The following is a 57,671-nucleotide window of genomic DNA, read 5'->3' as shown; positions in this document are numbered from 1 at the left end:
AAAGATGACAACCTTGCAAACTCCAAGCAATAGTATTAGGTAAATCTAAACCTGTATCAGTTATATCGAAAAATTTTGCCCAAGGCCATGCCCAAGCAACACCATTAGCATCAGGGGTTGTTTTACCGCTGTCATACAGCCATCCCCAAGAATCTTCTTTTATTTGAAAAGTTGCATCACTGTTAGGCAACAAATCTCTGCTTATTCGCCAAGCCATAGGTAAAACAATTTCACTACCATCACTATCCACACAATACAAACCTTTTCTTGATGTTTTTCCATTATTTAAATACATTCTTACATACCAATTGGAACTTTCTTTGTCTAAATCCAATTCAATATACTGTTGTGCGGCAGTCCAACTTTGCCTGTAAGCTGCTTGTGTCCAAGTTATTTTGTCATTTGTTGCCACCTGATTATCCGATATGTTTTTAACTGTCACATTGAAAGCTCTTGTTGCATTAGGAGCTTTTGTCCAATAAACATTATCTATTAGTAGAGAGTTATCATTTGATGTAGAACCTAAAACAAAAAGATATGTAATATTAGATAAATTAAGTCCGTCGTTAGTTAAAGGATCTACGAAACTTGAAAGTTCAATATAATATGTATGCCAATTATTATCGTTATTGATACCGGTTAAATTACTATCTATTCTTTTTATATTTGTGCTATTAAAATACACTACTTTATCATTACCATCTGCCACTTTAAAAACATTACCAGTATTCTCTAAATCTATAGTTGTAGGAACTTTAGCACTAAAATATACTCTTCCTCCGGCATAAGCAGACATGTCTTGTGGATTAGAACCCCATTCGCCATCGGAAGTAAACCATGCCCCAATCCAATAAGCATTAATAGAATGAGAGTACTCTCCTTCTTTTTTATCTGTTCTGTTTGTTCTTGGACTTCCTGCTATATAAATTCTATCATTTCCTGCAGAAGCACTAGTGCTTGCACCATTATATGTTTCTGTTAAAACACCATAAACTGCCCTGCCGATATTACCTGCAAATGTAAAACTTGTTGCAAATAATAAAGTAACTATACACAACAAAACAATAATAAAATAACTTTTAATTTTCATTAAAATTAAATCACAAAAAACAAGTTTGGATAGCGGTATTTTTCATACCGCTATCCAAAGGAAATATTATTCAGCACTAATAGAAAAGGTTATAGTTGTTGTTCCAAATTTGTCTCCACTGGAAACATTACTAAATACTGCTTTAAAGAACATTACAACATCTTCATCTACAAACCATGGTACATAATTACCATCTGTCCAAGTACCACCTATCCAATTACCACCAGCAGCACCTGTCTTTCCTATTACGTGCATAGAACCATCTACATCTGCTTCAGCAAGGGTTTTATTACCTTCATAAATATTAGATTTATCTGCTAACCATCTATCTCCAGCATATTGATTATCATTATCAAAAGTTAAAGATTTTGGAGACGTTAAACTTGTTAATGTGCTAGAAGATACAGCTAAACATTTAGTTTGTATTTCTGCAAAATCTCCATCAGTATATGTACTTGTTGATGTTTGACCAGCTCTTACCAAACCATTATATGTTGTTGTTGAACCATTAACTTTTCCTTGATAAGCTTGAAACTCTCCCATTGAAGAATTTTTGTTATCTGTAAACATGTAAATTGTTGTTCCTGCTTTTTGAATTTTTAAATTAGAATGTATCTTTGCAAAATCACTTGATATTGCTACGCTAGCAGTCGTTGTACCTAATACAACATCTGCTGCATCAAAATTTATAGCAGTAGCTGTTGTATCGGTAGAATAAGAAGTTCCATTCCAATGATATAAAGTTACATCAAAAGTTAAATCCTCTGCTGTAAATGTTGCATAAGCAGAATGTTGTGATGATGAAAATGCTACTGCCCAAACAGAACTGCTTACCATACTTACCAACGCCAAAACTGCCAATAAACTAAACACTTTCTTCATACTAAACTACCTCCATAAAAAATTTTTTACTGCATACTTCTTGCTACAATCGTTTCCAAAACTTTACTGCAAAAATTTGTTTCTACCTCCTTAAAATTTTTTTGCACCTCCCGTAATAGTATATTTACCGACAAAAAATAGAAATAAAAAAAGCACATAAGGGAAACACCCTATGTGCTTTTAATTAGAATATATAAATACTTCTTGATTATACATCAACAAATATCTATTCATAATTATTAAATAAATTATACCAAAATTTGTTAAAAAAACCAACAATTTTTGTTTGAGGGATAGGAAAGACAGCTTATAGTTTATAACAACAAACGACGAGATCCCGCATCAAGTGCGGGATGACATTGTTGGTTGTGCGGGAAGACAGGAACGGCGGAAGATTAGAAGATTGGATGATTGGCAACGGCGAAACGGCAATTAGTAATTAGAAATTAGTAATTAGTACTTTATGTGTGCCTACGGCACGAATATTTTATAATTAACGACAACGAACGACGAGATCCCGCATCAAGTGCGGGATGACATTGTTGGTTGTGCGGAATGACAAAGTTTTTTTTTGTCGTTGTCGTTATGTTGTGGTCGTTAGAGAACGAATAGTTTGTGACGAACTGAAGCATTTTAAAATTGCGGTGTACATATCGCGAAAGCGGTACATAAGATTTTAAAATGCAAAAGTGTAGTCTAAAATATTCGTTCGATATAAGGTTTATCGCTTTATTTCACAATAAAACGATTAGTGTTAATATGGCAAATCGCCATTGCAAGAGCATCCGCCGCATCATCGGGTTTTGGAATTTCTTTCAATCCCAACATCGTTTTTACCATATGTTGCATTTGATACTTGTCGGCAAGTCCGTAACCGGTTAGTGCCATTTTTATTGTTCTCGGATTATATTCAAATAAAGGAAGGTCTTTTGTTACTACGGCAGATATTAAAGCTCCCCTCGCCTGACCGATAGTCGCTATGACTTTAGAACCTTTTAAGAAAAAGATATCTTCCATAGCAACAACTTCGGGTTTGTATGTATCTACGATTTTTTGTGTTTCCGTGAAAATGAATTTCAGTCTGTCGGCCAGAGAATCTTTCGGGTATGTTTTCATGCACCCGTAAGCTAAACAGGTAAGTTTGTCTGTTTGTCCTTTATAAACAACACCCCAGCCGGGCATCGCCAAGCCGGGGTCTATTCCCAATACTATCATTATGCTCCGTATTTTTCCATATCTTCTTTAGATATATCGAAATTGGAATAAACATCTTTAACATCGTCGTGTTCTTCCAATTCGTCTAACAATTTTAACATATGTTCGGCATTGTCGCCTTCGAGTTTAACATATGTTTGAGGTATCATTGTTATTTCCGATTCTGCAACAGGAATATTTTTTGCTTTTATTGCATCTAAAACGGAATTAAAATCGTTTGTTGTTGTATATATTTCGTAACAATCGTCTTCCGCAACAAAATCTTCCGCACCGGCATCCAAAGCTACAGTCATAATTGTATCTTCGTCGCCTGCGGATTTATCTATGGAAATAAAACCTTTTTTAGAGAACATCCAACCTACACAACCGGATTCTCCCATACTTCCGGAATGTTTTGAAAATATTTTTCTTATTTCGGAAGCTGTTCTGTTTTTGTTATCTGTAGTTGTTTCTACTATCAAAGCTACACCTGCAGGACCGTAACCTTCGTATGTGTTTTCTTCGTAAACGGCACCGGGAAGTTCACCCGTTCCTCTTTGTATAGCTTTCTTTATATTATCCTGAGGCATATTTGCTTCTCTTGCATCGTCAACAGCCTTTCTTAATCTGGCATTGTTTTCGATTACTCCGCCGCCTTCCTTGGCTGCGACAACAATTTCTCTGATTATCTTTGTGAAAATTTTGCCTCTTTTAGCATCCGTAGCTGCTTTTTTGTGTTTAATACTTGCCCACTTATTATGACCTGACATAATAAAACCTCTCTACTGTTTTTTAATATTTTATTTTAAAAATTTGTTCGCCTTTACCGCTGAAAGCTTTTCTCATTGTTTTTTTACCGTTAACATATGTATCGATATATAACGGAAATTCCGAGTTATTGTTGCTGTAAATTTTTGTGTCACCGTTTAATTTATTGTTTTGATATTTTTCTATTCTGTTTATACTGCCGTCTTCGTAATATATACGGGAATCTCCCTCTAATTTACCTTGAGAAAAATTATATTCCGTTTTTAATATTCCGCCCGGAAAATATTCTTTACTGTAACCTTCTTTCAATCCGTTATAATATTCCGTTTCTGTTTTAGGTGTTCCGGTAACAAAATATTCTTTACACAAACCTTCCAACTCTCCGTCAACATATTGTGCGGAAGATACAAGTGTTCCCGACATGGAATACTTTTTTACGGTACCGTCTAAAATACCGTTCTTATAGTTGGAATCTTCTTTTTTATTTCCGTTTTCGTAATATTCGATAACCTTCCCTTCCAAAACACCGTTTTTATAATTTTTTACGGCAGAAACTTGTCCGCCGGGATAAAAAGTTTTTATCACACCTTCGAGTTTTCCGGCATTATAATTCATTTCGGAAACTATATTGTTGTTTGCATCGTATTCTTTAATAAGTCCGTTCGGAATTTCTCCCTGAAAAAATATCACTTCGCCTTTTGTATCCACGATTTCCGTTGCGACCGTTTTACCTTCGAGAATATAAGCATAAGTAGTAGATTTTATATCGGATTTGGTAACTTTTTTTGTTGTAGATATAACTTGTTCCTGAGCTACTTCATCGCCTTCTTCCGTTGCTTCCATAGAAGAAACTTTTTCTTTTTGCGCTGAAGAACATGAAAATATAAATATACTGCTAACAACTAAAGCTGTTAAGAATAAATTGATATTTTTCAATATTTTACTCCTTTACTCTTTCTTTTTAGTTTATTATGTTCCAAAACTTTTAATGCCAATATTGCTTTTTGTAATTCTCTTTCCGCCATTTCGGTATTTACATTATCTTTTTTCTTTTTCTGCTCATCCGCATATCTTTTTGCTTTTTCTATTAAATCATCGTCAATATCTTCACTTCTTACCGCAAAATCCGCAACTACACTTACCATATTTTCGGACACTTCCAAAAAACCGCCCGATATTGCGATACTTTTCTTTTCCCCCGTTTCGGGTTCTATTTCTATATCGCCTTGTGCAAGTGTTGTTATTAAAGCAGTGTGACCTGCAAGTATCGTAATTAAACCGGAAGTGGTAGGAAATGTAGCTTGTTTAACATTTCCGCTGAAAGTAGTTCCTTCCGGAGACAAAATATCTAATTTATAAACATTAGCCATTATTTATTAGCCCTTTTTAAAACATCTTCTATAGTTCCCGCCATATAGAAATGCTGTTCTGAAATATCGTCGTATTTACCTTCGATAATTTCTTTAAATCCTTTTACCGTATCTTCAATTTTAACATATTTTCCTTCCAACCCGGTAAATGTTTCGGCAACAAACATAGGTTGTGTAAGGAATTTTTGAATTTTTCTTGCTCTTGCAACCGTTAATTTATCTTCATCGGACAATTCATCCATACCCAAAATAGCGATAATATCCTGCAAGTCTTTATATTTCTGTAATATTTTTTTAACACTCATTGCCACTTCGTAATGATCTTTTCCAACCGTGTTGGGATCGAGTAATCTTGAAGATGATGTTAACGGGTTAACCGCAGGGTAAAGACCTTGTTCCACGATTGCTCTGTCCAATGTGATTGTTGCATCCAAATGAGAGAAAATCGTTACAGGTGCGGGATCCGTGTAGTCGTCGGCAGGAACATATATAGCCTGAACGGATGTAACGGAACCTTTATTTGTTGATGCGATTCTTTCCTGCAATTCGCCCATATCTTGTGCCAAGTTAGGTTGATAACCTACGGCAGATGACATTCTGCCGAGCAAAGCGGAAACTTCACTTCCTGCCTGCGCGAATCTGTAAATATTATCTATGAACAAAAGCACATCTTCGTTCTTTTGATCTCTGAAATATTCCGCCATGGTAAGACCGGTTAAAGCAACTCTCATTCTGCTTCCCGGAGGTTCGTTCATTTGTCCGAATACGAGAACGGTTTTATCCAAAACGTTGGACTCTTTCATTTCCATCCATAAGTCGGTACCTTCTCTTGTTCTTTCTCCCACTCCGGCAAATACGGAATGTCCGTCGTGTTCCATAGCAATGTTTCTTATGAGCTCTTTAACAACAACGGTTTTACCTACTCCGGCTCCGCCGAATATACCGATTTTACCGCCTTTAGTGAACGGCGAAATTAAATCTATAACTTTTATACCTGTTTCGAGAATTTCAGGTGTGGTTTTCTGTTCCGAAAGTTTCGGTGACGGTTTATGTATGGGAGCAAAATCGCTTTCTTTTTTACTTATTTCACCCAATCCGTCTACAGCTTGTCCCAAAACATTGAAAATTCTTCCCAACGTTTTTTCTCCTACCGGAACAGATATGGGAGCATTCGTTCTTACAACTTTATCCCCTCTTTTTAATCCGTCGGTAGAACCCAAAGCTATTGTTCTTACTTCGAAATTATCCATTTGGAACATTGTTTCCAAAACAAGTTTGGAACCGTTTTTCATTGTGATGTTAAGAGCTTCGTAAACTTCAGGTGTTTCGTTGTTGAATCTTACATCAACAACGGCTCCTTGAACTCTTATAACAAAACCTTCACCTTTATTAATCTTTTCCATACCTATATCCTCGTTAATTACTAATTGCTAATTTCTAATTACTAATTTTTTAATGTATCTGTCCGTTTGCCAAATCAAGAATTTCGTTGGTGATTTTTTCTTGTCTGGACTTATTATAAACTATTGTTAACGATGCCGATATTTCTTTTGCATTTTCGTTTGCGTTGCTCATTGCTGACATTCTTGCTGCCTGCTCGCTTGCATAAGCATTCATTAACATATTATAAAACATTGCTTCAAAATAATAAGGAATTAAACTGTTCAACACATCTTTTGAAGACGGTTCGAAAACATGTTCTCCTTTATTTACAAAGTGTTCGTCTTTTTCTATAGGTGCAAGAGCTTTTGTTACAGCTTCTTGAACCAAACGATTTTTAAAATTCGTATAAATAACATCTACAGACGATATTTTTTTTGTTTCGTATAAATTTTGCATTATCTTTAACATAGGAAATATACTTTCGTATTTGGGAAAAGAAGAGCCCATATTAAACGATGCTTTAACATTATAACCGTTCTTTATACAAAAGTTTTGAGCTTTTTTACCGATAGTAACAACATAATCGTCTTTTGTTACATTGGTATAAACTTGTTTGTATATATTGGCTAACAACCCGCCGCACAAACCTTTATCGCTTGAAATAACAAAAACCAATTTTTTCTTAGAGTTTTTATTTAAACCGATAAAAGACGAACCCGCGGCTAAATCCGTGTTTTCCGCCAATATCTTTTGAACGATAAATTTTACTCTGTCGGCATAAGGTTTGTTCTTTTCAACGGCAGTTTGTGCCTTTTTTATTTTAGATGCGGCAATCATTTCCATAGCTTTCGTTATTTGAGCTATGCTGTCGGCCGTTTTTATTCTTTTTTTAACCTGTTGTAAATTTTCCGCCATTATATTATCTCATTAAAATGTTTTTTTACATTCCATTATCGCATTTTTAAGTTCCGATAATGTTTGTTCGTCTAACTTTTTGTTTTCGCCCAACTTTTTAACCAAATCTTTATAATTTAATTTTACGAAATCTATTATTTTGTTTTCGGCAGACATAATATCATCTATTTTAACATCGTCCAAGCAACCTGATGTTGCCGAATATATTGCTATAATTTCCGAAGCTTCGTCGAACGGTTTATATTGAGGTTGTTTCAATATTTCCGTTAAAACTTTACCTCTGTTAATTTTGTTCAATGTATCTTCATCCAAATCGCTGCCGAATTGAGCAAAACTTTGTAATTCTCTGAACTGTGAAAGTTCAAGTCTTACAGGTCCCGCCAACTGTTTCATGGGTTTCGTTTGTGCTGCACCGCCTACTCTGGATACAGACAACCCCACATTAAGTGCAGGTCTTACACCGGCATTAAACAAATCTCCTTCAAGGTAAATCTGTCCGTCGGTAATAGAAATAACATTTGTAGGAATATATGCGGAAACATCGTTTCCTTGAGTTTCTATTATAGGAAGAGCTGTTAATGTTCCTCCGCCGTTTTTGTCGGAAAGTCTTACGGCTCTTTCAAGTAATCTTGAATGTAAGTAGAAAATATCTCCCGGATATGCTTCTCTACCTGCAGGTTTTTTGAGTAACAACGATATTTGTCTGTATGCCCAGGCATGTTTTGTTAAATCGTCGTATACAACAAGAACATCTTCGCCTTTTTCCATAAAGTATTCGCCGATTGCACAAGCTGCAAAAGGTGCGATATATTGTAAGGATGCAGGATCCGAAGCTGTTGCCGAAACTACTATGGTGTAGTCCATAGCACCTGCTTCTTTAAGTTTTGCAACTATCGATGCAACATTAGATCTTTTCTGACCTATTGCACAATATATACAAATAACTCTTTTTAATCCTAAATCCAATTTTTTCTGGTTAATGATGGTATCTATTGCAATTGCCGTTTTACCGGTGTTTCTGTCACCGATAATAAGTTCTCTTTGACCTCTTCCGATAGGTATCATGGCATCGATAGCTTTAATACCTGTTTTTATAGGTCTGTCTACAGGACTTCTTTCAATGATACCTGCTGCAATTTTTTCCAACGGATAAAGTTTTCCGTCGGTAATTTTTAATTCTTTTTCGTCTAAAGGTTTACAAGTAGGATCTATTACTCTTCCTATCAATTTGTCTGAAACATTGATACCGAGAATTTTTCCCGTTGTGGAAACTTTCATTCCTCTTGTAACTTCAATTTCGGATAACAACACTATATATACAGCATCTTCATCCAAATTTAAAACCAAACCTTTGGCTTTGTTTTCAAATTCAACTTCTTCTCCGTAACCTACACCGGAAAGGCCTGTTGCTTTAACGATACCGTCTCCTACGGTTTCAACGATACCATAGTTAACAAGTTCCGGATTAATATCTACGGAATTAAGTTTTTCTTCTATCTGTTTTATAAGTTCTTCTGGTTTCATAGACTCTCTCTCAAATCTTTCATTATTTTTACAATCATATTTGTTACCGTATAGTCTAAAATATAATCGCCGAATTCAAATTTTATTCCCGCACCTACTTCTTCGTCCGCTCTTATATATACAAGCTTTTTATCGGGAAACATTTTTTGAATTTTTTCTTTTGTAATCTGCGACGGATTTCCCGCATATTTTACGATAACGGACTTTTCTTTTAATGCTGCCGATAAATAACTCAAAAAAAGCTTTAATTCGCTTTTTGATAAATTTTTATTTATCCACTGAGAAACTGTGTCCGATATCTCTCCGGTTTCAACTATAGATAATGCTAATTGTTTAATTTGTTGTTTTTTCATATCCGCCGTTTTCTATTTTTTCCACCGCTTTAGATAATATTGCGGTTTTATCCTGCTCCGTAAAAAGTTCGGATAATATTTTCGATACTATTTTTTTAGATAAATCTACAGACATTGAACCTACTTGTTTACTTGCTTTTACAAATTCGTCTTGAGCTTGTTTTTTTGCATTATCAACAATTTCGGCAGCCTGTTTTTTTGCATCTTCCGAAGATTTTTGTTTTAAACTTTCCGAAGATTTTTTTGTGTTTTCTAAAATTTTATCAGCATCAACTTTTGCTTCTTTCAAAATTAATATTTTTTGGTTATCTGCTTCTATCAATGCTTTTTTTGCGTTTTCCGCATCATCGAGACCTTGCTTTATTTTGGATTTTCTTTCTTCCATCATTTTTGCAATCGGTTCATACAAAAACTTTTTTAAAATAAACAATAATATAGCAAAGTTTATTATCTGTGCTATAAAAAGTTTACCTTCCAATCCAAATAAGTTTAATATATCTTTTATTATATCCATAGAATTACTTCATAAATGCAAATATTAAGCAGTAAATAGCGATAGATTCCGCAAATGCCATAGCTATAAGCATATTTACCATTATTTTACCTGAAGCTTCCGGATTTCTTCCGATTGCTTCTACAGCTTTTGCACCGATTAAACCGATACCGAGACCAGGTCCTAAAGCACCTATTGCAATAATAATACCGCCAGTCAATGAAATAACCATCTTTACTTCCTCCCTAAAACTACAATTTATAATTTATAATTTACAATTTATAATTAACAACTAACAACGAGATCCCGCATCAAGTGCGGGATGACAGAACGACAATACTACAATTTATAATTAACAACTAACAACGGGATCCCGCATCAAGTGCGGGATGACAGAACGACAACAACAAAATGCATAGCATTTTGTTAATGCTTTTCAACCATTATGCTCATAAATGCCATTGTAAGCATAGCAAAAACTATTGCTTGTATAACGGCAACCATTAATTCCAACATCATAAACGGTATAGGAACACCGAAAAACGGTAAAGGAATACCCCAAATACTCATTGATGAAATTGTTCCCATAACACTTTCCCCCGCAAAAAGATTTCCAAACAATCTGCAAGACAAAGATATAACTTTTGTAAATTCTCCTATAAATTCCAAAAGACCTACAAATAAAAAAATAGGAAACATTTTGAAATTTAAAAATCTGCCTATATAACCTTTTACTCCCGTATATTTTACGGAATAAAGATGACACATAAATATGGAAATTACGGCAAAAGCAAGTGTAACATTCAAATCACTTGTTGCCGTTCTGAATAAAGGAACTCCTTCTTCTCCGGAACCTGCAGCATGAAATCTTATTGTTTCAAAACCCGGGAATTGTCCCAATACATTTGAAATGACTATAAAAATGAAAAAGGTTGTAACCCAAGGATAAATAATATCTACTTTGCTTGAAACTTCTTTCGTCGCACTATAAAAATATTCGTAAACCATTTCCAAAATATTTTGAACACCCTTGGGATAAAGAGAAAGTGTTTTATTGAAAGCTATAACGAGTGCGATTATTATAACATCCACAACTACGGTTGTAAATAATGTGTTTGTAACAGGAAAACTGCCTATATGAAACAAAATACTTGGTGCTAACGTCATATTCTAAAATCCTTCTTAAATTTCTAAAATAACATTACAATTTTACAACTTATTAGTCATAAAAGTCAATAAAAAATATGGAGCTAGGGGGAGTTGCACCCCCGGCCTCTTGTATGCGATGCAAGCGCTCTGCTAACTGAGCTATAGCCCCAAACCTACAATGTATAATTTATAATTTACAATGTACAATTAACAACAACGACAAACTGCAATTTACAATTAATGACAACGTAAAAAACTAACTATCTATTAAAAAAGCTTTGCATTTTTACTTACATTATACATTTTACATTATCAATTATGCATTGCCTTTTTTACAGTCTTTGCAACCGTCACCTTTTCCGTTCCAACAATACGTACAAAGATTTTCTTCCGGTAAACCGATTGCTTCTATCATATCTTCCAATGTTTGATATTTCAAAGATGTAATATTCAGATATTTCCTAATCCACTCTATCATTTTAGCATATTTTTCGGTTGTTGGGTCAAGATATTCCGAAATATCTTCTATATCACTGCCTTCTATTTCTCTTATTGCCCGTCTTGTTATAAGTTCGCTGTTTGTTCTTGTAGAGTTACAATATGTGCACGGAAACATTAACGGAGGACATGCCGGACGAACATGTATTTCCTTTGCTCCGCAATTCCATATCTTTTCAACCGTAAAATTCTTTAACTGTGTTCCCCTGACTATGGAATCTTCCAAAAGAATAAGACTGTTTCCTTCTATAACTTCCTTTATTGCTATAAGTTTCATTCTTGCTGTTAAATCTCTTAAATGTTGTGACGGAGGTGCATAACTTCTTCCGTAAGTGGGAGTATATTTTACCAACGGTCTTCTGAACGGAATACCCGATTCCATTGAATATCCTATTGCATGTGCAAGTCCCGAATCCGGAACACCGGCAACCAAATCGGCTTTTATACCCTTATCTCTTTTTGCAAGAAGTTTTCCGCTTCTTTCTCTTATAATTTCGGAATTCAAACCTTCATAACTTGATGACGGAAAGCCCGTATATATCCATAAAAATGTACAAATTTTCTTTTCTTTATAACCCGGTTCCAAAACTTTAACTTCGGTATCACTTATTAAAAGAATTTCCCCCGGATTTAAGTCTCTTATTGTTCTGTATCCTAAATTTGCGAAACCGCAAGTTTCCGAACAAACGGCAAAAGATTCCGAATCCTGTCCTAAAACAAGAGCCGTTCTTCCGAAATAATCTCTTGCGGCATAAATTCCTTCTCTCGTTAATATAAGTAAAGAGCAGGAACCTTTTATTTTACCGAACATCAATTTTATGCCGTCTTGTATTGTTTGACCGGTTGAAACTATTCTTGCTACAAGTTCCGTCATATTCACATGAGATTTACTGAATTCGCTGAAACATATTCCGGCATCCATCATTTCTTTTGCGAGTTCTTCCATATTAACGATTCTTCCGGAAGTAACTATACAAAATTCCCCTACTTTAGATTTCATGTAAATAGGTTGTTCTTCCAAATCGCTTATTACACCGATACCGCTGTGCACTTCTATATTTTTTATACTTTCAAAAAATTTATCTCTGAAATTAGCATTGCTCATTCTGTGAATGAACCTTGCAAAACCGTTATTACCCAATACTGCCAATCCGCCGTATTCGGAACCCATATGTGCCTGGTAATCCGTTCCGTAAATTAAAGAATCTATACAACTATCCTTCTTTTTTGAAACTACACCGAATAAACCGCTCATTTTTATCTCCTATATGAGACCATTATCTTTAAAACTATAATAATCCGTATCCGTAACAATTATATGATCCAACAAAACAACAGCTATTGTCTTTAATGCCTTTTGCACTGCTTCAGTTGCTATTATATCATTTTGTGAAGGTTTGCAAACACCCCCGGGATGATTATGAGCAATAATAACACTTCTTGTTTTTCCGGCATTCAAAGATTCTTTTGCAAATTCTTCAGGATATACGGCAGATCTTGACGTCGTTCCTTTGGTTATTCTTTTAAACTTTAAAACTTTATTTGAAGCATCTAAAAATACAGCATATAAATTTTCTTCCGAGCATAAACCTATTTCATTTTTCAAAAATTCAACAACATCCTGCGGAGAAGAAACTTTTTCTTTAGGCTTTACTTTTAATTCCGAATATTTTGTCGAAAAAGCTTTCAAAAAATAAAAGAAAAAAGCCGTATTAATGCTGATACCTTCTGTTTCTTTGCAAGCTTTTACCAAATCATTATAATCGGCATTTACCAATTCTTTGAAACTTCCGAATTTTTTTAACAATTCTTTTGCTGTTTGCTTTGTATCTTTTCTCGGGATAACAAAGAACAATGCAAACTCTAAAATTTCATAATCTTGCCAATTATCAAATCCCGTTTTTAAAAATCTTTCTTTTACTCTTTTTCTGTGTCCTTTTACATAATCATGCTTTATTTTTGTGTCTTTTTCCATATATATCCGTTGCTCATGGGCAAAGTTATATCTCTTAAAAAAGCGGATTTTGAAACTTTTGTTCCCGTCGGAGATTGTCTTCTTTTATATTCCGATACGGACAAAAGTTTCCAAACTTTGTTTAACACTTCTTCTTTTACACCGCTTTCTATTATTTGAGAATATGTCATTTGCTTATCTAAAATTTTTATTAAGATATCGTCTAAAATATCGTATTCCGGTAAAGAATCGGAATCTTTTTGATTTTCTCTGAGTTCCGCAGTCGGCGGTCTTGTTATTATAAATTCAGGAATTACTTTTGAAATTGTATTTCTGTATTTTGAAAGTTCGTAAACTTCTTTTTTATACAAATCCGATATCGGAGAATACCCGCCGGTTGCATCTCCGTAAAGTGTGCTGTAACCTACGGCATCTTCCGACTTGTTTCCCGTGCACAAAACAAAATATCCGAACTTGTTTGATAATGCCATTAAAATATTACTTCTTATTCTTGCCTGTAAATTTTCTTCCGTTAAATCTTTACCTTTTCCTTCAAAAGAAGGTGTGAGAGTTTTTATATAAACATCATAAATATCGTTAACGGGAACGGTTTTTGTTTGAATATTCAAATTTTTACAAAGTTCCAAAGCACAATCTATGGATTCTTTAGATGTATATTTCGACGGCATAAGTACACCCAATACATTTTCGGAACCTATGGCATCTGCTGCAATGGCGGCAACCAATGCGGAATCTATTCCCCCGCTTATTCCCAAAGTACACTTTTTAAACTTATTCTTTTTCATATAATCTTTTAGTCCCAAAACTAAAACATCATACATTTCTTTATTTCTGTCATTTTGCTTGTTTTCAATATTTGTTCCGTCGGTATCAATTATTATTAATTTTTCTTCGAAAGATTGTTCTATTAATTTAAAGTTACCTTGTTTATCTGCATATATTGCAAGTCCGTCAAAAATAAATCCGTCGTTTCCGCCGAGCAAATTTAAATAAGCAAAATCCGCTTTGTTTTCTGCAGCAAGATTTTTAATTAACTCTTTAAACTCTTCGATTTTTCCGTAATAATAAGGGCTGCAACCGAGAATAAAAACCGTATCCGGTTTTACTTTTATTTCTTTAAAAACAGTTGTAATATTTTCTTTTATTGTTTCGGAACTATCCATAACAACAAACATTATATTTTTGTTTGCAATTTTTAAAGCATTAATAATATTGTATTTTTTAAAATATTTTATATCGTTAAATGCGGAATCGTTTAATGTGTATTTTGCCGAAGCTACCGTCGATAATTCTTTATATAACAAAGAAATTGAATTTAAAAGACCTTTTTTACCGTCTTTTGTAACAGTTCCGCAAATTACGGGAATAGAGCTTTCTTTAATTATTTTATCTGCGGCTTTGATGTTTTCTTCAATAAAATCTTTGTTTAAAAGTAAATCTCCGCAATATCCGCCGCAAATTGCAAATTCCGGAAACACTATTAAGTCACACTTCTCTTTTTGTGCATCGGCAATATAATCGGATATCTTATTAAGATTATCCGTAACTTTTCCGGCGGTTTGATTTATTTTTGCTAATGCTATTTTCATTCTATAACAACCTTTTTCCTGTTTTCTTTCTTTTCGGAGTTCATCTTTTTTTGTTCCAGCATTTTTTCTTTTGCTCTTTTACTTCTTTTCCTTTTTTGTCGTCTGATTTTTTCGATTTCCTTTTGTTTTTTGCTTTTTTCGCCCAAAACTCTGTTTTCAACTTCTTCCGCCAACATTTTTCTGGCATAATATCTGTTAAGAAGCTGTGTTCTTGCCTTTTGGCACTTTATTTCTATACTTAAAGGAAGATATTTCAAATATACGCATGTTGAAACTTTATTTACATTTTGACCGCCGTTTCCCGACGAATGAATAAACTTTTCAACTATATCGCTTTCTTTAATGTTCAGTTTAATAAATCTGTTTTCAAGTTCTTTTTGTTTTGATGGTGTTATACCGAAATTTATCATACTTCTATTCCGAAACATTCCAAATCTTGTCTTAATTTTATTATATTTTTAAAAGAAAAAGCTTTTATTCCCACAGCCATTGCGGCATAAACATTTTCTTTGTTATCATCTGTAAAGAACATATTATGAGGTTCAACATTATGATATTTTAAAACTTCTTCGTATATTTCGGTGTCAGGTTTTCTCTTGTTCATAATGTAAGATAAATGTAACTTTTTAAAGTTCATAAAAAAATCGGGATATTTTTTATATAAATAATCAAAATGGAGTTCGTTTGTGTTGGATAACAAGGCAAGTTCGTATCTGTGAGATAACGAAATTATTAAATCCATAACATCTTGAATAGGTGTAAAAATATTGTTCCAAATATCACAAAATTTATCATAAGGTAAATTTGTTATTTCCAACAAGTTTAAGAATTTTTGATAGAAATCCGATGAAGATATTAAACCTTTTTCGTAGTCGGAAAACAATTCCTTATTGGCATAAAAGAAAGTTTCAAGATCTTCGAATAATTCTTTTTTCGGTGAGTATTCGGACAGAGATTTAGATATTATGTTTAAATCGTAATCAAAAACAACTTTACCTAAATCAAAAATAATAACTTTGCCCGACATAAAACCTCAAGATTTATATAAACGGATTAAGAGTTTATCCTTTTACGGCACCGGCAGCAATACCTTTAACGATATGTTTTTGCATAAGAAGATAAATTATTACTATCGGAACGGTAGCTATTGTAAGACCGGCCATTAAAAGAGGATAATCCGTCATATGAGTTCCCTGGAACACCATTAAACCTCTTTGTATAGGCATTTTTGAAGGATCCTGTAAAACAACCAAAGCCAACAAAAATTCGTTCCAAATATTTAAACATTGAATAATAACAAGTGTTGCAACGGCAGGTTTTGCAAGCGGAAGCGCAATTCTCCAATATATACCGAATCTTGAACAACCGTCTATCAAAGCGGCCTCTTCTATTTCTCTCGGCAATTCTTCAAAGAATGCTTTTAATAAGAATAATCCGAAAGCGATACCTCCGCTTATATAACATAACAAAAGACCTGTTCTTGTATCTAACAAGTGTAAACTTTTAAGCAAAAGATATAACGGAACGAATGCACCCGGTATAGGAATTAACAATGTGGATATCAACAAATAGAATAAAACAGTTTTTCCCCAGAATTCAAGTCTTGCAAAAGCATAAGCTGCCATGGATGTTACAAGAACAATTGCGGAAACACCTACAACCGTATAAATAAGACTGTTCAAAAAGTACATACCGAACTTTGCTTTTAACAAAGCTTCAGTATAATTGCTCCATTGCCATGCTTCGGGAAACAAAGAAATACTTTTAAAAATTTCTTCATTTGTTTTTAATGAAGAAGACAACATCCAAAAAACAGGGAACACACAAGTAATTGCCACAGCTATCAAAATAACATGTGTGATAACATCCAAAATTTTCTTTTTTACTTTAAATGAGTTCATTTTTATATCCTATTTATATCTTACTTGTTAAATTTTTTACTTGCATAAAGCTGACAAATACTTGCTATCAACAACACCATACCGAATATCACAGCCATAGCCGTAGAATACCCGAATTCTCCGTTATTCATATATTGATAAATCTTAGTTATAGGCACATCGGTATGACCTGCAGGTCCGCCTTGAGTCATAGAATAAATTAAATCGAATATCTGCATAGCACCCAAAACGGTTAATATTGTAACCATTGTAAAAACAGGTATCATTGAAGGAACGGTTATGTGTCTGAACTGTTGCCATGTATCTGCACCGTCAACTTCCGCGGCTTCATATAATTCGTTAGGTATTGTTTGAAGACCGGCAAGAAGTATTATAAAACCGTATCCGAAACCTTTCCACATATGAACTACGGCTACGGAAGATAATGCCGTTTTAATTTCGGAAAGCCATGCAAAATCTTTAAATTGTTCAAAACCTATTGCAGCCAACCAACTGTTTAAAATACCGAAATTACCGTCATACATAAATTTCCATATCAAACCTACAACGATACCGGAAAGAACCGGAGGCAAGAAAAATATAACTCTATATATATTTTCACCTCTTATTTGTCTGTTAACCAATATTGCAAGAAGTAAAGCCAAACCGTTCTGTAAAGTTAAACACAAAAGGGTAACATAACCTGCATTTAACATCGATTTCCAATAAGCCGGATTATTGAATATGATATGTTTATATTGGGCAAACCCGACAAAAAGCATATCTTTATCTATGCCGTTCCATTGAAAAAAGCTCAACTGAATAGTTCTCAATAAAGGATATAAATTAAAAACCAAAAACAACAACAGCGCCGGCAAAATAAACAACATATTAAATGTTTTTTCTTTTGGGGATGCGTTCATCATTTTTTTACACCTTCGTCTGTCTTAATTTTTCTTCCTGAATTTCTTTTACTGCTTTAGCAGGATCTTTTTCACCGATAATTACTGATTGCAAATTAATGTTTATATAATTTGTTACCTGCCAAGCTTCCAACTTAGGCAAGTTATCAAATGTTTTTGTTATACTCTTGGAAAATTCCTGTAATATTTCCGGTAAATCATCCGCACTTTCTTTATTTGAAGGAATGTTCAATGTTTCTTTTGCCAAATAAGCTTGTTGTTCTTTTTGTGTGAACCATTTTAAAAAGGCAATAGCTTTATCTTTTCTCGGAGATTCCGCATTAACAAACATTGATGAACCGTCTCCTCCGAATACCAATAAAGGATATTTTGCATCAGGCAATGAAGGCGGATACATAAGTCCGTAATTCAATGTTGAATTCATTGATTTGTAAACATTTACTCCCCAAGAACCGTTAAATGTCATTGCAGCTCTTCCGGTAGCAAAAGTTCTTTCGGCATCCTTATTTACCATAGTAACTATTCCGGATGCAAACATTTTATTATCTCTCATTTCTTCGAACAACTTAAATATTTTCAACCATCTTTCATCATTATAAGGTATTTTACCGTCAATTGTATCTATTATTCCCTGTTTGCCGAATAAAGACCACTGATAAGAAGCTGCAAAAGCACCTATAAGCCATGCTTCGCCGAAACCGCTGACAAAAGGTTGAATTCCGGCTTCTCTTAATTTTTTACCTGCTTCTATAAATTCCGGCCAAGTTTTAGGAGGATTTTCAGGATCGAGCCCTGCCTGTTTGAATAAATCCTTGTTGTAATAAATCATTAAAGAACTTACATCCAACGGAACTCCGTAAATACCGGGTTTTACTCCCCATTCGTTATTTTCTTCAAAAGAGTTTGCTATTAAAGATTTTTCGAAGAAAACATCTTTCCAACCGGTATTCATTTCTTCGGTTAAATCCGCAATGTATCCCGCATTAATATATGATGCCAATTCTTTCTTATCGCTTTGAGGATTATAAATATCCGGTAATAAATGTCCGCTTGCGGCTGCAGTGATTTTGTTTTTATATACGTCGGTAGGAGCATAAGTCTCAAATACAACTTTTACACCTGTTTGATCGTAATAGTCTTTCGATAATTTTTCGAAAGCTTCTTGTCTGTCTGTCATCCAATGCCAAACTTTAATAACATCTTCGTTTTTAGCACTTCCGCTGCCGGAACAACCCGAAACCATAAATATTGCCAAACACAAACATAATGTTTGCAGAGCAATAACAATATTTCTCTTAGACATTTATCGTTTTCCCCCGTATAAAATAAAATTTTATTGATTTAATTGTTGTATTTTATCAAATTTTATAAAACATAGTCAATTATAAAAGAATGTAAATTTGTTTCATTTTTACTAAAATAAATGATAGAATTAAAACAAAAAACTTAAAGATATATTCAAATGAAGAACTTTTTATCAACAAAAGCTTTTTTTGTAACGGCAATAATATTTATTACTTTTTTCGTATACGGTAAAGCCGTAAATTTTGCATTGCTTTCCTTGGATGACACATCTTCAATAACCGGTAACCTTGAAAGAATATCCGATATAAAAAAAATTCCGCTTCTGTTTACCACAAACTGTTATAACGAAGAAAGCCCGGATATTCCGTATTACAGACCGATTTTAACTTTAACCTTTGCGATAGAAACTATTTTGTTCGGATACAATTCCAAAATATATCATTTCGGAAACATTTATTTGTTTTGTTTTTCTCTCTACTTAATGTATTTATTATTGGTTAAACTTAAGTTTAACGAAGCAATATCAAAATTTATTTTGTTACTGTTGGCCGTTCATCCGGTAATATCTTCAACCGTGGCTTATGTTTCGCCTCGTGCCGAAATTTTGACAGCTATTTTTATAGTTCTTTCGTTTATAATGTTAACGGACTACTTGGAAACAAAAAAAATATTCTTTTTAATATTTTATGTTTTGTTTTATGTGATTGCATTATTTACAAAAGAATCGGCATTAACTTTTTTCCCTTTATATTTTGTATTTGTTTTTTTGTTTGATTACAAAATAACATTTAAAGAATATATTAAACTTTTTATTATATTGCTCATACCGACGATTTTTTATTTTGTATGCAGGAATGCGGTTGTTCCTCAAACCGATTTTTTATATTTCATAACAAATATTACAACATATACCAACTTTATAAAGATTCTTATCGTATATATGTCAAAAATTTTATATCCCGATTATATACACACAATACTTTACAATATACATTTATCATCAAAAGATATTACAATAGCAATAATTTTTATTTTATTAACAATAATAATTTTTTATAAAAAACTCGCAAACAGGAAGTTAATTATATTTTCTTTACTCAGTGTTGTAACCTTTTTATTTCCAACCGTTTTTTTATCCGAGAATCAAGTTTTTTATCACAGGTTGTTTTTACCTTTATTTTTTCTGTCGATGATATTAATACAAGTAATCGACAATTTACTGAAAAAATATTCCTTTTTAAAGAAAATTTTTCCTTTTTGCGTTATTGCTTTAATAATTGTATTTTCGTTTAAATCTTTTTTTAATATAGATAAATATATAAACTCTGATATTTTTTGGATAAATATGTATAAAGATGCTCCGAATTATCATTTATCTTGTTTCGGACTTTCAAAACAGTATTATTTGGCGGGGCAGTACGATAAATCTTTGGAGTTGATAAATGAGGCAAGAAAGTTAAGAGATTTATACGAATACAAAATAACCGCTTGCAACATATTAATGACACAAGATAAATACGATGAAGCAAAAAAAATTCTGTTTAAATTGTTGGAAGAAAAAGAAGCTTTTGAACCTGTGTTTTATTTGAGTCAAATTTACTATTTTGAAGGAAATATGGAAAAAGCCGTTGAATATGCAAAACAAGCATACACGATTAAAGAAAACGACGAACTTCTTTTAAAACACATTAAAAGACTGCCCGGTTTTGATTTAAATATACACAAACTTAAGGAATAAAAATATGGAAAATACCGTTGAATTAAATACACCGAAATCATTAAGATTACATATTGGAATTTTCGGAAGAACAAATGTAGGTAAATCCACACTTGTAAATTATATTTCCGACCAAGACACATCAATAGTTTCTTCCGTAGCCGGAACAACAACCGATTCCGTATATAAAAGCATGGAACTTTCCCCTTTGGGACCGATAACTCTTATCGACACGGCAGGAATTGACGATATATCCGATTTATCAAAAGAAAGAATAGAAAGAACCGCAAAAGTTTTTGATTCCACCGATGTTGCAATTATTGTTTTGGAACAGAATATTTGGACAAAATACGAGGATGAGATTGTAAAACAATTAAACGATAAAAAAACGCCGTTTCTGTTCGTTATAAATAATTATAAAAAAGAATCGTTAGACGAAGATTTTATAAAAAAATTATCATCTTATAAATTTATTGAAACGGAATTATTGCAAGATAAAAATTACAGAGAACAATTCTTGGCATCGTTAAAACAAAATCTTCTTTCCGTAATTCCCGAAGACTCTTTAAATTTACAACCGCTTACACAAAATATAATAAAAAGTTTTCAGACGGTTGTAATGGTTGTTCCCTTGGATTTGGGAGCTCCAAAAGGCAGACTTATTTTGCCTCAAGTTCAAATGATAAGAGCATGTCTTGATATAAATGCTGTCGTTATAATAACAAAGGAAACGGAACTTAAACAAACATTGGAAAAGTTAAAAGATAAACCCGATATCGTAATTTGTGACAGTCAGGTTGTAAAAAAAGTTTTGGATATTATCCCCGAAGATGTGGCATTTACCACTTTTTCAATAATTTTTTCGTCTAATAAGTCGGATTTTAAAACAATGCTTGAAGGAATTAAAGCAATAAAAAATTTAAAACCCACAGATAAAGTTCTTATTGCCGAAGCATGTTCTCATCATGCAAGTAAAGACGATATCGGCAGAGTAAAAATTCCTAAGTTATTAAGCAAATATTTAGGTTTTGAATTAAGGTTTGATGTGTCTTCGGGAATAGATTATCCTAAAAATTTAGAAGACTATTCTTTAATTATACATTGCGGCGGATGTCTGATTAACAAGAAACAAATGATATCGAGATTAAATTATGCCGTAAATAAAAATATACCGATAACAAATTACGGTATGGTAATATCTTTCGTAAACAACACTTTAGACAGAGTAATACAACCATTCATAAAGAGCATATAAAAAAACAGCTTGTAACAATAAGCTTGTCACAAGCTGATTCTGTTTTTAAGTATTTATTAAAGATTAGAAATAAAATCTTACACCTGCTTGAGGTAACCAATCTGCATAAACTCCGAAATCGTCAAAAGAGTTTCCTCCATCCGGTTTAAGACTGATGTAACGAATTCCCATTTCGGTAAGAACCGACAAACAAGGAAGAACATAGTATTCGGCACCTACACCGCCATTAATTGAAAAAACGGAAGCATCTTGATCTCTGCCGTTACCTTTTAATGTAAAACTACCGAAAGCAAGTCCGCCGAAGAAATAAATGTTCAAATTGTTAATTGTCAAAACATTACCTATAACCTTTCCGCCGATCAGAAATCTCGATGTTGCATCTCCGCTGCCAAAACCCAACTGAACATCTATGGCAAACTTATCATCAAACCAATATCTTCCGGCAATTTCATCAAAAGATAAATCCGGTGCACCGTTTACACCGCTTACAGCTTGATTAAAATTTGCTTTTGAATAACCTACACCGAAACTCCCGCTTGATGAACTTGAACTGCTTGATTTTCCTGTATTTTTGCTTGCTGCCGCAAAAACAGTACCTACACATAAAAACAAAGCCAATGTTAAAATTGCCAACTTTCTCATTTTTTACTTCCTCCCGTTTTTATTAAATTTGATTTTTATTCTATAAAATTGATTTATAAATTACAATAAATCGCTCGGATCGAGTTCTATATTGATAAAAGTTCCGGAAGGTAACTTTATTGAAGATTGTAAATATTCCAAAACTTCTTTTAACTGTTTTCGTTCACCCTTTAATATTATTTGCCATCTGTAAGTTCCGTTCAATTTTGAAATATAAGATTGTGCGGGACCGAGCACCGATACAGGATAATTTGATTTGTTTATTTGTTCTTCGATAAATTTATAAACTTTTTCCGTAAACTCAAACGATTTTTTGTTATCTTTGTTTCTGACTGTAATTTTAGCTATATTACAAAAAGGCGGATAAGATAAATCTTTTCTGAACTCTATTTCCTGATTGTAAAAGTCTTTATAGTTATATTCTTTGGCAAATTTCAAAGCATAATTTTCCGGATGTTTTGTTTGCACCAATACTTTCCCTTTTATTTCCGCTCTTCCGCATCTTCCCGCTACTTGTGTAATAAGTTGAAAAGTTCTTTCCGAAGACCTGAAATCGGGCAAATATAAAGAGGTGTCGGCATCAACAACACATACTAAAGATACTCTCGGAAAATCAAATCCTTTTGTTACCATTTGAGTGCCTAATAGTATTGAATACTCTTCACTTTTTATCCCCTCGTAAACATCCGTATAAACCTGTTTTGATGTCGCGGTATCTCTGTCCAACCTGAAAACTTTTGTATGAGGAAATAAATTTTTTAAATCTTCTTCCACTCTTTGCGTGGCAACACCTATTATTCTGTATTCGTATTTACCGCATGTTGGACATTTTAACGGAAACTTCATTTGTTTTCCGCAATAATGGCATTCCAAATGTTCGGGATGTTTGTGATATACCATAGCTACGGAACAGTCGGGACATTGAATTACCGTATCGCAATGTTTACAGATTATAGACGGTGAAAAACCTCTTCTGTTTAAAAATATTATCACTTGTTCTCTTCTTGCCAAAGCTCTTTTTATTGCTTGCAACATAGGTTTTGAAAAAACAGAAACCGTCATTTTTAAATTGTTTAAAGGAATCATTTTTACTTGAGGCATTTCTTTTTTATCTATTCTGTAAGGCATTTCTATTAACTTATATTTATTTTCTATAGCGGAATAGTACGATTCTACAGACGGTGTCGCAGAACCGAAAACCGTAACGGCATTATTATATTTTGCTCTCCATAATGCAATTTCTTTTGTATCATAAGAAGGTTTGTTATTCTGTTTATATGTATTTTCGTGTTCTTCGTCTATTATGATAAGCCCTAAATTTGTAAAAGGTAAAAATATTGCAGACCTTGCACCGACAACAATTTTTATTTCTCCGTTTTGTATAGCATCGAAAATTTTATATTTTTGTATTGTCGTTACTTCGCTGTGCCATAAAGCAACAATATTACCGAACCTTTTGTTTAATATGGAAATAAATTGCGGAGTTAACGATATTTCCGGCAACAAAAATATTGCGGATTTATTGTTGTCGATTGCAGTTTGAATACTTCTTAAATAAACTTCCGTTTTTCCCGAACCGGTAACACCGTGTATCAAAAAACTTTCATTTTTTCCGTCTTTAATTGATTGTTCTATTTGTTCTATAGCATTTTTTTGATATTGTGTCATATCAAAATCAGGATTGAAGGTTTTCGTTTTGTTTTTTTTGACTTTTGATTTCCTTTTCGGAACTTTTAACGATATGGGAACGATTGTTGCCAAAGCTTCACCTATCGAACACAAATATGTTTCCGAAAGCCATTTGGCAAGTTCTACCGCTTCATCGGTTAAAATTTCTATATCATCTATAACTTTTGTTATGTTTTTCAGCTTTATATCTTTTTTTTCATAATTTTCAATTACGGATATAACATAACCATCGAGAGTTCTTGTTCCGAAAGGCACGGTAACTCTTCTGTATTTTAATTGTTTATCTTTTAATTCTTCGGGAATTGTATAATAAAAAGATTTATTCAGCGGAACGGGTAAAACAACTTCTGCAACTTTCATTTTTAACCCTTTTTGTTAACCAATGCCATTACTTTTTGCATATCGTGCCAAACATCTTTTTTTAATTTAGGATTTCTTAATAATGCTGCAGGATGATATGTAGGCATTAAAGGTATTCCCATATATTCGGTAAATTTTCCTCTTAAATTACTTATAACATCATCGCTCTTTAATAAGGCTCTCGTAGAAGATGCTCCCAATGTTATAATAACTTTCGGGGAAATTATCTTTATTTGTTCATCAAGATAAGGTTGACATGTTTGCATTTCTTCCGGTGTAGGAGGTCTGTCATTTCCTTTAAGTTCCGGATTTTCGGGGTTTTTCATGGGATGACATTTTACTATATTGGCAATATAAACGGTTTCTCTTTTATATCCCATAGCTTCTATAATTTTAGTTAACAAATCCCCCGCCCTTCCGATGAAAGGTTGTCCTTCATGATCTTCTTGAAATCCCGGTCCTTCTCCTACAAACATAATATTTGCATAAGGATCTCCGCTGCCGCAAACGGCATTCAATCTGTGCTTTCCCAACTCACATTTTTTACAAGCACATATTTCACCTTTTAAATCTTCCAATTTTTGTTCGGCATTTTTTGTTTGTATGTTTTTTTTCTGAACGGGTTGTTCTTGTTTTATTGTTCTTTTCATTTGGGTATTTTCTTGCTTTATAGTTTTTTGTTCGTCCGCTTTAACGACCGTTTTAGCTTCTTTTATCGATTCTTCCTGTTTTGTTTTTTTCGATAACAGAGTTTTATCCAACACAAGTTCTTCTTCTCCCCAATTTTTGTATTCTTCTATTGAGGTTCTAACGAGTCTTAACAGTTTTATATATTCCGATTGATTCATTGATTATCTCTTTTGCAACTTTTTCTTTTGATACTAATTTTATTTTTTTTACGGATCCGTCTTTAAAAATCAGTACGGGTGATGATTTTTCCGAAGAAATGGTATTTGCTCCGTTAGCAACAATCATATCCAACTGTTTTTCTTTTAATTTCGTTTTGGCATAAGATAAAAGATTTTTTGTTTCCAAAGCAAAACCTACAACAACCTTTTTATTCTTATGATTTCCGACATATTTTATAATATCTGGATTTTTTATAAGTTTTAAATTTATTGTATCACTGCCGATGTCTTTCTTTTTTATTTTGTTTTTTGCAACAGAAACCGGTCTGTAGTCCGAAACAGCGGCCGCTCCTATAAAAATATCCGCGGATTTTAAATTTTGTTTTACGGCAGATAACATTTCCTTTGCACTTATGACATTTATAACTTTACAATTTTTGTTTTCGGGAATATCTATATCGGAAGGACCTTTTACCGCTATAACTTTACAATTTTGTTTCAATGCTTCCTGAACCAACGCTTTCCCCATTTTACCGGAAGAAGCATTTGATATAAACCTTACGGGATCTATATATTCCCTTGTAGGACCTGATGTAATAAGTATTGTTACAGTCATTTTATTTTAATTGATTTTCTATTGTTTTAAGTATTGTTTCATTATCGGCAAGACAACCGTCACCGACAACTCCGCAAGCAAGAAGTCCCGGTTTTGCATCTACTATTTCATATCCGTAACTTTTTAAGGTTTCAATATTTTTTTCAACGGCTTTATGATGATACATATTATGGTTCATTGCCGGACAAACTATAATCTTTGCCGTTGTTGCTATTGCTGTGGATGTAACTAAATTATCCGCCATACCGTTAGCCAATTTTGAAATTGTGTTTGCCGTTGCAGGAACTATTACATAAACATCTGCCTTTTGTGCAAGAGAAATATGTTCTATTTCAAAATAAGAACTGTCGAACATATCCACCACAACTTTATTTTTAGATAACGACTGAAAAGTTAAAGGTGTAATAAATTTTGTTGCCGCTTCCGTCATTACACAGATAACATTAGCTTCCATTTTGATAAGAGATCTTACCAAATCGCAAACTTTGTATATTGCAATACCGGCACAAATACCGACAACTATATTTTTACCTTTTAAATTAGTTTGCTGCATTTTCTTCTGCTTTTTCCTCTTTTGCCGCAGCTCTCTTTTTCTTTATTTCTTCTATTTTTTCATAACTTGCCTCGCCGGACAAAACATCTCTCACTGCTTTATCCAACAATTCCGCCTGAGATAACTTTCTATACTCATCTTCATCTTTCTTTACTTTTATCCAATCTATTGCAAGCTTTGTAACCTCATATTTCCCTTTACCGGATGCAAAGAATAATTCTTCTATTGGTCTTTCTTCATTGGTCATTTTACTTTCCCCCACAAATATTTTTATTTCTTTTTATTGATAATCTTTCCGCACAAATTACGGACTTAACTTCCTGTATACTTTTATCTAACTTATCATTCAAAATCAAATAATCGTACTTAGGTAAATAAGTCAGTTCTTTTTTTGCATTTTCAATTCTTCTTTTTATGACTTCCAACGAGTCTTTATTTCTTTTTATCAATCTTTCTTTTAATATTTTTAAACTCGGTGTAGTAATAAAAATCATTAAAGCGTCTTTATACTGTTTTTTTATTTTAACCGCACCTTGAACATCTATATCCAGTAAAATATCTTTCCCTTTATTTATTGTTTGTTCCAATACTTTTTTTGATGTCCCGTAAAAATGGTCGTGAACCTTTGCCCACTCTACAAACATATTTGTTTTAACCATCTTTTTAAATTCACTGTCGTTAACAAAGAAATACTCTCTACCGTTCTTTTCTCCTTTTCTCGGTTCTCTTGTAGTAGTGGAAACGGAATAAACAATATTCTTATCGCTTTTTATTAAAGCATCGCAAATACTCGTTTTTCCGGCACCCGAAGGAGCAGAAACAATAATAATCATTCCCTTCTTTTTCATAATCTTATATTTTATTAAAAAAAAGAGAAAAAGGCAAAAAGCAATTTATAATTTACAATTTATAATTTATAATTTATGTGTTTTTTGCAAGGCAAAAAACTTAACTTTAACAAAAATTGCTTTACAGTTTTTACCGACATTATACATTGTAAATTATCAATTATAAATTATAAAAAAAAAGCCGGGCAGAAAAATCCGCTCGGCTTTTGTATAATTTTTATATTACTTTATATCTGATGTACAATGAGGGCATTTTGTTGCCTTTATATCGATTTCGGAAAAGCAATAAGGACATTTCTTTGTTGTAGGTGCTGCCGGTGCAGGTGCCGGTTCTTCTTTCATTTTGTTAATAGCTTTAATTATTATGAAAATTGCGAAAGCTACTATTAAGAAAGAAATTATACTGTTAATAAAGAATCCCAAATTCATTGTTACGGCTCCTGCTGCTTTTGCCGCTTCCAAAGAAGCATAAGGTGCTGCAGTTTCCGCTCCGTCTCTTAATACGATAAACCAATTTGTAAAATCAATATTTCCCAACAAAAGACTGATAGGAGGCATTATAACATCTGCAACCAAAGAATTAACTATTTTTGTAAATGCAGCTCCTATGATGATACCTACTGCCATATCCATCACATTTCCTCTTGCGATGAACTTTTTAAATTCACTGATAAAACTCTTCATTTACTTTCTCTCTCCTTTTTTTAGATTTGATAAATCTTTAATTTGTAAATATACAAAATTAAAATTTTTAAAGCAATTTATTTGTTTTGTTTTTCCCGATAAAAGAAAGTATTTCAGCTGTATTTTCTTTAAAATATGCCCTGCCTAATATCAGCTGAGAATCTACTGCAACCGGTTTTTCCGTTTCTATTACAACAGGAGTACCTTCTTTATCAATAGTAATATCCCAACTACAAAATTTAAGCCAGGGAATTGCGGAATGAAGTTTTTTTACCGTTTCTCCGACTTTGGGAAACAAATCTATTTTATAATCTTTAAATTTAACACCTGTATCCGGATGAGCATAATATTTTTTTCTTTCTTTTATACAAAAAGCAAAATCATATAAACAACCGTCATCTTTTATTCCCGTCAATAAGCTTTTGCTTCCAAGCCCGTTCCAATCAACAAAACCGTTTTCTCTGCCTATTTTAAAAGCATAATTTATTATTTTGATTTGGTTATTCCATATAAGAGAAGAAACTGAAAAAGTATTTACGGATTTTGAATAAATATCGGAAAGGCTTTTGTGACAAACTATTCTCTCTTGAACAACAAAATCTTTTTTATAATTTTCTTCAATAATATCTTTTATACTTGTTCCGGAATAAATATCCGTGCCGTTTACTATATTAACAACTCTGCAATTTCTTGCAAATCCCGAATCATCAAAAGCCGTAGGTTTAATAAAAACTTCACCGATGTTCGACATTTTTTCATAAAAACTTTCTTTTGAAATTATATTATTATCAAAATCAAAAAAGTTATCGTTTATTGAATAAAAATATCTTTTCGGCGTTTTTACTCCGGCAAAGTCGGCACAAAGATATAAAAAATTTTTATCTTTCAACACTTCATAATAATTTTTTTCCGTATTCATTTTATCTACAAAACGCAAGAAAATATCAAGAGGAATATATTTTACATCGAATTTTCCGCTGTACATTGTAAACAAATTATGCCATTTATAATCAATTTTTTTGCCATAATTTTCTTTATAAAATTTATCTATTTCAACTTTCTGTTCTTTCGTTAATATGTTTTTATTTAAGGCGGAATCAAAATAGTTTGCAAAATATCTGTAAAGATATTGTCTTCTGATATATGCCGAACAACTAATAATAAAAGATCTCATACCGTAACTACCGAATATAGAAAGAAAAAGATTTCTTAATTTTTTTTTCATAACAAAAACCTCATTTTGCTCGGCAAACAGTTTTATTATTTAAATTATTTTTTATTCTTTAACCAACTCAAAAGTTCTTCCGTATATTCTCCGAAAAAACCTTCTTTATACAAAACTTGCTGCGGAAACAGTTCCCCCGGTGATTCTATTTCCAGAATAACAGGATTACCATCAATTCCAATAGTAATATCCCATTTGCAAAAACCTAACCATGGGATATAAGAATGCATTTTTTTTGCAGCTTCAAACACTTTTTGAAAATTTTCTATCTTGTGGTTTTTAAAAATAAAACCGGTATTAGGATGAGAAGAATACCACTTGTATTGATTTATACACAAAGCAAATTCAGATAAAAAGCCTTGGCTATCTATGGTAATAATAAGCCCTTCTTTCCGTATTCCGGAAAAATCCGTAACAGAGTCATTCATTCCTATTTTCAAAATCGGTTTATCTATTATTTTCATTTCTCCGTTCCAAATAAAAGTATAAACGGAAAAAGTGTTAACGGATTTAGAATAGATATCAGAGATACTTTTATGACAAACAATTTTTTCCTGAACTATAAAATCTTTATTGTATTCTTTTTCTATTATATCTTTTATTCTTTTTTTGGAATAAATATCTATTCCTTCCGTTACATTTATCAATTTACAATTTCTTGCATATCCGGAATTAAATGTCTGTGTCGGCTTAATAAAAACTTCCCCTATGTTCGACATTCCTTTATAAAAAGCTTCTCTTGAAATTATATTGTTATTCGAATCAAAAAAAAGATTTTTTATCGAACAAAAAAATTTTTTGGGGACTTTTATATTTGCCGAATCAGCAATGTTATAAATAAAATTTTTATCGTAAATAAGAGAATCTAAATTTGAATTTAATTTTTCCGTAATTTTTATAAAAATTCGAGGAGATATATATCTTACATCGAATTTATTATTAAGATTTACCATGAAATTATGCCATATGTAAGGAATTTTCTTACCGTAATTTTTTTTATAAAAATTGTCTATCTCTTGTTTTTGTTCTTTACTTAAAACCTTTTTTTTAACATCTTTAATTTTACATACAGCTTCAAAAACTCTAAGATAATGCGCATACGAAAGTTCTTTAAGCAAAAACAAATAGAATCCAAAACAAATCTTCCAATAAAACGCAAGGCATAATAAAAGGATTTTTCTTTTCATAATTTAAATTATGTTTTTTTCGCTAAAAAAGCATATAAAAAAATTATATATTTTTTATACATTTGATTATATATATTAAATTGGTTATAATCAAATATAAATATCCCTTTTGGAGATGAAAATGAATCTTTTAAAAGAAACAAAACAACATTACTTTTTTGTTATGATAATTGAGTTTGTATTTTTATCTTGTGTTTATTGGTTCTTGTTTTCTTTTAATTTTTCACATTTCTTGGTATATTTGTTAGCTTTAATTTTTTATTTTACATCTTACAAATATTGGATTAATATACTTATAAAAAAAGAAAATCTTTTATTAAGCAACAGCGAACATTTCACAATGATAAGCACAATAATGTTACTGATTATTCTCTTAATAAATTCAATCACAAACACCGGTTATTATAAAGACATTATTTTTATTTACGGAACAATATTAATAATTTTTATTGCTTATTACATATACAGAATAAAAAAACAAAAAAAATCACAAGTTCCCGTTATAAAATTTTCATCCGCAACAAAAATTTTAGCAACATTAAGTTGTTTGTTTTTAGTGTTTGATTTTTATGTTTATAATGCAGGTAAATTCAGTATTCAGTTGATATTATACATACCTTTCTTATTTTTAATTCTTTCTTTCCTATTGTTTATTTACAAAAAAGTTTTTGAATTTAAAACTCTTTTTGCTTTAATTCTTTTTTGTAATATTTATATGCTTACGACTTTTTTTCTTGTTTTAAATTACATTTCAAACAATTTATTATCATTTACATTATTTTTCCATTTTGTAATATTTTTATCGATATCTTATTTGTTAATCGCAAACTCAAAGTTAGTTAAGGAAGATTTTTTATACAGCAAAGAATTTTTATCGTTAATATCCGTAAATATACTGTTGATTTTCCTATATTTGACAAATATTTTGTCTTTTACAATTCCGCCAATAATTATAAGCTATATTTTTTTCGTAGCAATATTACTAATAACTTATCTTGCTATTTATAATTATAAAAACTATATAAATTAACAATTGCTTTTTACAAATATTTTATTTAAAATAAAAAAAATACTTTATAAGGATTTTTATGCAACCCGCAATATCTGTAATCATCCCCGTTTTTAATACGGAAAAATATATCGGTAACTGTATCAACAGTATAATCGGTCAAACATTAAAAGATATTGAAATAATATGTGTAAATGATTGTTCCGCGGATAATTCCTTAAAAATCTTACAAGACTTTTCAAAACGGGATATAAGAATAAAAATCATCAATTTAAATGAAAACAAAGGTGTATCTAACGCAAGAAACACAGGTATGGATATTGCACAAGGAGAATATATCTATTTTATAGATTCCGATGATTGGATTGACGAAAATTATCTTGAAGAGATGCTGAACAAAATAAAAGAAACAAATTCAGATGTAATAATAAATGCAAATTTTGTTAAAGAATATGATAATAAAGCAAAAAAAGCTTACGGAACATTTAATTTTCTTACGAGAGATTTTGAATGTTTTGATTCAAAAATCATTCAAAGATTTTTCCCTCCCGTAATTTGGACAAGATTATATAAAAGAGAATATTTAAACCAATACAATTTTAAATTCCCCTCTATAAAATGCGGTGCGGAAGATATATATTTTGCTTATGCTTGTGATTTAATGCAAGATAAATCTTATGTTTTTAAAGGTCCTTATCACCATTATTTTCAACGTCAAACATCGGCAATGCATTCGAAAGAGAGAGGCTTTCATTACTTTGAAAGTTTTAAGTTATTGTATTCTTTCTTAAATACTCATAAAATTAATTTAGACGATATAAAATTGTTTTTTGTAGAATCTTTAATTATAGATAACGAACAAAAATTTAATTTTATAAAGACATATTTAAATGAAATTAAAGATGTTTTTTATAAAAACATTAATATTTATAATGAACAAGAAAAATTTTTATTTAATATTATGAAAGAATTTCCCGATTTTAAAGATTTTATATCGAAATATAATCCTAATATCTCTTTAAGTTTTTTAAAAAACAGAATGGTAACAAAAAAATGATAACAGAAAACACAAACAACGAAAAAACAATAGAAAAAAGAATTTATAAGTGGAAAGAGAAACTTATAGATTTATCGAAAAGAAACAGATTATTAAATTTTAAATTTTCAAAATCTTTAACTTTAAGAATTATCGATGAACAACCTCCGGAAATATATAAAGCGTTGGTTCGGGAATTACACTCTTTGGAGTTTTTACCGATAAAAGAAAATGCCGCAAATATTCCCGAACAAGAAAAAAAGCCCTTGGAAGAATTAAACGAAGGAATAGAATTTAGAGCTCGGGAATTTAAAGAATATACATCTGCGGAATTAAGTAAAAAACACACGGATAAATATTTACAAACAAAACTTTCAGTTCAGGATTTAAACAAGGTATTAAACAAAATAAGTACAACGGCAAGATCCACCAATGACGATTTAGGATACAATGTTTTGTTTTTGGCTTTGGGAAGTGTAATTTGGTACGAAAAAGACAGCAGTAACGAACCCATGGAAGCTCCTGTTCTGTTGGTTCCGGTTGAAATAAAGAGAAAAAGTATAGGTCAACCGTTTACCGTTAAATATAATGAAGATTCTGTTATATTAAATCCCGCACTTATACTTAAACTTAAAAGAGATTTCGGTATAAATTTAGAAGATATTGCTATTGACGAAGAAGAAATAAATCCTATCGATATTTTTATTAAAGTTCAAAATAAAATAAGCAAAAATCCGCGTTGGAAGCTGTTAAACAATATTTACATAGGTTTGTTTTCTTTTGCCAAATTCGTAATGTATAAAGACTTGGAAGAACACCAAGCCATAATTAAAAGAAACAATTTCGTTGAAACCATTTGCGGATTAAACGATAATAAACAAGTTTCCGCCGAAGATATTTGTCCCATATCCGAATTGGACAACATTGTTCATCCGCACGGAACTTATCAAATTTTGGATGCCGATTCTTCACAACAACAAGCAATACAAGTTGTAAAATCGGGAAACAATTTGATTATAGAAGGTCCTCCGGGAACCGGCAAAAGTCAAACCATTGCAAATATGATAGGAGAACTTCTGGCACAAAACAAAAAAGTTTTATTTGTTAGCCAAAAAATAGCGGCTTTGGAAGTAGTGAAAAATCGTTTAGCAGCCAACGGTTTAGCTCCTTTTTGTTTGGAACTGCACAGCAACAAAACAAACAGAAAAAATGTTCTCGGCGAACTTGCTAAAAGTTTAGACTACAAATTTGTAGGAAATTACGATTCTCAGAGTTTATCTAAAATATTAACCGATATAAAATCTTTAAAAGTTTATTCGAAAGAGTTGCATACCCCCGCCGGATTAGTAAAAATTTCCCCTTACAAGGCAATAGGGATTGTTTTGGATAACAATCATATTCCCGAATTCAGATACATATTTGAAAACTACGACAAATGGACAGACGAAGATTTATCTGCAAAAAAAGAACTTTTTAAAAACGCAACGGAAACAATAAAAAAATTAGGAAATCCGAAAGACTTTGCATGGTACGGCACACAAGTAAGAGAACTTTCTCTTAAAGAAAAAATGAATTTAAAAACAGAAATCGATTATCTTATAAAAAGTATAGATGAAGTTGAAAAAAATATTAATTTTTTATGTGAAGAACTTTTATTGAAAAAAGTTACAAAAATATCACAAATTGAAGATTTTATAACGGTTGCAGATTCCGTTTCGAATATTTCCGATTCGGCACTTTCTTATATGGAAAACACCGATATAAATTTCGAAGAAGATGTTAAACTTGTTCGTGATACGGTAAAACAATTTACCACATTTAACAATAGAATAAAGAACAAATATAATTCGCAAATTTTAAATCAGGATATTGATGATTTAATATCAAAATTATCTCTTTACGGATTTGTATCAAAATTATTTTTTAAGTTCAATAAAAATTATAATTTCTTTAAACAGTTTTTTATTAACAATCATAAGCCGGGCTTTTACGAATTGCTCTATGACTTAAACAATATTAAAGAATTGAAAAAATCAACAGCAGAACTCGATAAATGCGATAATATAGCTGCAAAATTGTATTCTCAATATTGGAACAAAAATAATCCGGATGATAATGATATAAAAAGGCAATGTAACCGTCTTTTAAAATTTAAAGAACTCATAAGAGAAGACTCTTCTTTTAAAGAAAGCATTACGGAAAAGATAAAGAACAAAAAAATAGATTATAAAAAAGTCAAAATCGCAACAGATACAATATCCCAACTCCAAGAACCGATAAAAACAAAACTTGATATTATTACCGACATATTGAAATTCGATTGGAATAAAGCTTTTGCTTGTCAATATTCCGACATTGACATTAATGCTTTAAAAAACAAATTCTCTGCTGTTTCACAGAAAGCCGACGACTTGACTTTATGGATAAAACATTTGGACTTAACCGATGAAATAGAAAAAGAAGGTTTGACTCCTTTCTGGAACAAATGTGTTGAAGCAAATCTGTCTTTGGATGATTATTCGGTAGCATTAGAAACGGAATTTTTGAGAATATGGTTAATGGGATATGTTTTTGAAAATAACGATATTTTAAAGAACTTTAATTCTTTGGAACAAGACGATTTAGTAAAAGAATTTAAAAATTTAGACAAAGGACAAATTGTTTCCGCAAAAGACAGACTTGTATCAAAACTTTCGTCAAATATAAATTTTGCAAAACAACAATATCCGAAAGAAGTTTCCGAACTTAAAAGATTATGTAAATTGCAACGAATAAGAAAATCTTTAAGACAAATTATTCGCTCTGTTCCGAAACTGTTTTTAGAGTTAAAACCGTGTTTAATGATGAGTCCTTCAACGGTTGCACAACTTTTGGATCCTAATATATTTCATTTTGATGTAGTTGTGTTTGATGAAGCAAGTCAGTTAACTACGGAAGATTGTATCGGTTCTATAATAAGAGGTTCAAAACTTGTTGTTACCGGCGACACAAAACAGTTGCCGCCGACATCTTTCTTTAGAACCGTACTTGAAACAGATGAAGAAGAAATTGATGATGAACAAACTCAAGAACAGGAAAGAGAAGATTTGGACAGTATTCTTGATGAATGTACCACATCCGGATTTCCGCAATGTATGTTAAAGTGGCATTACAGAAGTAAGCACGAACATTTAATTGCTTTTTCAAATAAGCATTTATATCAAGATTTGTATACCTTTCCCAACTGTATAGAAACTTCCGATACTTTGGGCGTAAAATTTAATTATCATATACCTACGCCGGCAACAAAAGAAGAGATGTGTTCGGAAGAAGCAAAAATTGTGGCAAAAGCGGTTATGCAGCATGCAAAAAATCACCCTAATATGTCATTAGGTGTTGCAACATTAAATATCAAACAAAAAAGCTTAATAGAAAACGAAATTGAAAAACTGAGAGAACAAGACCCGTCATGCGAAGATTTTTTCAACAACAGCGGGCAAGAATATTTCTTCGTTAAAAACTTGGAATCGGTTCAAGGCGACGAAAGAGATGTTATTATGATAAGTGTAGGTTATTTCAAAAACAAAAACGGAATTCTTTCAATGAATTTCGGTCCTATAAATCAAGACGGCGGTGAAAGAAGACTTAATGTGTTGGTAACAAGATCAAGATACAAGATAGAAGTTTTCAGCGGAATAAAAGCTTCCGACTTTAACCTTGAAAAAACAAGCAGCACCGGTGTAAAGCTTTTACAGGCATATTTGGATTTTGCGGAAAAAGGTGAAAGCTCTTTAAACAAAAAAGAAGACAACTCTTTTGAAAATAATACTTTTGTTTCCCCTTTTGAAGAATCCGTTTACAAAGCTTTAACGGAAAAAGGATATTTGGTATCTTCTCAAGTAGGTTGTTCAAACTACAAAATAGATTTAGCCGTAAGAGACAAAAACAATCCGAATAAATTTTTGGCAGGAATAGAATGTGACGGACCTACTTATAATTCTTGTGCAACAATCAGAGACAGAGACAGATTAAGGCAGGAAGTATTGGAAAGATTAGGTTGGAAAATGTATAGAATTTGGTCAACCGATTGGTTCAAAAACCCTAAAGAACAGCTTGAGAAGCTTACAAATTTTATAGATAATGTAAAGAATTAAAATATATTTTATATGAATACTAAAAATTTTATTTTAGCTATATCGTTAATCACATTTACTGCATTACCTGCAAATGCAGACATTATATGGCCGTCTCTTTATATTGCCAAAGGAATGTTAAGTTTTAAAGTAATTCTTTTAGGTTTAATTTTTGAGTTGTTATTCGTAAAATATTTTACAAAAGTCAGCTGGAAAAAAGCATCTATAGTTACATTTTTAATGAATTTTATTACAACAATACTCGGAATAATATTTATTCCCCTGTCCGGTTTAGGTTCGGAATTTGTTTTTGATTTTGTGTTTCATGCTTACGATAAGTTCGGTATAGGAACATTCCATTGGAGTCATTGGCTTGCAGCTTATTTACTTGTAATTTTTATAAATACAATTATAGAAGGTTTATTCATAAAACTGACATTAAAAATAAAAATACTAAAAACATTTTGGTGGTTACTGATTGCAAATGCCATCAGTGTATTTATATGTTTTTTGTTTTATGTTACAAGCTTATGATAAAAAGTTTATAATCCAAGTTTATAATAATGAAAATAGAAAAAAGGGTGGTTTGTTTTATACAAGGTTAACTGTTTGTTTATCTGTACTTACTCTAATATAACCGTAAATCATTTTAATCTCCATATAAAAAAATCTCTTTGTTTTATGTATAATAAGTGCTAACATTTAGGAGAAATTTTATGAAAAAAAACATTATTGCCGTTGCGGTTATTGTTGCATTAACATTTGTTTCCTGTCAGAACAATCAAGCAAACATTGAAAAACAAAACATAAATTCGGTTGTCGAAAGTTCTGAAACAAAAAATATTTCATCAATACAGGAAGAAGAAAAAGAAACGACTTATTTCCCCGCCATTGAACGATATTTGATAAATGAGTGCGGCAGCAAATATCTCGAAGGGCAATATTGTGTTCCTTTTCAAACAGTTATATCTGTAGATGAACGAAATTCCGATGATATTCTTGTTTGGGGTGATTTTTGGGTATTCAACTACAATTTGGGAGGTGATACACTTGAAACCGTATCCGGAGGAAGCCATCCGGGACTTATGCATATCAAACAAACGGATACCGGATATGAGGTAACAGCTTTTGATCAAGCGGAAGACGGATCAAGAAACTTACCAAGTGCTAAAAGAATCTTCGGTGAAAGATACACAGCCTTTCATGCTGTTAACAGTGATGCTGAAAGAAGAGAAAAACATAGAGCGGAAGTTCTTGCAACATATGTAAAAAAACACAATATTCCGGCAACAAAATATAAAGATTACGGCTGGTCGGCTAAAAGTTTAACGAATTAATTCTGATTTTTTATAAAAAGTCTTATCGGATTAAAATTTCTGTGCAGTTTTCCTATAAAGCAATAATTTATATTATATTTTAAGCAAGTTTCAAAAATAAACAGTCTTATTTTATCTCTTAAATTTAAAATATTATAATTCAAAATACATTCATCAATAAAAATAAACTTTTTAATTAAAACAAACATTCTTTTTGATTCTTCAAAAGGAAGTTTTTCAATATCTCTCGCATACTCAATTAAAATATGTGTATAACAATTTGGGAGATATTTTTTTAATTTGTTTTTGTTTAGTAGAATAAGTTGCTCATTATATTTAATTATATCCTCAATTGTGAGAGAAGAATTTGCAGAGTTTTTCAAGTTCCTTCTATAATAGTAAATTGCATTTTTTATTAAAATAAATTTATGTGCAATTATAATCGCTTCCCACATAAACAAAGTATCTTCCATTTTAATTGATACATTAAATGACATCTTGTTATTAAATATAAAATCTTTTTTAAATATATTTGCACATACGGTAGATAACTGCATACCAAGCTTTTCTAAAAATATATTTTTGTTTTCTTTTTCATAAATTATTCTGTTGTAAAAAGTTTTTTTAATGTAAACCGGCATATCACTGAATTTATGAGTTGTATTGTCAAACAAAGAAAATTTTGCGACAACAAAATCAGTATCGTATTTTTCTATTGCTTTATGTAAAATATCTAAATAATCACTTGCAACCCAATCATCTGAATCTACAAATGTTATATATTTACCCCCGGCTATTTTTATACCTTCATTTCTTGCATTTCCTTGTCCTTTGTTTTCCATCAAATTAATAATTACAAATCTATCGTCTTTTTCAGCATATTCTTCAAGGATATCATAAGAATTATCCGTTGAGCAATCGTTTATACATATACACTCGAATTCTTTAAATATTTGATTAACAATGCTATCCAAACACTGCCTTAAATATTGTTCCGTATTATATACGGGTATTATTATTGTTATTTTTGGTTCTGTTTTCATTTTATTAGTCTTGATTTAATAGAATATGATGCTATATTATTTTTATAATACTCAAAAATATCGGTTACACAATGATAACCTATGGCATATCTTTTTTCCTCGGGTTTCCAACAAGTATATGACTGTTGTATAACTCTTTCAATTTTACTTCTTATCTCGTCAGATATTTCTTCCTTTTGCATGTTAAAAAACAAACTAAGAACAAATTTCCTTTTTCCTTTAGGGTAATGATATGATTCTATAAAAAATTTTGATTTTTTAAAAAATCTTTCCTTTAGTAAAGCCTTTGCGGCTAAACCGAGATTATAATGGTCTTCATGTTGATACCTTCCGAATCTAAAAGGAGCAATTGTTCGAATTTCAACATCTTTACCGTATATGGATACAAAATGTTTAATAATTTCTTTGGCATATTCGACAGACAAAGATCCATCAACGGCTCTTTTCTCATATATATGAATATTCTCTAACGGAATTCCCATAGCAGTACAACTTGCAATGAATTCACAATCTCTTGCCTTTATAAATTCTTCTTCGGATAAATTATAATTATGAATTTGATGATGTATTTGACATATTTTATTACTGTTTAATCTTTGTCTTGCCGGCGATTTTGAACCATCGGTACATAAAACGATATGAACCTCTTTATTTGGTAATAAACATGTTTTACAAATATCAACACCCATTGTTAATAATTCATCGTCTTGATGAGGTGAAAAATATAAAACAATATCTTTTTTATCTGCCATAAATATATCCGAAAATTTATTTATATTATCTATTATACTTTTTTTAAGTATAAAAAACTTAATTTGTCTGTTGTTTTTATATATTTGTTGTAGTATAATAATTTCTATCAAAACAAAAGGAATTTAATTTATGAAAAATATAGCAATAGTTACCGGTGCAAGCAGCGGGCTCGGCAAAGAATTCGTAAAACTTTTGATTGACGATAAGAATTTCGATGAAATATTTATTCTTGCAAGAAGCAAAGATAAATTGGATAAATTGAGACAAGATTACGGTGATAAGATTATTCCTTATGTAACAGATTTATCTGATATTAACAACATTAAAACTTTCGGCAAATATTTAGAAAAAGAAGATATAAATATTAAATTACTAATTAACAATGCGGGGTTTGCTAAATTTTGTTCTTATGACGATATTTCAATAGACGAGTCTTTAAATATGATTAATTTAAATGTGTCGGGTGTAGTTGCAATGGGATTAGTTTGTATTCCGTTTATGAGTAAAGATTCTCATATCATAAATATAGCATCACAAGCATCTTTTCAACCGCTTCCTTATCAGAACATATATAGTTCAACAAAATCTTTCGTTAAAAACTACTCAAGAGCACTAAATATAGAACTTAAAGAAAAAGGTATAACCGTAACCGCCGTTTGTCCGGGATGGATAAAGACAAGCTTGTATGACAGAGGGTGTATAAATGCCGTGAAAGGGACTACAAAGTTTTCTCATATGGTTACACCGGATGTCGTTGCAAAAAAAGCATTAAAAGATGCTTATAAAAATAAAGATATTTCTGTTTACGGAATATATGTAAACTTTTGCAGGTTACTGTCAAAAATATTACCCGAAAAATTAATAATGAAGATATGGCTTTTACAACAGAAAATTAAGCCGTAAAATTATAATATGACAAAAGTTTCAATAATAATACCGGTATACAATACCGAACAATATTTAAGTCAATGTCTCGATAGCGTTATAAATCAAACTTTTCGGGACATAGAAATAATAGTTGTTAACGATGCATCTACAGACAATTCTTTATCTGTTATAAAAGAATATCAACAAAAAGATAACAGAATTGTTTTAATTAATGTTACCGATAATTGCGGTTTATCGAATTCAAGAAACTTGGGAATAAAAAAAGCAAAAAGTCCGTATATAACTTTTGTAGACTCAGACGACTGGATTAGAAAAGATTATATAGAATTTTTATTTAATAATATAGAAAAATTTAAATGCGATGCTTTTTCCGGCTCTTATTATGTATATAATAATAAAACTTCACAATACGAAACAAGAAAATACTCTTTTCTTACGACAAAACATAAAAACAATAAAAATTTAATAGTGTTACCGAGTATAAATTGTAGTCCGTGGTGCAAAATATATAACAAAGATTTTTTATTAAAAAACAATTTATTTTTCAGGTTGCGTCGTCGTGAAGATTCTTTGTTCTTATACGACCTTGTAATACATAAAGCAAGAATCATATATGTTAATGAGCCTATCTATTTTTATAGAGTTAACAGAAAAAACTCTTTAACTTCTTCCAATTATTTTATACTGCATGATGTTATTTTTCTGTTAAAAGAAATAAGAAAAACATTGTATAAAGAAAATCTTTTCGGAGATTATTTTAGAGTTTTTTATATATATAGTTTTATATTTTTAAGTTTTGCATTAATTTGCAGTAACATTCCGCAAAAAAGAATTCAAAAAATGCTTATTGCAGCAAAAACTTTTTTGTTTTGTAACAGCGAAGAATACACAAATTGTATCGATAAATTTGCGATAGCCATATTCAAGTTTTTTATAAATCACGTATCATTATATATAAACACGGCAAAAATACTAAAAAAGATAAAACGTGCTTTTGAAAAATATGTCGTTTAATATACAAAACTTTTTTTATCCGTTATTGACACTAAAAATATAAAAGAGTATAATCGTAATAAATATTATGAATAATATATAATTTTTGGCAAAGATGCTGAAAAAAACTTTATGTTGTTTTTTTTGCGTCTTTTTTTTTATAAAAAACTTTAATATATAGAGAGGATACATTATGAAATTGGGTATTGTGGGTTATGGTAATTTAGGTAAAGGTGTTGAAAATGCCGTTCAACACAATCCGGATGTGGAACTTGTTGCGATTTTTACGAGAAGAAATCCGCAGGATTTAAAAATAAAATCAAATGCAAAAGTCGTAAGTGTTTCGGAAATTGAAAATTGGAAGGATAAAATCGATGTTTTAATTTTGTGCGGAGGCAGTGCAACGGATTTGCCTGTTCAAACACCGAAATATGTAAAAATATTTAATGTTATAGACAGTTTCGATACACATGCAAGAATACCTGAACATTTTGCCAATGTAGATAAAGCCGCAAAAGAAGCAGGTAAAATAGGAATAATATCCGTAGGTTGGGATCCGGGACTTTTTTCTTTGAACAGAATGTATGCAAATGCTATTTTACCCAACGGAAAAGATTATACTTTTTGGGGTAAAGGTGTAAGCCAGGGGCATTCCGATGCAGTAAGAAGAATAGACGGAGTATTGGATGCAAGACAATATACCATTCCGGTTGAAGCAGCATTAAAAGCAGTTAAAAACGGTGAAAATCCCACCCTTACAACAAGACAAAAACATACAAGAGAATGTTTTGTTGTAGCTGCGGAAGGTGCGGATAAAGCAAGAATAGAGAAAGAAATAAAAGAAATGCCAAACTATTTTTCCGACTACGATACTACGGTTCATTTTATCAGCATGGAAGAAATGAAAAAGAACCATTCGGGACTTCCGCACGGAGGATGTGTTATAAGAACGGGACAAACAGGAACAACAAAACATGTAATAGAATATAATATAAAACTTGAATCTAACCCTGAATTTACTTCAAGTGTACTTGTAGCTTTTGCAAGAGCAGCTTATAAATTGAACAAAGAAGGTCAAAAAGGAGCAAGAACGATATTTGATATTCCGCCTGCATATTTAAGTGCAAAATCCGCAGAAGAACTAAGAAAAACAATGTTATAAATTGCTGAAAGCAATTTATAACAATTAGTAATTAGCAATTAGTAATTTAAGAATAAAAAGAAACAGGAAGAATTTTATCTTCCTGTTTCTTTTTGCCTATTTTGTTTTTTTTCAATTATACATTGTAAATTATAAATTGTCGTATCAGTTTTGCATTGAAGTGTTTTTTACTATAACATCGTGAGCGGAACCTTCACTGATAGTCGTTTGACTTACCAATGTAAGTTTTGCTTTCTTCTGTAATTCGGGAATTGATAAAGCACCGCAATTGCACATTGTATGAGTAACTTTTCTGAGTGTAATAGAAACTCCGTCGTGTAAATGTCCCGCATAAGGAACATAAGAATCAACTCCTTCTTCAAAACTTAAAGATTTTTTTCCGCCCAAATCATATCTTTGCCAGTTCCTTGCTCTGTTTGAACCTTCCCCCCAATATTCTTTAACATAATTGCCGTTTACAACAAGTTTATTTGAAGGAGATTCATCAAACCTTGCAAAATATCTGCCTAACATCACAAAATCGGCACCCATAGCCAAAGCTAAGGTTATATGATAATCTTGAACGATACCGCCGTCCGAACAAATAGGAATATATATACCGGTTTTTTTATAATAAGCATCTCTTGCTTTTGCAACTTCTATAGTTGCCGTTGCCTGTCCCCTTCCGATACCTTTTTGTTCTCTGGTAATACATATAGAACCGCCGCCGATACCTATCTTTACAAAATCCGCACCGGCTTTAGCAAGAAAATTAAAGCCTTCCGCATCAACAACATTTCCCGCACCGACTTTAACTTTATTACCGAATTTTCCGTGTATATCTTTAAGAGCTTTTGCCTGCCAATAAGAATATCCTTCACTTGAATCCAAAACGAAAACATCCGCACCGGCTTTAAGTAAAGCGGGAACTCTTTCCATATAATCTCTTGTGTTTATTCCCGCACCGACGATATATCTTCTGTTGGAGTCAAGTAATTCCAACGGATGAGATTCATGTGTTGCATAATCTTTTCTAAATACCAAAGATACCAAATTTCCTTTTTTGTCAACAATAGGCAGTTGATTGATTTTTTTATCCCAAATTATATCATTTGCTTTATTAAGTGTAATTCCTTCTTCTCCCGTTACCATTTCGGAAAGAGGTGTCATATATTCGCGAACTTTTGAACTCGGTTTACAATGAGAAATTCTGAAATCTTTGGATGTTATAATACCTACAAGTTTGCCGTGAGCTGTTCCGTCTTCGGTAACGGCACAGGTAGAATGTCCTGTTTTTTGACTTAAAGCAATAACTTCTTCCAATGTTTGATCGGGACGAACATTTGAGTCCGATGTTACAAAACCTGCTTTATAAGATTTAACTCTCGCTATCATTGCTGCTTGATTTTCTATACTTTGACTTCCGTAAATAAAACTTATTCCGCCTTCTTTTGCAAGAGCGATAGCCATTTTATCGTCGGAAACAGCCTGCATAACCGCGGAAACCATAGGAATATTCATACTTAAAGAAGGTTTTTCTTTTTTCTTTTTATTGAATTTTACAAGCGGAGTTTTTAAACTGACATTATCCGGAATACAATTTTCATCGGAATATCCCGGAACCAAAAGATACTCATTAAAAGTGTGAGACGGTTCATCAAAATAAAAAGCCATTTTGTTGCCTCCTGAAAGCACGAGATGTTTTTTACTCATATTATAATTTACAGTTTGTTTTTCTTTAAAAAACACCATTTTTATAACTTGTAATTATAACATAAAAATGTCGGCTTATCAATGAAAAAATTCTATATCTTATCCGTTATTGCGGATGTAAAATTTTAATTGCATTTCTCAGCGAAAAACTGCAAAACTTTCCGACAACGGCATAATTTATATTAAATTTCAAACACATATAAAATAATATTAATCTTACTTTAAAATTTATGCCCATGTTTTTAACGGAGAAATTTTTAACAAATTCTTTCGTATAATACAATTTTCTAAACTTATCAAAATATAAAGCCGATTCGGAAAACTTCAAATTCAGGAATTCTAACCTTGTAGAAGTTATTATGGAAATGTATTGATAATAAACTTTTTTATATTGTTCGTATTTCCCGCATTTTATCAATATTTTTTTTAATTCGGAAAACAACGAAAAATATGTAAATTCTTTATTGATTATACTCATGGAAGAGTTAGCTCTGTTATTTCTGTAAAAATAAATTTTATTATCTGTAAATTTAATTTTATTTGTATTTATAATTGTTTCGAAAATAAACAAATTATCTTCATGATAATTATCAAGTCTAAAACGAATTTCGTTATCATTTAAAAAATTTTTACCGTAAATTTTTGCCCATACCGTAACAACAAAACTATCTTTATCCAAAACAAGAAGTCTTTCTTTTTTTATGTTATTTAAAAAATCGGCAGAGGCTTCTTTTCTGTCTGTTATCTTTTTTGTTATATTGTCATAAAGGAAAGCCGAAGCACATACGACATCTAAATTGTTTTCATTTATTTCGTTATATAAAAGTTCAATATAATCAGGTGCAACCCAATCGTCGGAATCAATAAAAGTTATATATTTACCTTTTGCTATATTTAAACCTTGATTTCTTGCATTTCCCTGACCTTTGTTTTCCGATAAATTGATAATTATAAATCTGTCATCTTTTTTTGCATATTCTTCAAGGATAGAACCGGAATTGTCGGTTGAACAGTCGTTGACAACTATTATTTCAAAATCTTTAAAAGTTTGCCCAACAATACTGTCAAGACATTGTCTTAAATAATTTTCTACATTATATACCGGAATGATTACGGAAACTTTTACATTCATTTTTTTTGAAACAGAAATAATACCTGATTTATGGTTTTATATACTACAAAATTTAGAATATAATTGCTATAATAAAAAGATGAAAATTAACATATGTTTTTCAACCGATAACAATTACATACACCACTTGGCACGCACATTATGTTCGATTTTATCGAATGCCGATAGAACGGACACTTTCGATATTTTTGTATTGGAAAACGATGTTTCCGAAAGCAATAAAAACAAACTTTTAAAAGAATTCAACAGCAGCACTTGCAGAATAAATTTTGTTAATATAAGCACGAATTTGTTTAACGATTTTCCGGATTATAAGTTTTGTCCTCATATAACAAAAATGGGCTATTCAAGATTATTAATTGCGGATTTATTGAAAGATGTTGATAAAATAATATATCTCGACTGCGACACAATAGTTTTATCGAGTCTTAAAGAGTTGTTCGAAACAAATTTGGACGGTTATTATATAGCCGCTGCGGAAGATACAGGACAAATATTTAACAGTAAATTTTACGGCAGGTTCTATAAACAATTTAATCCGTATGTTAACAGCGGTGTCTTGCTTATAAATTTGGAATATTGGAGAAAAAATAACATTCTGCCTGAGTTGACGGACAGCATAAAACAAAACAAAGGAAACTTTATGTTCGGAGACCAAGATGCGATAAATTTCGTTTTCAAAGGAAAAATTAAAATTATTGATTTTTTCTATAATTTTCAAACCTGTGCTTTTAATATAAAACATTTGTTACCGTCAGATATCAGACTTGCTTTAAAAAACACACAAAAAACACCTAAAATTATTCATTATTCGACAAACAATAAACCGTGGAACAGTTATACTTACTTAAACAAATATTATTTAAAATATGAACGGCTCAATCCTTTCAGGACGGAAAGTTTTTTTAAACTAAAATTTAAAAGTTTTAAATATTTCGTTTATCATGTAATATTTAAAGTAAGCTCTTTTTGCAGGCACTTACTTTCTCCGATACTGGACTGCCGTAAAAAAGATGAATATATTCAAATTACAATATTTAAAGCAGTAAAATTTAATCTTTTAAAGTATAAATAATGCCGATATTAAATTAATTTAAGGAACAATTAAAATGAATTTTGAATTTAATCTTTCTGTGGAAGAATTAAAAAAAAGAACAAGTAAAGAGTATTTGGTAACAAAGAAGTTTTTAACAGCCGATTCTCCGGAATATGTTTCTCTTAAAGACGGTGATAAGCAAGCGTTAAAACATCTCGTTAAAGCCGCAGAAATTATAGAAAAAATCAATATGCAGTTAGACTGCAAGTACAATTTGGATTTCAAAAACTTTCTCGAACAGGAAATACAAAAAGGAAATAAACAAGCGGAACTTACAAAAATTCTTTTTGATGCACAAAAAGGTATAAACGCAATAGATTCCTTATCAAACAAAATAAATCTTGCAAAAGGCATACAGGAAACTCCGGGAAAAGGTGTTTATCCGGAAGATTTATCTAAAGAAGAATTTCATTCAATCCTTATACAAATGATAAAAAACGGTGAAATAAATGAAGTAAAAAACATTTTAACTCAAAGATCCGTCGTTATAAGAAACGGTAAAAAATTAAAAGGAATAGATTATATCGAATATTTCAAACAGGATTTTTTCAATATTGCCACAGAACTCGAAAAAGCAAGTGAAGTTTCCACAAACGAAGAATTTAACAAATATTTAAAACTTCAGGCAAAAGCATTAAAGACAGCAGATCCTATGCTTGATGCTTATGCGGATAAACAATGGGCCACATTACAAGACACACCGTTGGAATTTACGATAACAAGAGAAAACTATGAAGACGAACTAACGGGAACAATTTTTGAAAACAAAGAACTTACCGCTCTTTTAAAAGAACATTCTGTTTCCCCCATACCAAAAGATTTTTTAGGCGGAAGAGTAGGAATTGTAAACAAAGAAGGAACTAAAACTCTTTTAAGAATAAAAGACTTTCTCCCCGTTCTCGCAAAAAATATGCCTTTCAATAACGAATATACGCAAAATACAGCATCGGAACAAGACACAAAACAAACAATGGTAGATGTAGATATGGTATATGCGGCAGGTGATTGCGGAGCATATAGAGGCGGTATTACTTTAGCGGAAAACCTGCCGAATTCCGATAAGTTGTCTTTAACTATCGGAGGCGGTTTAAGAAATGTTTATCACAGGCAAATAAGATTTATAAGCGATAAAGAAAAACTGCAGAAAATGCTTGATGAAATTTTAGATAAAAATCAGCATCAATATTATCTCGACGAAGCAGACCATTGGTTCACAATAGGACACGAAAACCTGCATTCTTTAGGTCCGAAAAAAGGAAATGAACGACTCGGTAAATATTCTAATATTATAGAAGAAAATAAAGCCGATATGGGCTCTCTTGCTTTTGTAGATTTATTAACGGAGCTCGGAATGTACACACAAGAACAAAGAAAACAAATTATAGTGACTTTTATTACGGACAATTTCCTTAAATCCAAGCCTGCATTGTCTCAGGCACACAGAGTAAGAACCGTTATGCAAAATAAATATATGTTCGATAACGGCGGTTATATTCTAACCGAAGACAACAAAATTTTTGTAAACACAGATAAAGTTGTTCCGACGGCAAAAAAAATGCTTTCGGAAATTATCAGAATACAGATAGACGGAAATATTGAAAATGCGCAAAAATATATCGAGAAAAACTTTATGTGGACCGATCAAATGGAAATAATCGCACAGAAATTGCAAAAGGTAAGTAAAACCCTTAACGGAAAACTTGAAACAAAACTTGCCGACTTTTTATTAGAAAAATAACTCAACATAGCGAAATAAAAGCTTATATCTCAAAGATATAAGCTTTTATCGTCAAAGAAATTTATTCTTTTTATAGATATACTACCCATATATAAATTGTACTTATAACTATTACCATAACCGTCGCGGGAACAGAAACTTTGCAATATCTTGCCCAACTTATAGGATGACCGGACTTTGCGGAAACCGATGTTCCAACAACATTTGCACTTGCACCTATAGGTGTTGCGCTTCCTCCGATATCTGTTCCTATGGAAAGAGCCCAACTCATTGTTGCCAAAGGAATACCGCTTGTTACGGTAAGCGATTGTATTACCGGTATCATAGTTGCAGCAAAAGGAATATTATCTATAAATGCCGATGCTATAGCACTTATCCATATAATAATTGCAATTAAAATATAAGGATTTCCGCCCGAAGTCATTTCAATTAATCGTGCGATAAGTTCAAGAATGCCGGTTTGTTCAAGACCGCCGACAACAATAAAAAGACCCACAAAGAAAAGCAAGGTTTTATAATCCACTCTCTTTATTATTACCGCAAGATGTTTTCCGCTTGTAATAAGAGTGATAACGGCAATAAAAACACCGATTGTCGCTACACTTAAATGCGTTTGTGCATGAGTTATCAAAAGTATAATCGCACAAGCAAAGATTATACAACTTATAATAAAGCCCGTCTTATCGGTAATTGCCGATTCGGGTTTCGGGAATTTTCTTCTGTCGATATGTTGACCGGCTGTAGCATATTCTTTTCTGCAAACGAAATAGAAATAAGCTAAAGTAAAAATTAAACCGATTAATGCAATTATACCGGTATTACACAAAAAGTCCATAAAAGTGTAACCGAGTTTTGAGCCGATGATAATATTTGGAGGATCTCCGCACATTGTGGATGATCCGCCCAAATTAGCACAGAATATTTCAGCAAGTATCATAGATATCGGATTAAAATCCAAAAGGAACGAAAGTTCAACGGTTACCGCAGCTAAAAATAAAATAACCGTAATGGAATCTATAAACATGGAAAGAACTGCAGACAATAACATAAAAGCAATAAAGACAGGAATTACTTTATAATTAACGGCTTTTGCAAGTCTCATACATAACCATCTGAAAAAGCCGACTCTTGCCATACCTTCCACCATTACCATCATTCCGGCAATGAAGAATATTGTTGCCCAATCTATTCCTTTGGAACTTAAATGTGCATTTTTTGTGTACCAAAAACCCAAAGTAAAAACATCTTTAATGTTCAATGTTTCAATTGTTGCCGTGAGTGATTTTTCGCTAAATCCGAATCCTATTGCAAAAACAAAAAGCAATGTTAAACCGCCGCAAACAAGTGTAACCCACTGCCTTTCGAATTTTTCGGTAATTATCAGTGTGAACATTGCAAGAAAAATTATAACTGCAAAAATCTGTGCAAATAACATAATCAATTACATCCTTTCTTCTTCTCTACTATAAATTCAATTACTTACTTAATAATAAAACAATCTTATGAAAAATTTTATTCAAATTTATAATGTACAATGTACAATGTATAATGTCGGTAAAAATTGTAAAGTTTTTTTTTAACAAATGCAAACAAACACATCAACTGTACATTGTAAATTATACATTATACATTGTCGTTACAGAATTTGTTTCAAAATTGCGGATATTCTTTTACCGTCTGCAGCACCTTTAAGAGCCGCAATGGAAGCCTTCATTACAACGCCGAAACTTTTATCTTCGCAAGAAGCAACAACTTCTTTAAGTTTAGCCGTTAATTCTTCGTCGGAAATTTCAGCTGGTAAATAGCCTTCTATTATTTTAAGTTCTTTAGCTTCTTTTTCGGTTAAATCCGCTCTCCCTGCTTTTTCAAAAGTTTCAATAGATTCTTTTCTTTTTTTAGCTTCACTTCTAAGAACTTTTATAATTTCTTCTTCGTTTATTTTAATATTTTTCATTTCTCTTATGTTTATCTCGTTAAGTATTCCCCTGACGGTGTTCAAACTAACCATATCTTTTGCTTTCATATAAGTTTTTAAATCTTCTTTAAGTTTATCAATTGTTGACATATTTTGCTCCTTATTTTTTTATAAATTGTTGTTATTATACAAAATTTAAATAACATATTAAAAATATTTTTAACAAAAAAAGAGCCTGCAAGAAATGCAAGCTCTTTTCAACACTGTATTATATAATTATTTCAAATATATTGTAGGTCCTCCACCCTCACCGATTGGACCATCTATTGGTCCACCACCATCATCATACCCACTGGGATACTCTGATCCAGAAGAAGTAACCATTTCTGTCTTTGACCCATTAGCATATACTTTTGTAGACACTGTATAAATCTGTCCATTATTATCAATATATTTGGCTATGACCAATACATTATCATTACCATCGTTTCCCCAAGAACCACCGGAAAACGTTGTTTTATTTACTTTTTCTAAAGTTTTTGAAGCTTCTGCTGGGGCATCTCCACTATCTCCGTTAACCCAACAATCAAACTCAGTAAAATATTTATTACCTCTTGCATCCATATCAATATTTTTATCAGAATTAACATAACCGCCGCAATCATAAAAATAACCATGTTTCGTATGATAAGCAAGTTGAGCTTTAACCAATCCGTTTACAAGAATTTGTCCTTCGGTCATTTTTGCTTTTTGAACATATCCGCGATATATGGGAACAGATATTACGGACAATATTCCCACTATAACTATTACTATTACCAATTCTACGAGAGTAAAACCTTTATATTTTTTTAATATATGCATTTATTCCTCCTTTTCACATTATACTACTTATTATTATAGCATATACCATAAAAATCAACCACTTTTTTTATGCTTTACAAATTTATATTTTCGTTGCATTTTTTTTGCATATTTTATAAACTTATTCAACTTGATAATTTTATCAATACGGAAAAGTAAAATGAAATTAAAAACACCTTACTATTTTATTGAAGAAAAAAAATTATTGGAAAACATGAAAAAGATTGCTTTTATAAGAGAGCAGTCCGGTGCAAAATTCGTGTTGGCATTGAAATGTTTTTCCACTTGGTGTGTTTTTGATTTGATGTCGAAATATATGGACGGAACAACAAGCAGTGCTTTATATGAAGCCAAACTCGGTTATGAAAAATTCGGTAAAGAAGTTCATGCATATTCCGTTGCTTATCCGAAAGAAGAAATTTTGGAATTAAAAAAGTTTGCCGACAAAATAATTTTCAATTCAATATCTCAACTAAAAAGATTTTATCCGTTAGTAAAAAATAAAAATTTGGGAATAAGAGTTAACCCTAAAATAAGTTACAGCCATTTCGATTTGGCTGACCCCGCAAGAAAGAATTCCCGTTTGGGAGTAATAAACAAAAAAGATATATTAGATAACTTAGATAAAATAAACGGACTTATGTTCCATTTTAATTGCGAGAATGAAGATGCGGATAATTTGGAACAATCTTTAAATTATATCGGCAAGAATTATTCAAAGATGTTGGAAAAAGTCGAATGGGTAAGTTTCGGTGGCGGAATTTATTTTACAAAGGCTGGTTATAATATTGAAAAATTTTGTAAAATATTAAGAGATTTTTCAAAAAAATATAATGTACAAATTTATTTGGAACCGGGCGAATCTTCTATAACAATGAGTGCGAAACTCGTTACATCCGTTTTGGATATTACACATAACGGTAAAAATATTGCTGTAATAGATTCTTCCACGGAAGCACATATGTTGGATTTGTTAACTTATCATACTCCGGCAAAAATGGCTAAACAAAAAAATGCAAAGTATGAATATATTGTTGCCGGAAGAACTTGTTTGGCGGGTGATATTTTCGGAACTTATAAATTTACGAAACCGTTAAAGATCGGTGACAAAATAGTATTTGAAGATGCTGCCGGATACAGTATGGTAAAAATGAATTGGTTTAACGGAGTACCGATGCCGTCCATAGTAGTAAAAAGACTTAACGGAAAAAAAGAATTGGTAAAAAGTTTTACATATAAAGATTTTATCGGTAATTTATCTTGAGGAGGCACTGCTTGAAATGAAAAGAAATGTTTTAGTTATTGGGGCCGGAGCCGTTGCACATGTAGTTTGTCATAAATTGGCACAAAACAATGATGTATTCGGTAAAATGTATATAGCATCGAGAACTTTAAAGAGTTGTGATGCAATTTTAGACAGTATTAAGAAAAAGAAAAATTATAAAAATCCCGATAACGAATTTTCATCAAAGCAGATAGACGTTTTTGATGTTCCCGCATTAATAGATTTAATAAAGCAATTAAATATTTCTATAGTTATAAATGTTGCAAGTGCATTTTGCAATATGTCGATTTTGGAAGCCTGTATTCAAACAGGTTCGGCGTATATCGATACCGCCATTCACGAAGATCCTAAAAAAGTTTGTGAAAATCCCCCCTGGTATGCAAATTATGAATGGAAAAGAAAAGACAGATGTACGGAAAAGAAAGTTACCGCAATACTCGGTTGCGGATTTGATCCAGGTGTGGTAAATGCTTATTGTGCATTGGCGGTAAAACATCATTTCGATAAAATAGCAACAATAGATATTATGGATGTAAATGCCGGAAGTCACGGAAAATATTTTGCTACAAATTTCGATCCTGAAATAAATTTCAGAGAATTTCATAAAGTTTGGACATGGATAGATAATCAGTGGGTACAAAAACCCGTTCATGCGGACAAACTCGTTTATGATTTTCCCGTAGTAGGAGAACAGCCCGTATATTTAACAGGACACGACGAGCTTCATTCACTTTCAAAAAATATTAAAGCAAAATCCATAAGATTTTGGATGGGATTCAGCGATCATTATATAAATGTATTTACCGTATTAAAAAAGATAGGTCTTCTTTCCGAAAAGCCGGTAAAAACAGCGGAAGGTTTGGAAGTTGTTCCTTTAAAAGTTGTTAAAGCCTGTCTTCCTAACCCAAAAACTTTGGCACCTAACTATACCGGCAAAACATGTATAGGTTGTTTGATTAAAGGTAAAAAAGATAAAAAGAATAAAGAATTATTTATTTATAATATTTGTGATCACAAAGATTGTTATAACGAAGTTGAAGCTCAAGCAATAAGTTATACCGCCGGAGTTCCGCCGGTAGTTGCCGCTATGCTTATAGCTAACGGTACATGGGATGTGAAAACTATGGTGAATGTGGAAGAATTGGATCCGGATCCGTTTATTGAGTTGTTGGGCAAAAACGGATTATCAACGGCCGTATTGGAAAATACACCTTCTAAAAAGTTTATTTAGTATTAAAAATATTGTATATTAAAAGGACAGCTATGGACAAACAAAATAAAGTACCAATTTTTGACACACTTTTAGGGCATGCAAAAAGAAATGTTACTTCTTTTCATACACCGGGACATAAAAACGGAAAAGGAATAGATCCCGTATTGAAAGAAGTGACCGGAGACGGTCTTTATAAATTTGATGTAACAGTATTCGACGAAGTAGACTCTCTTCATGATCCTGTAGGTCCGATAAAAAAAGCCGAAGAATTAATGGCTCAAGCTTACGGAGTAAAACATTCTTTGTTCTTGGTTAACGGAACTTCCGTAGGAAATATTGCAATGTTTTTATCCGCATGCGATCCCGGAGATTCCATTATAGTTTCAAGAAGTTCACATAAATCCATAATGGGCGGAATTATACTTTCCGGTGTTTGGCCTATTTGGTTACAACCGACAATAGATCAAAATTTGGACATTATTTTTAATTCAACGTATGAAGAAATAAAACAAGCTCTTGAAATGTATCCTGAAGCAAGAGCCGTGTTTCTTACGAGTCCCACATATAACGGTGTTGCAACAGAAGTTAAAAAAATTGCGGATTTATGTCACAGAAAAGGTAAAATTCTTCTCGTGGACGAAGCACACGGACCGCATTTAAAATTTAATGACAAGTTGCCGATGTCTGCAGTAGATGCCGGCGCGGATTTATGTGTTCAATCCACGCATAAAATTCTTTCTGCACTTTCTCAAGGTTCCGTTCTTCATCATAATTCAAAACTTGTTGATATTAACAGAGTTAAAAAAATCGTTTCAATGTTACAAACAACAAGTCCGCAATATTTAACTCTTGCAAGTATAGATTTAGCAAGAAGACAAGCGGTTTTGCACGGAAAAGAAATGTTCGATAAAGTTATTGAAGCTGCGGAATGGGCGAGAAAAGAAATAAATGAAAAGATTTCCAATATGAGATGTTTAACAAAAGCAGATATAAAAGACAGAAATTTTGATTTGGATTTAACAAAACTTACCATAAATGTTACAAAGACCGGCCTTTCCGGATATGAAGTAGACGAAATTCTTGCAAAAAAATACAATATTCAAGTTGATTGTTCCGATACATTTAACTTAATTGCAATTATGGGTATCGGTTCCGATATGGAAGATGTTCAAAAACTTGTCAGTGCATTAAAAGAAATAAGTAAAAAATATAAAGGAACTCAAAAAAATTGGATTTTAAAAATTCCTTCTCTTGCTACCGAAATGGTTATGACACCGAGAGAAGTATTTTTATCTCACGATATAAAAAAGATTCCTTTGGCAAAATCGGTAGGACATGTTTCCGCTCAAGTATTAACACCTTATCCTCCGGGAATACCTGTTGTTATCCCCGGCGAGAGAATTTCAAAAGAAATTTGTGATTATTTGGTAGAAATGGCATCTAAAGGTATAAGAATCAGCGGTCAGGAAGGCGATGTTTTAAAAATGGTAAAAGTATTTGCAAATTAAAAATATATTATGGAGATTAAAAATGAACAAAAAGTTGTTATCTCAATTTAAAAAAGCCCTTACTCAGAAAAAAGCATCCATAACGAACAAGCTTAATTCAAAAAAAATTAATGAAACAGAAATTGAAACCGGCGGAGATGAAATAGATACCGCTACACAAAGTACGGAAAGAGAAATGCAGTTTGAACTCGGCGGAATAGATAAAAGAATGATGCAGGATATAGATAATGCTTTAGCTAAAATAGAAAAAGGTTCTTTCGGTGCATGTGAATGTTGCGGAGAAAAAATTCCTCAAGCAAGACTCGAAGCAATACCTTGGGTAAGATATTGTAAAAATTGCCAAGAAGAAGCCGAAAAAAATTCAAAATAAGTATTTGGAGACGTTGAGAAAATGAGATTTGTATTAAGTTCTAAAATATTTAGAGCAACCGTAACCGAAGCTAACCTTGAATATCAAGGTAGCATTACTATAGATTCCGATTTAATAGATAAAGCCGGATTATGGGTCGGTGAAAAAGTTTTGGTCGTAAGTAACACTTCCGGAGCAAGACTTGAAACATATGTTATCCCCGGGAAAGCCGGTTCGGGAACGATTTGCATGAACGGAGCTGCGGCTCATTTGATAAAGAAAGGTGAAATTATTATCATAATGGGGTTTGAATTATCGGATAGACCGATAAAAGCAAAATTTGTTTTTGTCGATGAAAACAATAAATGTATAAAACAGTTGTAATCTAAATTAAGGATTATAAAAAATGTCAGACGATTTATTACAGGCTTATTTTAAGCAATTAAAGACAGTAAAACCTGCGACAAAAGAAGAAATTGATAATCTTTGGATAAAAGCAAAAAAAGGTAATAAAAAAGCAATAAAAAGATTGGTTGAGTTAAATTATTGTTTAGTTATACCTATAGCAAAAAGATTCACAAAAAGAGGCGTGGATTTAATGGATTTAATCTCTGACGGGAACATAGGTTTAATGAAAGCCGTTGAAAAATTCGAACCGTCAAAGAATATAAGATTTTCTACATATGCAACATATTGGATAGAACAATTCATAAGAAAATCAATTGAAGACAACTCAAAGACAATAAGAATACCGTCTTATATGTATGATATTATCAACAAATGGAAAAAGATGAGAAGTACATTGATGGCGAAATTAAACAAAGAACCGACCGTAAAAGAAATAGCAAAAAAAATAAAAATTCCGATTGAGCAGGCTGAAGAAATAAACTCAACCATTTATTCGGTTGATAACATTTCTTCCCTTGATGTTGCCATGAGTGACGATTCGGACACTTTGAAAAAAGACAACATCAAAGATACTTTAACCAAAACGCCGGAAGCGATAACCGAAATTATAAGAAATGCACAAAATGTTCAAAAGGCAATAGATTGTCTTCCCGAAAGAGAAGCGGAAGTTCTTAAAATGAGATTCGGGATAAACAATACCCCCACTTATTCTTTAGATGAAATAGGTAAAAAATTCAATTTATCAAGAGAAAGAGTAAGACAAATAGAAATGAAAGCTTTTCAAAGATTAAAAAGTATTTTTTTAAGATTGAAATATGCCGATCCGAAAACAATAGACACATTGGTTTTGGATCAAAGAGGAACTCTGCCGGACAGGAGACAACATAATACGGAAAATTCAAAAGAAAGAAGACGTAACGACAGGAGAAAGGCATGGAAATAAAAGAGGCTATTGTTAAAGCCGTAAGAGATATTCCGGATTTTCCAGTAAAAGGCGTAATATTTAAAGATATTACACCTCTTCTTTCGGATATGTCGATATACAACGGCATAATTGATAATATTGTTGAACAATACAAAAATAAGAATATAACAAAAGTTGCAGGATTGGAATCGAGAGGTTTTATTTTCGGTATATCAATAGCACAGAAATTAAATGTTCCTTTCGTTCCTATAAGAAAAAAAGGTAAATTACCTTACAAAACCGTTTCTACAACTTATAGTTTGGAATACGGCAATTCTAC

At 31.7% G+C, this 57,671-nt stretch carries 57 protein-coding genes and 1 tRNA gene (2 of these 58 running past the window's edge); 19 read left to right on the top strand and 39 right to left on the bottom strand.

Features of this window, described 5'->3' with window-relative positions; translation table 11 throughout:
• The 22 genes from B2Y85_RS01320 to B2Y85_RS01215 all read right to left on the bottom strand — a co-directional run.
• On the bottom strand, window positions 1-1,090 hold the 5' portion of the coding sequence (locus B2Y85_RS01320; protein ID WP_372518671.1) for a hypothetical protein. The gene continues 149 nt to the left of window position 1, outside the view; only the first 1,090 of its 1,239 coding nucleotides appear in the window; it begins with the start codon at window positions 1,088-1,090; its stop codon lies off the left edge, out of view.
• A 66-nt stretch (window positions 1,091-1,156) separates the two neighbouring features.
• Window positions 1,157-1,972, bottom strand: coding sequence for a hypothetical protein (locus B2Y85_RS01315; RefSeq protein WP_372518670.1), 816 nt, complete (start codon window positions 1,970-1,972; stop codon window positions 1,157-1,159).
• A 729-nt stretch (window positions 1,973-2,701) separates the two neighbouring features.
• A complete protein-coding gene (ruvC, locus tag B2Y85_RS01310; RefSeq protein WP_372518669.1) occupies window positions 2,702-3,187 on the bottom strand; it encodes a crossover junction endodeoxyribonuclease RuvC in 486 nt (161 codons plus the stop codon).
• Window positions 3,187-3,936, bottom strand: a complete 750-nt coding sequence (locus tag B2Y85_RS01305; RefSeq protein WP_372518668.1) for a YebC/PmpR family DNA-binding transcriptional regulator — start codon at window positions 3,934-3,936, stop codon at window positions 3,187-3,189. Before B2Y85_RS01305 ends, ruvC begins: the two co-directional genes overlap by 1 nt.
• A gap of 22 nt (window positions 3,937-3,958) precedes the next feature.
• The gene (locus tag B2Y85_RS01300) at window positions 3,959-4,870 is read right to left on the bottom strand and encodes a toxin-antitoxin system YwqK family antitoxin (protein WP_372518666.1); all 912 of its coding nucleotides are present in this window, start codon (window positions 4,868-4,870) and stop codon (window positions 3,959-3,961) included.
• Window positions 4,867-5,304, bottom strand: coding sequence for an ATP synthase F1 subunit epsilon (gene atpC, locus B2Y85_RS01295; protein WP_372518665.1), 438 nt, complete (start codon window positions 5,302-5,304; stop codon window positions 4,867-4,869). Before atpC ends, B2Y85_RS01300 begins: the two co-directional genes overlap by 4 nt.
• Window positions 5,304-6,698, bottom strand: coding sequence for a F0F1 ATP synthase subunit beta (atpD, locus tag B2Y85_RS01290; RefSeq protein ID WP_372518673.1), 1,395 nt, complete (start codon window positions 6,696-6,698; stop codon window positions 5,304-5,306). Before atpD ends, atpC begins: the two co-directional genes overlap by 1 nt.
• A gap of 58 nt (window positions 6,699-6,756) precedes the next feature.
• Window positions 6,757-7,602 (bottom strand): ATP synthase F1 subunit gamma, encoded by an 846-nt coding sequence (gene atpG / locus B2Y85_RS01285; protein WP_372518664.1) that lies wholly within the window; start codon window positions 7,600-7,602, stop codon window positions 6,757-6,759.
• A gap of 12 nt (window positions 7,603-7,614) precedes the next feature.
• Window positions 7,615-9,126, bottom strand: a complete 1,512-nt coding sequence (gene atpA / locus B2Y85_RS01280) for a F0F1 ATP synthase subunit alpha (protein ID WP_372518663.1) — start codon at window positions 9,124-9,126, stop codon at window positions 7,615-7,617.
• Window positions 9,123-9,479 (bottom strand): hypothetical protein, encoded by a 357-nt coding sequence (locus B2Y85_RS01275; RefSeq protein WP_372518662.1) that lies wholly within the window; start codon window positions 9,477-9,479, stop codon window positions 9,123-9,125. Before B2Y85_RS01275 ends, atpA begins: the two co-directional genes overlap by 4 nt.
• Window positions 9,460-9,993: a F0F1 ATP synthase subunit B gene (gene atpF, locus B2Y85_RS01270; protein ID WP_372518661.1), complete on the bottom strand. Its 534-nt coding sequence runs from the start codon at window positions 9,991-9,993 to the stop codon at window positions 9,460-9,462. Before atpF ends, B2Y85_RS01275 begins: the two co-directional genes overlap by 20 nt.
• Before the next feature lie 4 nt (window positions 9,994-9,997).
• Window positions 9,998-10,204: an ATP synthase F0 subunit C gene (gene atpE, locus B2Y85_RS01265; protein WP_372518660.1), complete on the bottom strand. Its 207-nt coding sequence runs from the start codon at window positions 10,202-10,204 to the stop codon at window positions 9,998-10,000.
• Window positions 10,205-10,398: 194 nt separating this feature from the next.
• Complete coding sequence (gene atpB / locus B2Y85_RS01260) at window positions 10,399-11,139, bottom strand: F0F1 ATP synthase subunit A (RefSeq protein ID WP_372518659.1); 741 nt, start codon at window positions 11,137-11,139, stop codon at window positions 10,399-10,401.
• A gap of 78 nt (window positions 11,140-11,217) precedes the next feature.
• Window positions 11,218-11,290, bottom strand: a tRNA-Ala gene (locus B2Y85_RS01255).
• Window positions 11,291-11,437: 147 nt separating this feature from the next.
• Window positions 11,438-12,874 (bottom strand): amidophosphoribosyltransferase, encoded by a 1,437-nt coding sequence (locus B2Y85_RS01250; protein WP_372518658.1) that lies wholly within the window; start codon window positions 12,872-12,874, stop codon window positions 11,438-11,440.
• 9 nt (window positions 12,875-12,883) lie between these two features.
• The gene (locus tag B2Y85_RS01245; RefSeq protein ID WP_372518657.1) at window positions 12,884-13,594 is read right to left on the bottom strand and encodes a JAB domain-containing protein; all 711 of its coding nucleotides are present in this window, start codon (window positions 13,592-13,594) and stop codon (window positions 12,884-12,886) included.
• Window positions 13,573-15,183, bottom strand: a complete 1,611-nt coding sequence (locus B2Y85_RS01240; protein ID WP_372518656.1) for an NAD+ synthase — start codon at window positions 15,181-15,183, stop codon at window positions 13,573-13,575. The genes B2Y85_RS01245 and B2Y85_RS01240 overlap by 22 nt, the downstream gene beginning before the upstream one ends.
• A complete protein-coding gene (locus B2Y85_RS01235; RefSeq protein ID WP_372518655.1) occupies window positions 15,180-15,593 on the bottom strand; it encodes a peptide chain release factor family protein in 414 nt (137 codons plus the stop codon). The genes B2Y85_RS01240 and B2Y85_RS01235 overlap by 4 nt, the downstream gene beginning before the upstream one ends.
• On the bottom strand, window positions 15,590-16,210 hold the full coding sequence (locus B2Y85_RS01230; protein WP_372518654.1) for an HAD family hydrolase: 621 nt from the start codon (window positions 16,208-16,210) through the stop codon (window positions 15,590-15,592). Before B2Y85_RS01230 ends, B2Y85_RS01235 begins: the two co-directional genes overlap by 4 nt.
• Before the next feature lie 34 nt (window positions 16,211-16,244).
• Complete coding sequence (locus B2Y85_RS01225; protein WP_372518653.1) at window positions 16,245-17,084, bottom strand: carbohydrate ABC transporter permease; 840 nt, start codon at window positions 17,082-17,084, stop codon at window positions 16,245-16,247.
• A 20-nt stretch (window positions 17,085-17,104) separates the two neighbouring features.
• Window positions 17,105-17,989: a carbohydrate ABC transporter permease gene (locus B2Y85_RS01220; RefSeq protein ID WP_372518652.1), complete on the bottom strand. Its 885-nt coding sequence runs from the start codon at window positions 17,987-17,989 to the stop codon at window positions 17,105-17,107.
• A 4-nt stretch (window positions 17,990-17,993) separates the two neighbouring features.
• Window positions 17,994-19,289 carry an ABC transporter substrate-binding protein gene (locus B2Y85_RS01215; RefSeq protein ID WP_372518651.1) on the bottom strand — a complete coding sequence of 432 codons (1,296 nt, stop codon included), beginning with the start codon at window positions 19,287-19,289 and terminating at the stop codon, window positions 17,994-17,996.
• 159 nt (window positions 19,290-19,448) lie between these two features.
• On the opposite strand from B2Y85_RS01215, the gene B2Y85_RS01210 reads away from it, so the two are divergent.
• Both B2Y85_RS01210 and hydF read left to right on the top strand, forming a co-directional pair.
• The gene (locus tag B2Y85_RS01210; RefSeq protein WP_372518650.1) at window positions 19,449-21,029 is read left to right on the top strand and encodes a hypothetical protein; all 1,581 of its coding nucleotides are present in this window, start codon (window positions 19,449-19,451) and stop codon (window positions 21,027-21,029) included.
• 4 nt (window positions 21,030-21,033) lie between these two features.
• Entirely contained in the window at window positions 21,034-22,263 is a 1,230-nt protein-coding gene (hydF, locus tag B2Y85_RS01205; RefSeq protein ID WP_372518649.1) for a [FeFe] hydrogenase H-cluster maturation GTPase HydF, read from the top strand.
• 63 nt (window positions 22,264-22,326) lie between these two features.
• Here the strand turns inward: hydF and B2Y85_RS01200 are convergent, their stop codons facing one another.
• The 10 genes from B2Y85_RS01200 to B2Y85_RS01155 all read right to left on the bottom strand — a co-directional run bounded on the left by B2Y85_RS01200 (window position 22,327) and on the right by B2Y85_RS01155 (window position 30,852).
• A complete protein-coding gene (locus B2Y85_RS01200; RefSeq protein WP_372518648.1) occupies window positions 22,327-22,905 on the bottom strand; it encodes an outer membrane beta-barrel protein in 579 nt (192 codons plus the stop codon).
• A 60-nt stretch (window positions 22,906-22,965) separates the two neighbouring features.
• Window positions 22,966-24,954 (bottom strand): replication restart helicase PriA, encoded by a 1,989-nt coding sequence (gene priA / locus B2Y85_RS01195; RefSeq protein ID WP_372518647.1) that lies wholly within the window; start codon window positions 24,952-24,954, stop codon window positions 22,966-22,968.
• A 2-nt stretch (window positions 24,955-24,956) separates the two neighbouring features.
• Window positions 24,957-25,802 carry a uracil-DNA glycosylase gene (locus tag B2Y85_RS01190; RefSeq protein WP_372518646.1) on the bottom strand — a complete coding sequence of 282 codons (846 nt, stop codon included), beginning with the start codon at window positions 25,800-25,802 and terminating at the stop codon, window positions 24,957-24,959.
• Complete coding sequence (locus tag B2Y85_RS01185; protein WP_372518645.1) at window positions 25,762-26,418, bottom strand: phosphopantothenoylcysteine decarboxylase; 657 nt, start codon at window positions 26,416-26,418, stop codon at window positions 25,762-25,764. Before B2Y85_RS01185 ends, B2Y85_RS01190 begins: the two co-directional genes overlap by 41 nt.
• A 1-nt stretch (window position 26,419) precedes the next feature.
• On the bottom strand, window positions 26,420-26,971 hold the full coding sequence (locus B2Y85_RS01180; RefSeq protein ID WP_372518644.1) for a flavoprotein: 552 nt from the start codon (window positions 26,969-26,971) through the stop codon (window positions 26,420-26,422).
• Entirely contained in the window at window positions 26,958-27,218 is a 261-nt protein-coding gene (locus B2Y85_RS01175; protein ID WP_372518643.1) for a hypothetical protein, read from the bottom strand. The genes B2Y85_RS01180 and B2Y85_RS01175 overlap by 14 nt, the downstream gene beginning before the upstream one ends.
• Window position 27,219: 1 nt before the next feature.
• Window positions 27,220-27,819, bottom strand: a complete 600-nt coding sequence (gene gmk, locus B2Y85_RS01170; protein WP_372518642.1) for a guanylate kinase — start codon at window positions 27,817-27,819, stop codon at window positions 27,220-27,222.
• Window positions 27,820-28,041: 222 nt separating this feature from the next.
• On the bottom strand, window positions 28,042-28,503 hold the full coding sequence (gene mscL / locus B2Y85_RS01165; RefSeq protein ID WP_372518641.1) for a large-conductance mechanosensitive channel protein MscL: 462 nt from the start codon (window positions 28,501-28,503) through the stop codon (window positions 28,042-28,044).
• A 67-nt stretch (window positions 28,504-28,570) separates the two neighbouring features.
• Window positions 28,571-29,728: a sugar-transfer associated ATP-grasp domain-containing protein gene (locus B2Y85_RS01160; RefSeq protein WP_372518640.1), complete on the bottom strand. Its 1,158-nt coding sequence runs from the start codon at window positions 29,726-29,728 to the stop codon at window positions 28,571-28,573.
• Window positions 29,729-29,772: 44 nt separating this feature from the next.
• Entirely contained in the window at window positions 29,773-30,852 is a 1,080-nt protein-coding gene (locus tag B2Y85_RS01155) for a sugar-transfer associated ATP-grasp domain-containing protein (RefSeq protein WP_372518639.1), read from the bottom strand.
• Between the two features lie 184 nt (window positions 30,853-31,036).
• On the opposite strand from B2Y85_RS01155, the gene B2Y85_RS01150 reads away from it, so the two are divergent.
• From B2Y85_RS01150 to B2Y85_RS01130, 5 genes are all read left to right on the top strand, one after another.
• Window positions 31,037-31,945 (top strand): hypothetical protein, encoded by a 909-nt coding sequence (locus B2Y85_RS01150; RefSeq protein WP_372518638.1) that lies wholly within the window; start codon window positions 31,037-31,039, stop codon window positions 31,943-31,945.
• A 58-nt stretch (window positions 31,946-32,003) separates the two neighbouring features.
• A complete protein-coding gene (locus B2Y85_RS01145) occupies window positions 32,004-32,981 on the top strand; it encodes a glycosyltransferase family 2 protein (protein ID WP_372518637.1) in 978 nt (325 codons plus the stop codon).
• Window positions 32,978-37,093: a DUF4011 domain-containing protein gene (locus B2Y85_RS01140; protein ID WP_372518636.1), complete on the top strand. Its 4,116-nt coding sequence runs from the start codon at window positions 32,978-32,980 to the stop codon at window positions 37,091-37,093. Before B2Y85_RS01145 ends, B2Y85_RS01140 begins: the two co-directional genes overlap by 4 nt.
• A 12-nt stretch (window positions 37,094-37,105) precedes the next feature.
• On the top strand, window positions 37,106-37,606 hold the full coding sequence (locus B2Y85_RS01135) for a hypothetical protein (RefSeq protein WP_372518635.1): 501 nt from the start codon (window positions 37,106-37,108) through the stop codon (window positions 37,604-37,606).
• Window positions 37,607-37,788: 182 nt separating this feature from the next.
• Window positions 37,789-38,409: a hypothetical protein gene (locus B2Y85_RS01130; RefSeq protein WP_372518634.1), complete on the top strand. Its 621-nt coding sequence runs from the start codon at window positions 37,789-37,791 to the stop codon at window positions 38,407-38,409.
• Here the strand turns inward: B2Y85_RS01130 and B2Y85_RS01125 are convergent.
• Window positions 38,406-39,431, bottom strand: coding sequence for a glycosyltransferase family 2 protein (locus tag B2Y85_RS01125; RefSeq protein WP_372518633.1), 1,026 nt, complete (start codon window positions 39,429-39,431; stop codon window positions 38,406-38,408). The genes B2Y85_RS01130 and B2Y85_RS01125 overlap by 4 nt on opposite strands.
• Window positions 39,428-40,183, bottom strand: a complete 756-nt coding sequence (locus tag B2Y85_RS01120; RefSeq protein ID WP_372518632.1) for a PIG-L family deacetylase — start codon at window positions 40,181-40,183, stop codon at window positions 39,428-39,430. Before B2Y85_RS01120 ends, B2Y85_RS01125 begins: the two co-directional genes overlap by 4 nt.
• 130 nt (window positions 40,184-40,313) lie before the next feature.
• On the opposite strand from B2Y85_RS01120, the gene B2Y85_RS01115 reads away from it, so the two are divergent.
• The 3 genes from B2Y85_RS01115 to B2Y85_RS01105 all read left to right on the top strand — a co-directional run bounded on the left by B2Y85_RS01115 (window position 40,314) and on the right by B2Y85_RS01105 (window position 43,227).
• Window positions 40,314-41,087, top strand: a complete 774-nt coding sequence (locus tag B2Y85_RS01115) for an SDR family NAD(P)-dependent oxidoreductase (RefSeq protein ID WP_372518631.1) — start codon at window positions 40,314-40,316, stop codon at window positions 41,085-41,087.
• A 9-nt stretch (window positions 41,088-41,096) separates the two neighbouring features.
• Window positions 41,097-42,086 carry a glycosyltransferase family 2 protein gene (locus B2Y85_RS01110; protein WP_372518630.1) on the top strand — a complete coding sequence of 330 codons (990 nt, stop codon included), beginning with the start codon at window positions 41,097-41,099 and terminating at the stop codon, window positions 42,084-42,086.
• A gap of 172 nt (window positions 42,087-42,258) precedes the next feature.
• The gene (locus B2Y85_RS01105) at window positions 42,259-43,227 is read left to right on the top strand and encodes a diaminopimelate dehydrogenase (RefSeq protein ID WP_372518629.1); all 969 of its coding nucleotides are present in this window, start codon (window positions 42,259-42,261) and stop codon (window positions 43,225-43,227) included.
• Window positions 43,228-43,371: 144 nt separating this feature from the next.
• On the opposite strand, the gene B2Y85_RS01100 is transcribed toward B2Y85_RS01105, so the two are convergent.
• Both B2Y85_RS01100 and B2Y85_RS01095 read right to left on the bottom strand, forming a co-directional pair.
• Window positions 43,372-44,880 (bottom strand): IMP dehydrogenase, encoded by a 1,509-nt coding sequence (locus B2Y85_RS01100; protein WP_372518628.1) that lies wholly within the window; start codon window positions 44,878-44,880, stop codon window positions 43,372-43,374.
• Window positions 44,881-45,025: 145 nt separating this feature from the next.
• Window positions 45,026-46,051, bottom strand: coding sequence for a glycosyltransferase family 2 protein (locus tag B2Y85_RS01095; RefSeq protein ID WP_372518627.1), 1,026 nt, complete (start codon window positions 46,049-46,051; stop codon window positions 45,026-45,028).
• Between the two features lie 79 nt (window positions 46,052-46,130).
• On the opposite strand from B2Y85_RS01095, the gene B2Y85_RS01090 reads away from it, so the two are divergent.
• Both B2Y85_RS01090 and B2Y85_RS01085 read left to right on the top strand, forming a co-directional pair.
• Window positions 46,131-47,126, top strand: coding sequence for a glycosyltransferase family 8 protein (locus B2Y85_RS01090; protein WP_372518626.1), 996 nt, complete (start codon window positions 46,131-46,133; stop codon window positions 47,124-47,126).
• Window positions 47,127-47,160: 34 nt separating this feature from the next.
• Window positions 47,161-48,885: a hypothetical protein gene (locus B2Y85_RS01085; protein WP_372518625.1), complete on the top strand. Its 1,725-nt coding sequence runs from the start codon at window positions 47,161-47,163 to the stop codon at window positions 48,883-48,885.
• A gap of 70 nt (window positions 48,886-48,955) precedes the next feature.
• Here B2Y85_RS01085 and B2Y85_RS01080 read toward each other — a convergent pair whose 3' ends face one another.
• From B2Y85_RS01080 to B2Y85_RS01070, 3 genes are all read right to left on the bottom strand, one after another.
• Complete coding sequence (locus tag B2Y85_RS01080; protein WP_372518624.1) at window positions 48,956-50,320, bottom strand: SLC13 family permease; 1,365 nt, start codon at window positions 50,318-50,320, stop codon at window positions 48,956-48,958.
• 201 nt (window positions 50,321-50,521) lie between these two features.
• Entirely contained in the window at window positions 50,522-50,950 is a 429-nt protein-coding gene (locus B2Y85_RS01075; RefSeq protein ID WP_372518623.1) for a GatB/YqeY domain-containing protein, read from the bottom strand.
• Window positions 50,951-51,076: 126 nt separating this feature from the next.
• Window positions 51,077-51,664 carry a prepilin-type N-terminal cleavage/methylation domain-containing protein gene (locus B2Y85_RS01070; RefSeq protein WP_372518622.1) on the bottom strand — a complete coding sequence of 196 codons (588 nt, stop codon included), beginning with the start codon at window positions 51,662-51,664 and terminating at the stop codon, window positions 51,077-51,079.
• 160 nt (window positions 51,665-51,824) lie between these two features.
• Here B2Y85_RS01070 and nspC point away from each other — a divergent pair, with 160 nt between their 5' ends.
• The 7 genes in view from nspC to B2Y85_RS01035 are tightly spaced (at most 32 nt apart) and all read left to right on the top strand, a layout consistent with a single transcriptional unit that may run on beyond the window.
• Window positions 51,825-52,928, top strand: a complete 1,104-nt coding sequence (nspC, locus tag B2Y85_RS01065; RefSeq protein ID WP_372518621.1) for a carboxynorspermidine decarboxylase — start codon at window positions 51,825-51,827, stop codon at window positions 52,926-52,928.
• A gap of 16 nt (window positions 52,929-52,944) precedes the next feature.
• Complete coding sequence (locus B2Y85_RS01060; RefSeq protein WP_372518620.1) at window positions 52,945-54,180, top strand: saccharopine dehydrogenase family protein; 1,236 nt, start codon at window positions 52,945-52,947, stop codon at window positions 54,178-54,180.
• Window positions 54,181-54,212: 32 nt separating this feature from the next.
• Window positions 54,213-55,670 carry an aminotransferase class I/II-fold pyridoxal phosphate-dependent enzyme gene (locus tag B2Y85_RS01055; RefSeq protein ID WP_372518619.1) on the top strand — a complete coding sequence of 486 codons (1,458 nt, stop codon included), beginning with the start codon at window positions 54,213-54,215 and terminating at the stop codon, window positions 55,668-55,670.
• A gap of 22 nt (window positions 55,671-55,692) precedes the next feature.
• Complete coding sequence (locus B2Y85_RS01050; RefSeq protein ID WP_372518618.1) at window positions 55,693-56,040, top strand: TraR/DksA family transcriptional regulator; 348 nt, start codon at window positions 55,693-55,695, stop codon at window positions 56,038-56,040.
• Between the two features lie 21 nt (window positions 56,041-56,061).
• Window positions 56,062-56,403 carry an aspartate 1-decarboxylase gene (gene panD, locus B2Y85_RS01045; protein ID WP_372518617.1) on the top strand — a complete coding sequence of 114 codons (342 nt, stop codon included), beginning with the start codon at window positions 56,062-56,064 and terminating at the stop codon, window positions 56,401-56,403.
• A 22-nt stretch (window positions 56,404-56,425) separates the two neighbouring features.
• Window positions 56,426-57,370: a sigma-70 family RNA polymerase sigma factor gene (locus B2Y85_RS01040; RefSeq protein WP_372518616.1), complete on the top strand. Its 945-nt coding sequence runs from the start codon at window positions 56,426-56,428 to the stop codon at window positions 57,368-57,370.
• Window positions 57,361-57,671, top strand: the 5' portion of a protein-coding gene (locus B2Y85_RS01035; protein ID WP_372518615.1) for an adenine phosphoribosyltransferase. The gene runs 214 nt beyond the window's last position; 311 of the gene's 525 nt are visible here — the first part of the coding sequence; the start codon lies at window positions 57,361-57,363; its stop codon lies off the right edge, out of view. The genes B2Y85_RS01040 and B2Y85_RS01035 overlap by 10 nt, the downstream gene beginning before the upstream one ends.

Source organism: Candidatus Ruminimicrobiellum ovillum (assembly GCF_002392975.1).
In the GTDB taxonomy this organism is placed as follows: domain Bacteria; phylum Elusimicrobiota; class Endomicrobiia; order Endomicrobiales; family Endomicrobiaceae; genus Ruminimicrobiellum; species Ruminimicrobiellum ovillum.
This window is presented reverse-complemented; position numbering and strand designations above follow the sequence as displayed.

Bases quoted from the DNA above. Each gene is read 5' to 3' on its own strand.
- B2Y85_RS01105 (WP_372518629.1), top strand. From the start codon at position 42,259: ATGAAATTGGGTATTGTGGGTTATGGTAATTTAGGTAAAGGTGTTGAA.
- priA (WP_372518647.1), bottom strand. From the start codon at position 24,954: ATGAAAGTTGCAGAAGTTGTTTTACCCGTTCCGCTGAATAAATCTTTT.
- atpA (WP_372518663.1), bottom strand. From the start codon at position 9,126: ATGAAACCAGAAGAACTTATAAAACAGATAGAAGAAAAACTTAATTCC.
- B2Y85_RS01090 (WP_372518626.1), top strand. From the start codon at position 46,131: ATGAAAATTAACATATGTTTTTCAACCGATAACAATTACATACACCAC.
- B2Y85_RS01145 (WP_372518637.1), top strand. From the start codon at position 32,004: ATGCAACCCGCAATATCTGTAATCATCCCCGTTTTTAATACGGAAAAA.
- B2Y85_RS01125 (WP_372518633.1), bottom strand. From the start codon at position 39,431: ATGAAAACAGAACCAAAAATAACAATAATAATACCCGTATATAATACG.
- B2Y85_RS01160 (WP_372518640.1), bottom strand. From the start codon at position 29,728: ATGAAAAAAAAATTAAGAAATCTTTTTCTTTCTATATTCGGTAGTTAC.
- B2Y85_RS01180 (WP_372518644.1), bottom strand. From the start codon at position 26,971: ATGCAGCAAACTAATTTAAAAGGTAAAAATATAGTTGTCGGTATTTGT.
- B2Y85_RS01220 (WP_372518652.1), bottom strand. From the start codon at position 17,989: ATGATGAACGCATCCCCAAAAGAAAAAACATTTAATATGTTGTTTATT.
- atpG (WP_372518664.1), bottom strand. From the start codon at position 7,602: ATGGCGGAAAATTTACAACAGGTTAAAAAAAGAATAAAAACGGCCGAC.
- B2Y85_RS01080 (WP_372518624.1), bottom strand. From the start codon at position 50,320: ATGTTATTTGCACAGATTTTTGCAGTTATAATTTTTCTTGCAATGTTC.
- B2Y85_RS01210 (WP_372518650.1), top strand. From the start codon at position 19,449: ATGAAGAACTTTTTATCAACAAAAGCTTTTTTTGTAACGGCAATAATA.
- B2Y85_RS01305 (WP_372518668.1), bottom strand. From the start codon at position 3,936: ATGTCAGGTCATAATAAGTGGGCAAGTATTAAACACAAAAAAGCAGCT.
- B2Y85_RS01110 (WP_372518630.1), top strand. From the start codon at position 41,097: ATGACAAAAGTTTCAATAATAATACCGGTATACAATACCGAACAATAT.
- B2Y85_RS01135 (WP_372518635.1), top strand. From the start codon at position 37,106: ATGAATACTAAAAATTTTATTTTAGCTATATCGTTAATCACATTTACT.
- B2Y85_RS01150 (WP_372518638.1), top strand. From the start codon at position 31,037: ATGAATCTTTTAAAAGAAACAAAACAACATTACTTTTTTGTTATGATA.
- atpB (WP_372518659.1), bottom strand. From the start codon at position 11,139: ATGACGTTAGCACCAAGTATTTTGTTTCATATAGGCAGTTTTCCTGTT.
- hydF (WP_372518649.1), top strand. From the start codon at position 21,034: ATGGAAAATACCGTTGAATTAAATACACCGAAATCATTAAGATTACAT.
- B2Y85_RS01250 (WP_372518658.1), bottom strand. From the start codon at position 12,874: ATGAGCGGTTTATTCGGTGTAGTTTCAAAAAAGAAGGATAGTTGTATA.
- B2Y85_RS01230 (WP_372518654.1), bottom strand. From the start codon at position 16,210: ATGTCGGGCAAAGTTATTATTTTTGATTTAGGTAAAGTTGTTTTTGAT.
- atpE (WP_372518660.1), bottom strand. From the start codon at position 10,204: ATGGTTATTTCATTGACTGGCGGTATTATTATTGCAATAGGTGCTTTA.
- atpF (WP_372518661.1), bottom strand. From the start codon at position 9,993: ATGGATATAATAAAAGATATATTAAACTTATTTGGATTGGAAGGTAAA.
- B2Y85_RS01190 (WP_372518646.1), bottom strand. From the start codon at position 25,802: ATGAATCAATCGGAATATATAAAACTGTTAAGACTCGTTAGAACCTCA.
- mscL (WP_372518641.1), bottom strand. From the start codon at position 28,503: ATGAAGAGTTTTATCAGTGAATTTAAAAAGTTCATCGCAAGAGGAAAT.
- B2Y85_RS01055 (WP_372518619.1), top strand. From the start codon at position 54,213: ATGGACAAACAAAATAAAGTACCAATTTTTGACACACTTTTAGGGCAT.
- atpC (WP_372518665.1), bottom strand. From the start codon at position 5,304: ATGGCTAATGTTTATAAATTAGATATTTTGTCTCCGGAAGGAACTACT.
- B2Y85_RS01275 (WP_372518662.1), bottom strand. From the start codon at position 9,479: ATGAAAAAACAACAAATTAAACAATTAGCATTATCTATAGTTGAAACC.
- B2Y85_RS01175 (WP_372518643.1), bottom strand. From the start codon at position 27,218: ATGACCAATGAAGAAAGACCAATAGAAGAATTATTCTTTGCATCCGGT.
- B2Y85_RS01245 (WP_372518657.1), bottom strand. From the start codon at position 13,594: ATGGAAAAAGACACAAAAATAAAGCATGATTATGTAAAAGGACACAGA.
- B2Y85_RS01130 (WP_372518634.1), top strand. From the start codon at position 37,789: ATGAAAAAAAACATTATTGCCGTTGCGGTTATTGTTGCATTAACATTT.
- B2Y85_RS01215 (WP_372518651.1), bottom strand. From the start codon at position 19,289: ATGTCTAAGAGAAATATTGTTATTGCTCTGCAAACATTATGTTTGTGT.
- B2Y85_RS01100 (WP_372518628.1), bottom strand. From the start codon at position 44,880: ATGGCTTTTTATTTTGATGAACCGTCTCACACTTTTAATGAGTATCTT.
- panD (WP_372518617.1), top strand. From the start codon at position 56,062: ATGAGATTTGTATTAAGTTCTAAAATATTTAGAGCAACCGTAACCGAA.
- B2Y85_RS01315 (WP_372518670.1), bottom strand. From the start codon at position 1,972: ATGAAGAAAGTGTTTAGTTTATTGGCAGTTTTGGCGTTGGTAAGTATG.
- B2Y85_RS01095 (WP_372518627.1), bottom strand. From the start codon at position 46,051: ATGAATGTAAAAGTTTCCGTAATCATTCCGGTATATAATGTAGAAAAT.
- nspC (WP_372518621.1), top strand. From the start codon at position 51,825: ATGAAATTAAAAACACCTTACTATTTTATTGAAGAAAAAAAATTATTG.
- B2Y85_RS01115 (WP_372518631.1), top strand. From the start codon at position 40,314: ATGAAAAATATAGCAATAGTTACCGGTGCAAGCAGCGGGCTCGGCAAA.
- B2Y85_RS01050 (WP_372518618.1), top strand. From the start codon at position 55,693: ATGAACAAAAAGTTGTTATCTCAATTTAAAAAAGCCCTTACTCAGAAA.
- B2Y85_RS01140 (WP_372518636.1), top strand. From the start codon at position 32,978: ATGATAACAGAAAACACAAACAACGAAAAAACAATAGAAAAAAGAATT.
- B2Y85_RS01120 (WP_372518632.1), bottom strand. From the start codon at position 40,183: ATGGCAGATAAAAAAGATATTGTTTTATATTTTTCACCTCATCAAGAC.
- B2Y85_RS01085 (WP_372518625.1), top strand. From the start codon at position 47,161: ATGAATTTTGAATTTAATCTTTCTGTGGAAGAATTAAAAAAAAGAACA.
- B2Y85_RS01240 (WP_372518656.1), bottom strand. From the start codon at position 15,183: ATGAAAATAGCATTAGCAAAAATAAATCAAACCGCCGGAAAAGTTACG.
- ruvC (WP_372518669.1), bottom strand. From the start codon at position 3,187: ATGATAGTATTGGGAATAGACCCCGGCTTGGCGATGCCCGGCTGGGGT.
- B2Y85_RS01185 (WP_372518645.1), bottom strand. From the start codon at position 26,418: ATGACTGTAACAATACTTATTACATCAGGTCCTACAAGGGAATATATA.
- B2Y85_RS01200 (WP_372518648.1), bottom strand. From the start codon at position 22,905: ATGAGAAAGTTGGCAATTTTAACATTGGCTTTGTTTTTATGTGTAGGT.
- B2Y85_RS01060 (WP_372518620.1), top strand. From the start codon at position 52,945: ATGAAAAGAAATGTTTTAGTTATTGGGGCCGGAGCCGTTGCACATGTA.
- B2Y85_RS01075 (WP_372518623.1), bottom strand. From the start codon at position 50,950: ATGTCAACAATTGATAAACTTAAAGAAGATTTAAAAACTTATATGAAA.
- B2Y85_RS01235 (WP_372518655.1), bottom strand. From the start codon at position 15,593: ATGATAAATTTCGGTATAACACCATCAAAACAAAAAGAACTTGAAAAC.
- B2Y85_RS01225 (WP_372518653.1), bottom strand. From the start codon at position 17,084: ATGAACTCATTTAAAGTAAAAAAGAAAATTTTGGATGTTATCACACAT.
- B2Y85_RS01040 (WP_372518616.1), top strand. From the start codon at position 56,426: ATGTCAGACGATTTATTACAGGCTTATTTTAAGCAATTAAAGACAGTA.
- gmk (WP_372518642.1), bottom strand. From the start codon at position 27,819: ATGAAAAAGAAGGGAATGATTATTATTGTTTCTGCTCCTTCGGGTGCC.
- B2Y85_RS01070 (WP_372518622.1), bottom strand. From the start codon at position 51,664: ATGCATATATTAAAAAAATATAAAGGTTTTACTCTCGTAGAATTGGTA.